This is a genomic window from Pseudomonas sp. MT3 (assembly GCF_054720805.1).
Genome location: NZ_JBTVPY010000013.1, coordinates 1 through 53273 on the forward strand (window position 1 = coordinate 1; position 53273 = coordinate 53273).

Annotated in this window: 63 protein-coding genes, 1 pseudogene and 3 riboswitches (1 of these 67 running past the window's edge); of the genes and pseudogenes, 48 read left to right on the plus strand and 16 right to left on the minus strand. The window is 64.9% G+C overall.

The genetic code is table 11. From position 1 onward, the window contains the following. The 31 genes from ACYCAX_RS14700 to bfr form a co-directional block, all read left to right on the plus strand. Window positions 1–121 (plus strand): EF-Tu C-terminal domain-related protein (locus tag ACYCAX_RS14700; RefSeq protein ID WP_456085452.1); only part of this gene is annotated, 121 nt, incomplete at its 5' end. Window positions 122–276: 155 nt separating this feature from the next. Beyond that, window positions 277–588, plus strand: coding sequence for a 30S ribosomal protein S10 (rpsJ, locus tag ACYCAX_RS14705; protein ID WP_003243886.1), 312 nt, complete (start codon window positions 277–279; stop codon window positions 586–588). A gap of 82 nt (window positions 589–670) precedes the next feature. Beyond that, window positions 671–1306: a 50S ribosomal protein L3 gene (gene rplC, locus ACYCAX_RS14710; protein ID WP_015475320.1), complete on the plus strand. Its 636-nt coding sequence runs from the start codon at window positions 671–673 to the stop codon at window positions 1304–1306. Between the two features lie 14 nt (window positions 1307–1320). Further along, window positions 1321–1923, plus strand: a complete 603-nt coding sequence (gene rplD, locus ACYCAX_RS14715) for a 50S ribosomal protein L4 (RefSeq protein ID WP_015475321.1) — start codon at window positions 1321–1323, stop codon at window positions 1921–1923. Beyond that, on the plus strand, window positions 1920–2219 hold the full coding sequence (gene rplW / locus ACYCAX_RS14720; RefSeq protein WP_015475322.1) for a 50S ribosomal protein L23: 300 nt from the start codon (window positions 1920–1922) through the stop codon (window positions 2217–2219). The genes rplD and rplW overlap by 4 nt, the downstream gene beginning before the upstream one ends. Before the next feature lie 11 nt (window positions 2220–2230). Next, window positions 2231–3052: a 50S ribosomal protein L2 gene (rplB, locus tag ACYCAX_RS14725; protein ID WP_015475323.1), complete on the plus strand. Its 822-nt coding sequence runs from the start codon at window positions 2231–2233 to the stop codon at window positions 3050–3052. 16 nt (window positions 3053–3068) lie between these two features. Further along, on the plus strand, window positions 3069–3344 hold the full coding sequence (gene rpsS, locus ACYCAX_RS14730) for a 30S ribosomal protein S19 (protein WP_015475324.1): 276 nt from the start codon (window positions 3069–3071) through the stop codon (window positions 3342–3344). A 12-nt stretch (window positions 3345–3356) separates the two neighbouring features. Then, window positions 3357–3689 (plus strand): 50S ribosomal protein L22, encoded by a 333-nt coding sequence (gene rplV / locus ACYCAX_RS14735; protein ID WP_015475325.1) that lies wholly within the window; start codon window positions 3357–3359, stop codon window positions 3687–3689. A gap of 13 nt (window positions 3690–3702) precedes the next feature. Then, window positions 3703–4389: a 30S ribosomal protein S3 gene (rpsC, locus tag ACYCAX_RS14740; RefSeq protein WP_015475326.1), complete on the plus strand. Its 687-nt coding sequence runs from the start codon at window positions 3703–3705 to the stop codon at window positions 4387–4389. Window positions 4390–4400: 11 nt separating this feature from the next. Next, window positions 4401–4814, plus strand: coding sequence for a 50S ribosomal protein L16 (rplP, locus tag ACYCAX_RS14745; RefSeq protein WP_009617163.1), 414 nt, complete (start codon window positions 4401–4403; stop codon window positions 4812–4814). After that, window positions 4814–5005, plus strand: a complete 192-nt coding sequence (gene rpmC / locus ACYCAX_RS14750) for a 50S ribosomal protein L29 (protein WP_003093720.1) — start codon at window positions 4814–4816, stop codon at window positions 5003–5005. The genes rplP and rpmC overlap by 1 nt, the downstream gene beginning before the upstream one ends. A gap of 2 nt (window positions 5006–5007) precedes the next feature. Continuing rightward, window positions 5008–5274, plus strand: a complete 267-nt coding sequence (gene rpsQ / locus ACYCAX_RS14755; RefSeq protein WP_015475327.1) for a 30S ribosomal protein S17 — start codon at window positions 5008–5010, stop codon at window positions 5272–5274. A 16-nt stretch (window positions 5275–5290) separates the two neighbouring features. Continuing rightward, window positions 5291–5659 carry a 50S ribosomal protein L14 gene (gene rplN, locus ACYCAX_RS14760; RefSeq protein ID WP_003093714.1) on the plus strand — a complete coding sequence of 123 codons (369 nt, stop codon included), beginning with the start codon at window positions 5291–5293 and terminating at the stop codon, window positions 5657–5659. 12 nt (window positions 5660–5671) lie between these two features. Further along, window positions 5672–5986 (plus strand): 50S ribosomal protein L24, encoded by a 315-nt coding sequence (rplX, locus tag ACYCAX_RS14765; protein ID WP_015475328.1) that lies wholly within the window; start codon window positions 5672–5674, stop codon window positions 5984–5986. Window positions 5987–6005: 19 nt separating this feature from the next. Further along, the gene (gene rplE / locus ACYCAX_RS14770) at window positions 6006–6545 is read left to right on the plus strand and encodes a 50S ribosomal protein L5 (RefSeq protein WP_015475329.1); all 540 of its coding nucleotides are present in this window, start codon (window positions 6006–6008) and stop codon (window positions 6543–6545) included. A 13-nt stretch (window positions 6546–6558) separates the two neighbouring features. Beyond that, complete coding sequence (gene rpsN / locus ACYCAX_RS14775) at window positions 6559–6864, plus strand: 30S ribosomal protein S14 (RefSeq protein ID WP_015475330.1); 306 nt, start codon at window positions 6559–6561, stop codon at window positions 6862–6864. A gap of 189 nt (window positions 6865–7053) precedes the next feature. Beyond that, on the plus strand, window positions 7054–7446 hold the full coding sequence (gene rpsH / locus ACYCAX_RS14780; RefSeq protein ID WP_015475331.1) for a 30S ribosomal protein S8: 393 nt from the start codon (window positions 7054–7056) through the stop codon (window positions 7444–7446). A gap of 11 nt (window positions 7447–7457) precedes the next feature. Then, a complete protein-coding gene (gene rplF / locus ACYCAX_RS14785) occupies window positions 7458–7991 on the plus strand; it encodes a 50S ribosomal protein L6 (RefSeq protein WP_015475332.1) in 534 nt (177 codons plus the stop codon). A 10-nt stretch (window positions 7992–8001) separates the two neighbouring features. Further along, window positions 8002–8352: a 50S ribosomal protein L18 gene (gene rplR, locus ACYCAX_RS14790; RefSeq protein WP_015475333.1), complete on the plus strand. Its 351-nt coding sequence runs from the start codon at window positions 8002–8004 to the stop codon at window positions 8350–8352. A 3-nt stretch (window positions 8353–8355) separates the two neighbouring features. Further along, entirely contained in the window at window positions 8356–8856 is a 501-nt protein-coding gene (gene rpsE / locus ACYCAX_RS14795) for a 30S ribosomal protein S5 (protein WP_009617173.1), read from the plus strand. 2 nt (window positions 8857–8858) lie between these two features. Next, the gene (gene rpmD, locus ACYCAX_RS14800) at window positions 8859–9035 is read left to right on the plus strand and encodes a 50S ribosomal protein L30 (RefSeq protein WP_009617174.1); all 177 of its coding nucleotides are present in this window, start codon (window positions 8859–8861) and stop codon (window positions 9033–9035) included. A gap of 3 nt (window positions 9036–9038) precedes the next feature. After that, on the plus strand, window positions 9039–9473 hold the full coding sequence (gene rplO / locus ACYCAX_RS14805) for a 50S ribosomal protein L15 (protein ID WP_015475334.1): 435 nt from the start codon (window positions 9039–9041) through the stop codon (window positions 9471–9473). After that, window positions 9474–10805 (plus strand): preprotein translocase subunit SecY, encoded by a 1332-nt coding sequence (secY, locus tag ACYCAX_RS14810; protein ID WP_015475335.1) that lies wholly within the window; start codon window positions 9474–9476, stop codon window positions 10803–10805. A gap of 24 nt (window positions 10806–10829) precedes the next feature. Beyond that, a complete protein-coding gene (gene rpmJ, locus ACYCAX_RS14815; protein WP_002555468.1) occupies window positions 10830–10946 on the plus strand; it encodes a 50S ribosomal protein L36 in 117 nt (38 codons plus the stop codon). A 130-nt stretch (window positions 10947–11076) separates the two neighbouring features. After that, entirely contained in the window at window positions 11077–11433 is a 357-nt protein-coding gene (rpsM, locus tag ACYCAX_RS14820) for a 30S ribosomal protein S13 (protein WP_015475336.1), read from the plus strand. 18 nt (window positions 11434–11451) lie between these two features. Further along, window positions 11452–11841, plus strand: coding sequence for a 30S ribosomal protein S11 (gene rpsK / locus ACYCAX_RS14825; protein WP_003093689.1), 390 nt, complete (start codon window positions 11452–11454; stop codon window positions 11839–11841). Between the two features lie 16 nt (window positions 11842–11857). Continuing rightward, on the plus strand, window positions 11858–12478 hold the full coding sequence (rpsD, locus tag ACYCAX_RS14830; RefSeq protein ID WP_015475337.1) for a 30S ribosomal protein S4: 621 nt from the start codon (window positions 11858–11860) through the stop codon (window positions 12476–12478). Window positions 12479–12500: 22 nt separating this feature from the next. Further along, window positions 12501–13502: a DNA-directed RNA polymerase subunit alpha gene (locus ACYCAX_RS14835; RefSeq protein WP_009617182.1), complete on the plus strand. Its 1002-nt coding sequence runs from the start codon at window positions 12501–12503 to the stop codon at window positions 13500–13502. 43 nt (window positions 13503–13545) lie between these two features. Continuing rightward, the gene (gene rplQ, locus ACYCAX_RS14840; RefSeq protein ID WP_015475338.1) at window positions 13546–13935 is read left to right on the plus strand and encodes a 50S ribosomal protein L17; all 390 of its coding nucleotides are present in this window, start codon (window positions 13546–13548) and stop codon (window positions 13933–13935) included. A gap of 271 nt (window positions 13936–14206) precedes the next feature. Next, entirely contained in the window at window positions 14207–15655 is a 1449-nt protein-coding gene (katA, locus tag ACYCAX_RS14845) for a catalase KatA (protein ID WP_460248311.1), read from the plus strand. 125 nt (window positions 15656–15780) lie between these two features. Then, on the plus strand, window positions 15781–16245 hold the full coding sequence (gene bfr, locus ACYCAX_RS14850; RefSeq protein ID WP_015475340.1) for a bacterioferritin: 465 nt from the start codon (window positions 15781–15783) through the stop codon (window positions 16243–16245). Window positions 16246–16445: 200 nt separating this feature from the next. Here bfr and uvrA read toward each other — a convergent pair whose 3' ends face one another. Further along, window positions 16446–19280 carry an excinuclease ABC subunit UvrA gene (gene uvrA, locus ACYCAX_RS14855; protein WP_460248312.1) on the minus strand — a complete coding sequence of 945 codons (2835 nt, stop codon included), beginning with the start codon at window positions 19278–19280 and terminating at the stop codon, window positions 16446–16448. Window positions 19281–19494: 214 nt separating this feature from the next. Between uvrA and ACYCAX_RS14860 the strand changes: the two genes are divergently transcribed. The 3 genes from ACYCAX_RS14860 to ACYCAX_RS14870 all read left to right on the plus strand — a co-directional run bounded on the left by ACYCAX_RS14860 (window position 19495) and on the right by ACYCAX_RS14870 (window position 21764). Continuing rightward, window positions 19495–20883 (plus strand): MFS transporter, encoded by a 1389-nt coding sequence (locus tag ACYCAX_RS14860; protein WP_015475344.1) that lies wholly within the window; start codon window positions 19495–19497, stop codon window positions 20881–20883. 18 nt (window positions 20884–20901) lie between these two features. Continuing rightward, the gene (gene ssb / locus ACYCAX_RS14865) at window positions 20902–21399 is read left to right on the plus strand and encodes a single-stranded DNA-binding protein (RefSeq protein ID WP_015475345.1); all 498 of its coding nucleotides are present in this window, start codon (window positions 20902–20904) and stop codon (window positions 21397–21399) included. A 176-nt stretch (window positions 21400–21575) separates the two neighbouring features. Next, window positions 21576–21764 carry a hypothetical protein gene (locus ACYCAX_RS14870; protein ID WP_015475355.1) on the plus strand — a complete coding sequence of 63 codons (189 nt, stop codon included), beginning with the start codon at window positions 21576–21578 and terminating at the stop codon, window positions 21762–21764. Between the two features lie 54 nt (window positions 21765–21818). On the opposite strand, the gene ACYCAX_RS14875 is transcribed toward ACYCAX_RS14870, so the two are convergent. The 5 genes from ACYCAX_RS14875 to cobG form a co-directional block, all read right to left on the minus strand. Continuing rightward, entirely contained in the window at window positions 21819–23147 is a 1329-nt protein-coding gene (locus ACYCAX_RS14875) for an MFS transporter (protein WP_294981190.1), read from the minus strand. A gap of 236 nt (window positions 23148–23383) precedes the next feature. Beyond that, window positions 23384–25033: a precorrin-3B C(17)-methyltransferase gene (gene cobJ / locus ACYCAX_RS14880; RefSeq protein ID WP_460248313.1), complete on the minus strand. Its 1650-nt coding sequence runs from the start codon at window positions 25031–25033 to the stop codon at window positions 23384–23386. After that, complete coding sequence (locus ACYCAX_RS14885; protein ID WP_294980630.1) at window positions 25033–25773, minus strand: precorrin-2 C(20)-methyltransferase; 741 nt, start codon at window positions 25771–25773, stop codon at window positions 25033–25035. The genes cobJ and ACYCAX_RS14885 overlap by 1 nt, the downstream gene beginning before the upstream one ends. Next, window positions 25773–26399, minus strand: coding sequence for a precorrin-8X methylmutase (locus ACYCAX_RS14890; protein ID WP_294980633.1), 627 nt, complete (start codon window positions 26397–26399; stop codon window positions 25773–25775). The genes ACYCAX_RS14885 and ACYCAX_RS14890 overlap by 1 nt, the downstream gene beginning before the upstream one ends. Further along, on the minus strand, window positions 26392–27750 hold the full coding sequence (gene cobG / locus ACYCAX_RS14895) for a precorrin-3B synthase (protein ID WP_460248314.1): 1359 nt from the start codon (window positions 27748–27750) through the stop codon (window positions 26392–26394). Before cobG ends, ACYCAX_RS14890 begins: the two co-directional genes overlap by 8 nt. 86 nt (window positions 27751–27836) lie before the next feature. After that, a riboswitch (cobalamin riboswitch) is annotated at window positions 27837–28070 on the minus strand. A gap of 70 nt (window positions 28071–28140) precedes the next feature. Here cobG and cbiE point away from each other — a divergent pair. The 4 genes from cbiE (at window position 28141) to ACYCAX_RS14915 (ending at window position 31958) form a co-directional block, all read left to right on the plus strand. Next, entirely contained in the window at window positions 28141–29352 is a 1212-nt protein-coding gene (gene cbiE, locus ACYCAX_RS14900) for a precorrin-6y C5,15-methyltransferase (decarboxylating) subunit CbiE (protein ID WP_294980639.1), read from the plus strand. 15 nt (window positions 29353–29367) lie between these two features. Continuing rightward, a complete protein-coding gene (locus ACYCAX_RS14905; RefSeq protein ID WP_460248315.1) occupies window positions 29368–30465 on the plus strand; it encodes a cobalt-precorrin-5B (C(1))-methyltransferase in 1098 nt (365 codons plus the stop codon). Continuing rightward, window positions 30462–31190 carry a cobalt-precorrin-6A reductase gene (locus ACYCAX_RS14910; protein ID WP_460248316.1) on the plus strand — a complete coding sequence of 243 codons (729 nt, stop codon included), beginning with the start codon at window positions 30462–30464 and terminating at the stop codon, window positions 31188–31190. The genes ACYCAX_RS14905 and ACYCAX_RS14910 overlap by 4 nt, the downstream gene beginning before the upstream one ends. A 144-nt stretch (window positions 31191–31334) precedes the next feature. After that, the gene (locus tag ACYCAX_RS14915; protein ID WP_294980647.1) at window positions 31335–31958 is read left to right on the plus strand and encodes a glutathione S-transferase family protein; all 624 of its coding nucleotides are present in this window, start codon (window positions 31335–31337) and stop codon (window positions 31956–31958) included. Here the strand turns inward: ACYCAX_RS14915 and ACYCAX_RS14920 are convergent. The 3 genes from ACYCAX_RS14920 to ACYCAX_RS14930 are packed head-to-tail and all read right to left on the minus strand — an operon-like array spanning window position 31955 to window position 34015. Then, window positions 31955–32293 carry a hypothetical protein gene (locus ACYCAX_RS14920; RefSeq protein ID WP_041711698.1) on the minus strand — a complete coding sequence of 113 codons (339 nt, stop codon included), beginning with the start codon at window positions 32291–32293 and terminating at the stop codon, window positions 31955–31957. The two genes, ACYCAX_RS14915 and ACYCAX_RS14920, sit on opposite strands and share 4 nt — an antisense overlap. A gap of 28 nt (window positions 32294–32321) precedes the next feature. Beyond that, entirely contained in the window at window positions 32322–33020 is a 699-nt protein-coding gene (locus tag ACYCAX_RS14925; protein ID WP_167650139.1) for a vWA domain-containing protein, read from the minus strand. Next, window positions 33002–34015 carry an ATP-binding protein gene (locus ACYCAX_RS14930; RefSeq protein WP_294978917.1) on the minus strand — a complete coding sequence of 338 codons (1014 nt, stop codon included), beginning with the start codon at window positions 34013–34015 and terminating at the stop codon, window positions 33002–33004. Before ACYCAX_RS14930 ends, ACYCAX_RS14925 begins: the two co-directional genes overlap by 19 nt. Window positions 34016–34158: 143 nt before the next feature. On the opposite strand from ACYCAX_RS14930, the gene ACYCAX_RS14935 reads away from it, so the two are divergent. Then, window positions 34159–34293: a hypothetical protein gene (locus tag ACYCAX_RS14935; protein WP_460248317.1), complete on the plus strand. Its 135-nt coding sequence runs from the start codon at window positions 34159–34161 to the stop codon at window positions 34291–34293. Window positions 34294–34594: 301 nt separating this feature from the next. Further along, a complete protein-coding gene (locus tag ACYCAX_RS14940; protein ID WP_460248318.1) occupies window positions 34595–35692 on the plus strand; it encodes a 3-deoxy-7-phosphoheptulonate synthase in 1098 nt (365 codons plus the stop codon). 271 nt (window positions 35693–35963) lie between these two features. Here ACYCAX_RS14940 and cobN read toward each other — a convergent pair whose 3' ends face one another. Continuing rightward, window positions 35964–39695 carry a cobaltochelatase subunit CobN gene (cobN, locus tag ACYCAX_RS14945; protein WP_460248319.1) on the minus strand — a complete coding sequence of 1244 codons (3732 nt, stop codon included), beginning with the start codon at window positions 39693–39695 and terminating at the stop codon, window positions 35964–35966. 117 nt (window positions 39696–39812) lie between these two features. Beyond that, the gene (cobW, locus tag ACYCAX_RS14950) at window positions 39813–40880 is read right to left on the minus strand and encodes a cobalamin biosynthesis protein CobW (protein WP_294978925.1); all 1068 of its coding nucleotides are present in this window, start codon (window positions 40878–40880) and stop codon (window positions 39813–39815) included. A gap of 235 nt (window positions 40881–41115) precedes the next feature. Next, window positions 41116–41310: riboswitch (cobalamin riboswitch) on the minus strand. Window positions 41311–41381: 71 nt separating this feature from the next. Then, a riboswitch (cobalamin riboswitch) is annotated at window positions 41382–41600 on the plus strand. A 101-nt stretch (window positions 41601–41701) separates the two neighbouring features. Between cobW and ACYCAX_RS14955 the strand changes: the two genes are divergently transcribed. From ACYCAX_RS14955 to cobM, 4 genes are all read left to right on the plus strand, one after another. Further along, entirely contained in the window at window positions 41702–41890 is a 189-nt protein-coding gene (locus ACYCAX_RS14955) for a CbtB domain-containing protein (protein ID WP_015475371.1), read from the plus strand. Between the two features lie 93 nt (window positions 41891–41983). Then, window positions 41984–42694: a CbtA family protein gene (locus tag ACYCAX_RS14960; RefSeq protein WP_460248320.1), complete on the plus strand. Its 711-nt coding sequence runs from the start codon at window positions 41984–41986 to the stop codon at window positions 42692–42694. An 82-nt stretch (window positions 42695–42776) separates the two neighbouring features. Further along, on the plus strand, window positions 42777–43193 hold the full coding sequence (locus tag ACYCAX_RS14965; RefSeq protein ID WP_294978932.1) for a cobalamin biosynthesis protein: 417 nt from the start codon (window positions 42777–42779) through the stop codon (window positions 43191–43193). After that, entirely contained in the window at window positions 43190–43945 is a 756-nt protein-coding gene (gene cobM, locus ACYCAX_RS14970; protein WP_460248321.1) for a precorrin-4 C(11)-methyltransferase, read from the plus strand. Before ACYCAX_RS14965 ends, cobM begins: the two co-directional genes overlap by 4 nt. A 297-nt stretch (window positions 43946–44242) precedes the next feature. On the opposite strand, the gene mapR is transcribed toward cobM, so the two are convergent. Both mapR and ccoG read right to left on the minus strand, forming a co-directional pair. Beyond that, window positions 44243–45652 carry a GntR family transcriptional regulator MpaR gene (gene mapR, locus ACYCAX_RS14975; RefSeq protein WP_460248368.1) on the minus strand — a complete coding sequence of 470 codons (1410 nt, stop codon included), beginning with the start codon at window positions 45650–45652 and terminating at the stop codon, window positions 44243–44245. 86 nt (window positions 45653–45738) lie between these two features. Beyond that, window positions 45739–47241, minus strand: a pseudogene (gene ccoG, locus ACYCAX_RS14980) (cytochrome c oxidase accessory protein CcoG). Between the two features lie 252 nt (window positions 47242–47493). Here ccoG and ACYCAX_RS14985 point away from each other — a divergent pair. The 4 genes from ACYCAX_RS14985 (at window position 47494) to ACYCAX_RS15000 (ending at window position 51683) form a co-directional block, all read left to right on the plus strand. Further along, window positions 47494–49158 (plus strand): nitrite/sulfite reductase, encoded by a 1665-nt coding sequence (locus tag ACYCAX_RS14985; RefSeq protein ID WP_460248322.1) that lies wholly within the window; start codon window positions 47494–47496, stop codon window positions 49156–49158. Beyond that, window positions 49155–49718 carry a DUF934 domain-containing protein gene (locus ACYCAX_RS14990; protein WP_294978944.1) on the plus strand — a complete coding sequence of 188 codons (564 nt, stop codon included), beginning with the start codon at window positions 49155–49157 and terminating at the stop codon, window positions 49716–49718. Before ACYCAX_RS14985 ends, ACYCAX_RS14990 begins: the two co-directional genes overlap by 4 nt. Before the next feature lie 140 nt (window positions 49719–49858). Continuing rightward, a complete protein-coding gene (locus ACYCAX_RS14995) occupies window positions 49859–50743 on the plus strand; it encodes a sugar nucleotide-binding protein (RefSeq protein ID WP_015475379.1) in 885 nt (294 codons plus the stop codon). Further along, window positions 50736–51683: an NAD-dependent epimerase/dehydratase family protein gene (locus ACYCAX_RS15000; protein ID WP_460248323.1), complete on the plus strand. Its 948-nt coding sequence runs from the start codon at window positions 50736–50738 to the stop codon at window positions 51681–51683. Before ACYCAX_RS14995 ends, ACYCAX_RS15000 begins: the two co-directional genes overlap by 8 nt. Here ACYCAX_RS15000 and ACYCAX_RS15005 read toward each other — a convergent pair. The 3 genes from ACYCAX_RS15005 to ACYCAX_RS15015 all read right to left on the minus strand — a co-directional run. Then, window positions 51664–52020 (minus strand): SirB2 family protein, encoded by a 357-nt coding sequence (locus tag ACYCAX_RS15005; protein ID WP_294977164.1) that lies wholly within the window; start codon window positions 52018–52020, stop codon window positions 51664–51666. The genes ACYCAX_RS15000 and ACYCAX_RS15005 overlap by 20 nt on opposite strands. Before the next feature lie 57 nt (window positions 52021–52077). After that, entirely contained in the window at window positions 52078–52797 is a 720-nt protein-coding gene (locus ACYCAX_RS15010) for an OmpW family outer membrane protein (protein WP_015475382.1), read from the minus strand. Window positions 52798–52930: 133 nt separating this feature from the next. After that, window positions 52931–53273: the 3' portion of a DUF3299 domain-containing protein gene (locus ACYCAX_RS15015; RefSeq protein WP_294977166.1), read on the minus strand. It continues 179 nt past the right edge of the window; 343 of the gene's 522 nt are visible here — the last part of the coding sequence; the start codon falls outside the window, past its right edge; it ends in the stop codon at window positions 52931–52933.

A 53273-nucleotide genomic window follows, 5' to 3' on the forward strand; every position in this document is an offset into this window, starting at 1 on the left:
CAACGTTAAGATGGTTGTCACCCTGATCGCTCCGATCGCCATGGAAGACGGCCTGCGCTTCGCGATTCGCGAAGGCGGTCGTACCGTTGGTGCCGGCGTGGTTGCCAAGATCATCGAGTAATCGCTGATCCGCTCCAGAAAAAGGGACCCCTTGGGGTCCCTTTTTCGTTGAGTTGGTTAAATATTGACACCCCCAAGGTGCATCCGTACAATTGCGCCTCCTTTTAACGGGCGGAGTCCGTCCGTTGGGAATGGCAACTTGGAGTCTGAGGTCAAATGCAAAATCAACAAATCCGTATTCGGTTGAAGGCTTTTGACCATCGCCTGATCGACCAATCTACCCAGGAAATCGTGGAAACCGCGAAACGTACTGGCGCTCAGGTGCGTGGTCCGATTCCTCTGCCGACCCGCAAGGAACGTTACACCGTGCTGATTTCCCCGCACGTCAACAAGGACGCTCGTGACCAGTACGAAATTCGTACCCACAAGCGTGTTCTCGACATCGTTCAGCCGACCGACAAAACCGTCGACGCGCTGATGAAGCTCGACCTTGCTGCTGGCGTCGAAGTACAGATCAGCCTCGGCTAATGCCTTCGGCATTGGTCGTGTAACGCTCTGAAATGGGCGGCCATAGCGGGTGAAAGCCCCGTACACTAAAGAGGTTCTAAAGATGACAATTGGTGTTGTCGGTCGTAAGTGCGGCATGACCCGCATTTTCACCGAAGATGGTGTCTCCATTCCGGTCACGGTCATTGAGGTCGAGCCGAATCGCGTCACCCAATTCAAGAACGAAGAAAGCGATGGCTACCGTGCGGTCCAGGTGACTGTCGGCGAGCGTCGTGCTTCCCGTGTGAGCAAGGCGCAAGCCGGTCACTTTGCCAAGGCGAATGTCGCCGCCGGTCGCGGCGTGTGGGAATTCCGTCTGGGCGAGGAAGCCTACAACGCCGGTGATGCAATCACCGTCGAGCTGTTCCAGGCTGGCCAGCTGGTCGATGTGACCGGTGAGTCCAAGGGTAAAGGCTTTGCCGGTACCATCAAGCGCTGGAACTTCCGTGGTCAAGACAATACCCACGGTAACTCCGTTTCCCACCGCGTCCCGGGTTCCATCGGCCAGTGCCAGACTCCTGGTCGAGTGTTCAAGGGCAAGAAAATGTCCGGCCACATGGGTGCTGAGCGTGTAACCGTTCAATCCCTGGAAGTCGTACGTGTCGATGCAGAGCGCAATCTGCTGCTGGTCAAAGGTGCCGTTCCCGGCGCTACCGGTGGTGATGTGCTGGTGCGTCCGGCAGCCAAGGCTCGCGGTTAAGAGAGGAAGCTGAGATGCAACTGAATGTAAATGGCGCTCAGGCGATCGAAGTTTCCGAGCGTACCTTTGGCAGCGAATTCAACGAGACCCTGGTTCACCAGGCAGTCGTCGCCTACATGGCTGGCGGTCGTCAGGGCACCAAGGCTCAGAAGACTCGTTCCGAAGTCTCCGGTGGTGGCAAGAAGCCGTGGCGTCAGAAGGGCACCGGTCGTGCTCGTGCTGGCACCATCCGTAGCCCCATCTGGCGTGGCGGCGGCGCGACCTTCGCGGCCAAGCCCCAGGATCACTCCCAGAAGCTCAACAAGAAGATGTACCGCGCAGCTCTGCGCTCCATCCTCTCTGAGCTGGTTCGTCTGGACCGTCTGGTTGTCGTTGCCGACTTCGCTGTCGACGCACCGAAGACCAAGGGTCTGGTCAGCAAGCTGGAAGGCCTGGGCCTGAAAGATGTACTGATCGTCACCGAAGGCGTCGATGAGAACCTGTACCTGGCAGCTCGCAACCTGGCCCACGTCGATGTACGTGACGTCCAGGGTTCCGATCCGGTCAGCCTCATCGCCTACGACAAGGTGCTGGTCACCGTGTCTGCCGTGAAGAAGTTCGAGGAGCTGCTGGCATGAACCAGGAACGCGTATTCAAAGTGCTGCTGGGCCCGCATATCTCCGAGAAGGCCACTGGCCTGGCGGACGGCAACAGCCAATTCGTTTTCAAGGTTGCCACTGATGCAACCAAGCTGGAAATCAAGAAGGCCGTAGAAAGCCTGTTCGGCGTGAAAGTGCGTCGCGTCACCACCCTGAACGTTCAGGGCAAGACCAAGCGTACCGTTCGCGGCCTGGGCAAGCGTAACGACTGGAAAAAAGCGTACATCGCTCTCCAGCCGGGCCAGGATCTCGATTTCGCAGCTGGCGCTGAGTAAAGGGGTGCATCATGGCAATCGTTAAATGCAAACCGACTTCCGCTGGTCGTCGTTTCGTCGTCAAGGTAGTGAACCAGGACCTGCACAAAGGTGCTCCGTTCGCTCCCCTGCTCGAGAAGAAGTCCAAGTCGGGCGGCCGTAACAACAACGGTCGTATCACCACCCGTCATATCGGTGGTGGTCACAAGCAGCACTATCGTCTGGTCGACTTCCGTCGCAACAAGGATGGCATTCCCGCCATCGTTGAACGCGTCGAATACGATCCGAACCGTACTGCTCACATCGCTCTGCTGAAATACGCGGACGGCGAGCGTCGCTACATCATCGCCCCCAAAGGCGTGGTGGCTGGCGATCAACTGATCTCCGGTATCGGCGCTCCGATCAAGGCTGGCAACAACATGCCGCTGCGCAACATCCCGGTGGGTAGCACCATCCACGGTATCGAACTGAAGCCTGGCAAGGGCGCTCAGGTCGCTCGCTCCGCTGGCGCTTCGGCTCAGCTGGTTGCCCGTGAAGGTGCCTACGTAACCGTGCGTCTGCGTTCCGGTGAGATGCGCAAAGTCCTGGCTGACTGCCGTGCGACCCTGGGCGAAGTCTCGAACTCCGAGCACAGCCTGCGTTCGCTGGGTAAAGCCGGTGCCAAGCGCTGGCGTGGCGTTCGCCCGACCGTTCGTGGTGTTGCCATGAACCCGGTCGACCACCCGCATGGTGGTGGTGAAGGTCGTACCTCTGCTGGTCGTCATCCGGTATCGCCGTGGGGTCTTCAGACCAAGGGTAAGAAGACTCGCGCGAACAAGCGTACCGACAACATGATCGTCCGTCGCCGCAAGTAAATAGAGGGATACGACAGTGCCACGTTCTCTGAAAAAAGGTCCTTTTATCGATCTTCACCTGCTGAAGAAGATCGAAGTGGCGGTGGAAAAGAACGACCGCAAGCCGATCAAGACCTGGTCGCGCCGTTCGATGATCCTGCCGCACATGGTTGGTCTGACCATCGCTGTCCACAACGGCCGTCAACACGTGCCCGTTCTGGTCAACGAAGACATGGTCGGTCACAAACTCGGCGAGTTCGCTGCTACCCGCACTTATCGTGGGCACGCTGCGGACAAGAAAGCCAAGCGTTAAGGGGTAAGGAAGATGGAAGTAGCCGCTAAGCTCTCGGGCGCTCGTATCTCCGCCCAGAAAGCCCGCTTGGTCGCCGACCAGATCCGCGGGAAGAAGGTGGGCGATGCGCTCAACCTCCTGGCTTTCAGCAACAAGAAAGCCGCCGAGATCATGAAGAAAGTGCTGGAGTCGGCCGTTGCCAACGCCGAGCACAACGAAGGCGCCGATGTGGACGACCTGAAGGTCTCCACCGTCTTCGTCAACGAAGGTCGTTCGCTCAAGCGCATCATGCCGCGTGCCAAAGGCCGTGCTGATCGCATCGTCAAGCGGTCTTGCCATATCACTGTCAAGGTTGCGGACAAGTAACGGAGTCGATCAGATGGGTCAGAAAGTACATCCCAATGGCATCCGCCTGGGTATCGTCAAGGAGCACACCTCCGTTTGGTACGCAGATAAGCGCACTTACGCCGATTATCTGTTCGCCGACCTGAAGGTACGTGAGTATCTCCAAGACAAACTAAAAAGCGCGTCCGTAAGCCGTATCGATATCCATCGTCCGGCTCAGACTGCACGCATCACCATCCACACCGCTCGTCCCGGCATCGTGATCGGCAAGAAAGGTGAAGATGTTGAGAAGCTGCGTCAGGACCTGACCAAGCAAATGGGTGTGCCGGTGCACATCAACATCGAAGAGATCCGCAAGCCGGAACTCGACGGTATGCTGGTTGCGCAGAGCGTAGCTCAGCAGCTGGAGCGTCGCGTCATGTTCCGTCGCGCCATGAAGCGCGCTGTACAGAACGCCATGCGCATTGGTGCCAAAGGCATCAAGATCCAGGTAAGCGGTCGTCTGGGCGGCGCTGAAATCGCTCGTACCGAGTGGTATCGCGAAGGTCGTGTGCCCCTGCACACCCTGCGCGCCGACATCGACTATGCAACCTACGAAGCGCACACCACCTACGGTGTGATCGGTGTGAAGGTTTGGATCTTCAAGGGCGAGGTCATTGGTGGCCGCCAGGAAGAGCTGAAGCCTGTAGCGCCCGCTCCTCGTAAAAAAGCTGCTAAGTAAGGAGTACGCAAATGCTGCAACCTAAGCGTACGAAGTTCCGCAAGCAAATGACCGGTCACAACCGTGGCCTGGCTCATCGCGGTTCCAAAGTCAGCTTCGGCGAGTTCGCCCTCAAGGCAACCAGCCGTGGCCGTCTCACCGCGCGTCAGATCGAGTCCGCACGTCGTGCGCTGACCCGTCACGTAAAACGTGGCGGCAAGATCTGGATTCGCGTATTCCCCGACAAGCCTGTTACCAAGAAGCCCCTGGAAGTACGTATGGGTAAAGGTAAGGGCGGCGTCGAGTACTGGGTGGCCCAGATTCAACCGGGCAAGGTCCTGTACGAGATCGAGGGTGTATCCGAAGAGCTGGCGCGTGAGGCATTCGCCCTGGCTGCTGCAAAGCTGCCGCTCGCCACCTCCTTTGTTAAGCGGACGGTGATGTGATGAAAGCGAATGAACTTCGTGAAAAATCCGTTGAGCAGCTGAACGAGCAACTGCTCGGCCTGCTGCGCGACCAGTTCAATCTGCGCATGCAGAAGGCAACTGGCCAGTTGGGGCAGTCTCACCTGCTCTCGCAAGTGAAGCGCGATATCGCTCGCGTTAAAACTGTGCTCAACCAGCAAGCAGGTAAGTAATCATGGCTGAAGCTCAGAACACCGTCCGTACGCTGACTGGCCGCGTCGTCAGCGACAAGATGGACAAGACCGTCACCGTACTGATCGAGCGTCGTGTTAAGCACCCGATCTACGGCAAATACGTGAAGCGTTCGACCAAACTGCACGCCCACGACGAAACCAATCAGTGCCGCGTTGGTGACCTGGTCACCATCCGCGAAACCCGTCCGCTGGCCAAGACCAAGGCCTGGACCCTGGTTGATGTCGTCGAGCGCGCGGTTGAAGTCTAAGGGTCGGAGATAGAAGATGATTCAGACTCAATCCATGCTCGATGTCGCTGACAACAGCGGCGCGCGTCGCGTAATGTGCATCAAGGTACTCGGCGGTTCCCACCGCCGTTACGCCGGCATTGGCGACATCATCAAGGTCACCGTCAAGGAAGCGATTCCGCGTGGCAAGGTGAAGAAGGGCCAGGTAATGACTGCCGTGGTCGTTCGCACCAAGCACGGCGTACGTCGTACCGACGGTTCCATCATTCGCTTCGACGGCAACGCCGCCGTCCTGCTGAATAACAAGCAGGAGCCGATCGGCACCCGTATCTTCGGGCCGGTGACTCGTGAACTTCGTACCGAGAAGTTCATGAAGATCGTCTCCCTTGCCCCTGAAGTGCTGTAAGGAGTAGCCGTCATGCAAAAAATTCGTCGTGACGACGAAGTCATCGTCATTGCCGGCAAGGACAAGGGCAAGCGTGGCAAGGTGCTGAAAGTTCTCGCTGACGACCGTCTGGTCGTTGGCGGTGTGAACCTGATCAAGCGCCACACCAAGCCCAACCCCATGCTCAACCAGCAAGGCGGGATCGTCGAGAAGGAGGCGCCTCTGCACGTCTCCAACGTCGCCATCTTCAACGCTGAAACCAACAAGGCTGACCGCGTTGGCTTCAAGGTCGAAGACGGTAAGAAGATTCGTGTCTTCAAGTCGACCCAGAAACCGGTTCAGGCTTGAGGGAGCTAGGTAGATCACCATGGCACGATTGAAAGAAATTTATCGGAAGGAAATCGCTCCCAAGCTGAAGCAAGAGCTTCAGCTGGCGAACGTGATGGAAGTTCCGCGCGTTACCAAAATCACCCTGAACATGGGTCTTGGCGAAGCTGTCGGTGACAAGAAAGTCATCGAGAGCGCCGTTGCCGATCTGGAAAAGATCGCGGGTCAGAAGCCGATCGTGACTTACGCTCGTAAGTCCATCGCCGGCTTCAAGATCCGTGAAGGCTGGCCGATCGGTGTGAAAGTCACCCTGCGTGGCGATCGCATGTACGAGTTCCTGGACCGTCTGCTGTCGATCTCCCTGCCGCGCGTTCGTGACTTCCGTGGTCTGAACGCCAAGTCCTTCGACGGTCGTGGCAACTACAGCATGGGTGTCAAAGAGCAGATCATCTTCCCGGAAATCGATTACGACAAGATCGATGCCCTCCGCGGTATGGATATCACTCTGACCACCACCGCTCGTTCGGATGATGAAGGTCGTGCCCTGCTGCGCGCCTTCAACTTCCCGTTCCGCAACTGATTGGAGTAGGACCATGGCTAAAGAGAGCATGAAGAACCGTGAGCTGAAGCGTCAGCGCACGGTAGCCAAGTACGCTCAAAAGCGTGCCGAGCTGAAAGCGATCATCGCTAATCCGAACTCCTCCGCGGAAGAGCGTTGGAATGCGCAGGTCGCCCTGCAGAAGCAACCGCGTGACGCGAGCGCCAGCCGCCTGCGTAACCGTTGCCGTCTGACCGGTCGTCCGCACGGCTTCTACCGCAAGTTCGGCCTCAGCCGTAACAAGCTGCGTGAAGCTGCAATGCGCGGCGACGTGCCGGGCCTGGTGAAAGCCAGCTGGTAAGTCGTAAGCGGAGTCGGCAACGGCTCCGTTGATCGCCTAACGAACCAAGCCCCTTCATGGGGCTTGATTCGTTTTTGAGCGATCTCTAGAATACCCGGCTCCCCCGAGTCCGGGTTTTAGTTCGTCCGGCGTTTTGAGGGCGAGTTATGAAGTTGAAGGCTTATCTTTTGTATCAGGAGCATTAAGCCCATGAGTATGCAGGACCCGTTAGCAGACATGCTAACTCGCATCCGTAATGCCCAGATGGCTGAGAAGACCGTCGTGAGCATGCCGTCTTCCAAGCTGAAAGCGGCAGTCGCCAAAGTCCTCAAGGACGAAGGCTATATTGCGGATTTCCAAGTGACCGCCGAGGCCAAGCCTCTGCTGTCCATCGAGCTGAAGTACTTCGAAGGCAAGCCTGTCATCGAGGAAGTGAAGCGAATCAGCCGTCCTGGCCTGCGCCAGTACAAATCCGTAGACCAGCTGCCGAAAGTTCGCGGCGGCCTGGGCGTTTCGATCGTCTCCACCAACAAAGGTGTGATGACTGATCGTGCTGCCCGTGCCGCTGGCGTTGGTGGCGAAGTGCTCTGCACTGTGTTCTAAGGGGAATCAGCATGTCTCGCGTTGCTAAGAACCCCGTCATTCTGCCCGCCGGCGTTGAAATCAAGCTGGCTGGTCAGGAACTTTCGATCAAGGGTGCCAAGGGCGCTCTCGAGCTGAAAGTACATCCGTCCGTCGAAGTCATTCAGGACAACGGTGAGCTGCGTTTCGCTGCGCGTAACGGCGACCAGCAGACCCGTGCCATGGCCGGTACCACCCGTGCTCTGGTCAACAACATGGTAATCGGCGTCAGCCAGGGCTTCGAGCGCAAGCTCCAGCTGGTCGGCGTTGGTTACAAGGCGCAGGCCAAAGGCCAAGTGCTGTCCCTGGCTCTCGGCTTCTCCCACCCGGTTGATTACGAACTGCCTGCCGGCATCGTCGCGGAAACCCCCAGCCAGACCGACATCCTGATCAAGGGTATCGACAAGCAGCTGGTTGGCCAGGTTGCCGCGGAAATCCGCGACTTCCGTCCGCCGGAGCCGTACAAAGGCAAGGGCGTGCGTTACGCCGACGAAGTCGTCCTTCGTAAAGAAGCCAAGAAGAAGTAGGGCATAGCAAATGAGCGTCAAGAAAGAAACCCGTCTGCGCCGCGCTCGCAAGGCACGCCTGAAGATGCGCGAACTGGAAGCCGTACGCCTCTGTGTGTACCGCTCCTCCCAGCACATCTACGCCCAGGTCATTGCAGCCGACGGCGGCAAGGTCCTGGCCAGCGCCTCGACCCTGGACAAGGAATTGCGCGAAGCTGCCACCGGCAACATCGACGCAGCCAAGAAAGTTGGTCAACTGGTCGCGGAACGCGCCAAGGCTGCCGGCGTCACTCAGGTGGCGTTCGACCGTTCTGGCTTCAAGTACCACGGTCGCATCAAGGCCCTGGCTGATGCCGCTCGCGAAGGCGGTCTGGAGTTCTAAGTTATGGCAAACAACGATCAAAAGCGCGACGAAGGCTACATCGAGAAGCTGGTTCAAGTTAACCGCGTCGCCAAAACCGTAAAAGGTGGCCGTATCTTCGCCTTCACCGCGCTGACCGTGGTTGGCGATGGCAAGGGCCGTGTTGGCTTCGGTCGTGGCAAGGCGCGTGAAGTGCCGGCTGCTATCCAGAAGGCAATGGAAGCTGCTCGCCGCAACATGATCCAGGTCGATCTGAACGGCACCACTCTGCAGTACCCGACCAAGTCCGCTCATGGCGCCTCCAAGGTGTACATGCAGCCGGCTTCCGAAGGTACCGGCATCATCGCCGGCGGCGCCATGCGTGCTGTCCTGGAAGTGGCTGGTGTGCAGAACGTTCTGGCGAAGTGCTACGGCTCCACCAATCCGGTGAACGTGGTCTACGCAACCTTCAAGGGCCTGAAGAACATGCAGTCCCCTGAGTCGGTAGCGGCCAAGCGTGGCAAGAGCGTCGAGGAGATTCTCTAACCATGGCAACTGTCAAAGTTACCCTGATCAAGAGCCTGAACGGCCGTCTGGCCAATCACAAGGCTTGCGTCAAAGGCCTGGGCCTGCGTCGCATCAATCATACCGTCGAAGTTCAGGACACTCCTGAAAACCGCGGCATGATCAACAAGGCCTACTACCTGCTGCGTGTGGAGGGTTAATCCATGCAACTGAACGATCTGCGTTCCGCGCCGGGTGCCCGTCGCGAAAAGCACCGTCCGGGCCGTGGCATCGGTAGCGGTCTGGGCAAGACCGGTGGCCGTGGTCACAAAGGTCAGACCTCCCGCTCCGGTGGTTCCATCGCTCCGGGCTTCGAGGGTGGTCAGCAGCCGCTGCATCGCCGTCTGCCGAAGTTCGGCTTCAACTCGCTGAAGGCCCTGGATCGCGCAGAAGTGCGTACCTCCGAGCTGGCCAAGGTCGAGGGTGATGTCGTAACCGTGCAGGCCCTGAAGGATGCCAACGTGATTAACCAGAACGTACAGCGTGTGAAAGTCATGCTGTCGGGCGACGTTACTCGCGCAGTCACCCTGAAAGGCATCGGCGCCACCAAGGGCGCTCGTGCGGCTATCGAAGCAGCTGGCGGCAAAATCGAGGACTAAATGGCTAAGCAAGGTGCTCTCTCTGCGCTGAGCAACGGTGGTGGTTTGTCCGAGCTCTGGGCACGTCTGCGTTTCCTGTTCCTGGCGATCATCGTCTATCGGATCGGCGCGCATATCCCAGTTCCGGGCATCAACCCCGATCGCTTGGCGGCACTGTTCCGGCAGAACGAGGGGACCATTCTTAGCCTCTTCAACATGTTTTCCGGCGGCGCGCTGGAGCGCATGAGTATCTTTGCACTGGGGATCATGCCGTACATCTCGGCGTCGATCATCATGCAGCTCATGACCGCGATCAGCCCGCAGCTGGAGCAGTTGAAGAAAGAGGGTGAGTCTGGGCGTCGCAAGATCAGCCAGTACACCCGCTACGCAACTCTCGTCCTGGCGCTCGTCCAGGCCATTGGCATGTCCATTGGTCTGGGTAGCCAGGGCGTGGCCTTCTCCAACGACTTCGGCTTCTACTTCGTGTCGGTCACCACCTTCGTGGCGGGTGCGCTGTTCATGATGTGGCTGGGTGAGCAGATCACCGAGCGAGGTGTCGGCAACGGCATCTCCATGTTGATCTTCTCCGGTATCGTCGCAGGCCTGCCCCGAGCAATCGGCCAGTCCTTCGAGTCCGCGCGTCAAGGTGACATCAACATCTTCGCCCTGATCGCCATCGGCCTGCTGGCCGTTGCGATCATCGCGTTCGTGGTGTTCATCGAGCGTGGTCAGCGTCGTATCGCCGTGCATTACGCCAAGCGCCAGCAAGGTCGCAAGGTGTTTGCCGCCCAGACCAGCCATCTGCCGCTGAAAGTGAACATGGCGGGTGTAATTCCCGCGATCTTCGCCAGCAGCATCCTGCTGTTCCCGGCATCCCTGGGTGCCTGGTTCGGTCAGTCGGAAGGCCTGGGTTGGCTGCAGGACGTCGCGCAAGCGATCGCGCCTGGTCAGCCGCTGAACATTCTGCTGTTTAGTGCAGGGATCATTTTCTTCTGCTTCTTCTACACAGCGCTGATGTTCAACCCGAAGGACGTGGCGGAAAACCTCAAGAAGTCCGGTGCATTTATTCCGGGTATTCGTCCGGGTGAACAGTCTGCTCGCTACATCGATGGCGTGCTGACCCGTTTGACCATGTTCGGTGCCCTGTACATGACGGCCGTGTGCCTGCTGCCCCAGTTCCTGGTCGTAGCTGCCCACGTACCGTTCTACCTTGGCGGGACCTCGTTGCTGATCGTGGTCGTGGTTGTGATGGACTTTATGGCCCAAGTACAATCGCACCTCGTTTCTCACCAGTACGAATCCCTCATGAAGAAAGCCAACCTGAAGGGCTATGGCAGCGGCCTGCTGCGCTGACCCGTAAGGTTCGAGGAGTCACTGATGAAAGTTCGTGCATCGGTAAAGAAGCTGTGCCGTAACTGCAAGATCATCCGTCGCGAAGGCGTCGTTCGTGTGATCTGCAGCGCGGAGCCGCGTCACAAGCAGCGCCAAGGCTGAGTGTGAACCACGCGTTATAACCCGGCAGCTAGTGTGCTGCCGGGTTGATTATTTGTTTTTACAGCGCTAATATCCGCGCCCTTTCTTGGCTTCCTGGGCGCCGGGTAGCTGTCAATTGGAGTTTTTCTGAATGGCCCGTATTGCAGGCGTAAACATTCCGGATAACAAGCACACTGTTATCTCGCTGACCTACATCTATGGTGTCGGTCGCACTACCGCACAGAGTATCTGTGCAGCCACCGGCATCAGCCCGGCTGCAAAGATCAAGGACCTGAGCGAAGAGCAGATTGATTCGCTGCGTACCGAGGTGGGCAAGCTGACCACCGAAGGTGACCTGCGTCGCGAAATCAACATGAACATCAAGCGTCTGATGGACCTCGGTTGCTACCGCGGTCTGCGTCATCGTCGCGGTCTGCCGGTTCGCGGTCAGCGTACCAAGACCAACGCGCGCACCCGTAAGGGCCCGCGTAAGCCGATCCGCAAGTAATCGCTTAGGAATTTAGTCATGGCAAAACCTGCTGCTCGTCCTCGTAAGAAAGTCAAAAAGACGGTGGTCGACGGGATCGCGCATATCCACGCATCCTTCAACAACACCATCGTTACCATCACCGACCGTCAGGGCAACGCTCTGTCCTGGGCCACCTCCGGTGGTTCGGGTTTCCGCGGCTCGCGTAAGAGCACCCCGTTCGCTGCCCAGGTAGCGGCCGAGCGTGCCGGCCAGGCTGCTCTGGAATACGGTCTGAAGAACCTCGACGTCAACGTCAAGGGCCCGGGCCCGGGCCGCGAGTCGGCTGTACGTGCGCTGAATGCCTGCGGTTACAAGATCGCCAGCATCACCGACGTAACCCCGATCCCGCACAACGGCTGCCGTCCGCCGAAAAAGCGTCGCGTGTAATAGGAGACAGTGAGAAATGGCTCGTTACATTGGTCCCAAGTGCAAACTGTCCCGCCGCGAAGGCACTGATCTGTTCCTGAAGAGCGGTGTTCGCGCCCTCGACTCGAAGTGCAAAGCAGAACAAGTTCCTGGCCAGCACGGCCAGCGCCGTGGTCGCCTGTCCGACTACGGTCTGCAGCTGCGCGAGAAGCAGAAAGTGCGCCGCATCTACGGCGTTCTGGAGCGTCAGTTCCGTGGCTACTATCAGGAAGCGTCCCGCCGCAAGGGCTCCACGGGTGAGAACCTGCTGCAGCTGCTCGAGTGCCGTCTGGACAACGTCGTCTACCGTATGGGCTTCGGTTCCACTCGTTCCGAATCCCGTCAGCTGGTGTCCCACAAGACCATCAGCGTCAACGGTCAGACCGTGAATATCCCGTCCTACCAGGTCAAGGCAGGCGACGTCGTTGCTGTTCGCGAGAAGTCGAAGAACCAGCTGCGTATCGCCCAAGCTCTGGACCTGTGCGCCCAGCGCGGTCGCGTTGAGTGGGTCGAAGTGGACACCGACAAGAAAGCTGGCACCTTCAAAAGTGTCCCGGCTCGTGCCGATCTGTCCGCCGACATCAACGAAAACCTGATTGTCGAGCTCTACTCCAAGTAAGGGCTAGAAAATAGGTGCATCCATGCAGAGTTCGGTAAATGAGTTCCTGACCCCCCGCCACATCGATGTGCAGGTGGTCAGCCAAACCCGCGCCAAGATCACCCTCGAGCCTCTCGAGCGTGGTTTCGGCCATACCCTGGGCAACGCGCTGCGTCGCATCCTGTTGTCCTCCATGCCTGGCTGTGCAGTAGTCGAGGCCGAGATCGACGGCGTACTCCACGAGTACTCCGCCATCGAGGGTGTGCAGGAAGATGTCATCGAGATCCTGCTCAACCTGAAAGGCCTGGCCATCAAGCTGCACGGTCGTGACGAAGTGACGCTGACCCTGGCGAAAAAGGGCTCGGGTGTGGTGACCGCTGCCGATATTCAGCTGGATCATGATGTCGAGATCGTCAACGGTGACCATGTTATCGCCCACCTGGCCGATAACGGCGCGCTGAACATGAAGCTGAAAGTCGCTCGTGGCCGTGGCTACGAGCCGGCTGATGCCCGTTCGAGCGATGAAGACGAAAGCCGTAGCATCGGCCGTCTGCAGCTCGACGCCTCGTTCAGCCCCGTGCGTCGTGTTGCCTACGTGGTCGAGAACGCCCGTGTCGAACAGCGTACCAACCTGGACAAGCTGGTCCTCGATCTGGAAACCAACGGCACCCTGGATCCTGAAGAGGCTATCCGTCGCGCCGCTACCATCCTGCAACAGCAGCTGGCAGCGTTCGTGGACCTCAAAGGCGACAGCGAGCCCGTCGTTGAAGAGCAGGAAGACGAGATCGATCCGATCCTGCTGCGTCCGGTCGATGACCTTGAGCTGACCGTCCGTTCGGCCAACTGCCTGAAGGCAGAGAACATCTACTACATCGGTGACCTGATTCAGCGCACCGAAGTAGAGCTGCTCAAAACGCCGAACCTGGGCAAGAAGTCCCTGACCGAAATCAAGGACGTTCTGGCCTCTCGCGGTCTGTCCCTCGGTATGCGCCTCGACAACTGGCCGCCGGCAAGTCTCAAGAAAGACGACAAGGCTACTGCCTGATCGTCGTAGCTACCGAACGTAAAGTTTGGAAAGGAATTGAACCATGCGCCATCGTAAAAGTGGTCGTCACCTGAGCCGCACCAGCGCGCACCGCAAGGCTATGTTCCAGAACATGGCTGTGTCGCTCTTCGAACACGAACTGATCAAAACCACCCTGCCCAAGGCCAAGGAACTGCGTCGCGTTGCCGAGCCGCTGATCACCCTGGCTAAAGTGGATAGCGTTGCCAACCGTCGTCTCGCTTTCGACCGTACCCGTTCGAAAGAAGCCGTAGGCAAGCTGTTCAACGAACTGGGCAAGCGCTACGCCAACCGTCCGGGCGGCTACCTGCGCATCCTGAAGTGCGGCTTCCGCGCTGGCGACAATGCCCCTATGGCATACGTCGAACTGATTGACCGCGCTGTTGGCGGCCAGGCAGTAGAAGCTGCAGAGTAAGGTTCACGCCTTATAAGAAACCGGGCCCTGTGCCCGGTTTTTTATTGCCTATAGAAAAGTTTTTCTCTATCGATCAGCTCGAATCAATAAATTGGCTGATCCATCCCTTGTCACCGATCCTTAACGACGCCGACTTCTACTGCTTGCTGAGCTGGATCAACAGCCGCAATGCCGGTGGAGGCGCTTAATTGTCCGATTGGGATGTCGGGCCGCGCTCACAGCTTTCGTGATTCGCCGGCCTTCGAACACCCCGCCGTTGAGGAGAGTAACGATGAGCGACAACACCCACCTGACGACCGCTGCAGGAGCGCCGGTCGCCGATAACCAGAACGTCCAGACCGCCGGCCCGCGGGGGCCGATGCTGCTGCAGGACGTCTGGTTCCTGGAGAAACTGGCGCACTTCGACCGCGAAGTGATCCCTGAGCGCCGCATGCACGCCAAGGGCTCGGCGGCCTACGGCACCTTCACCGTCACCCATGACATCACCCGCTACAGCCGCGCCAAGCTGTTCTCCCAGGTCGGCAAGCAGACTCCGCTGTTCCTGCGTTTCTCCACCGTGGCCGGCGAGCGTGGCGCGGCGGATGCCGAGCGCGACATCCGTGGCTTCGCCATGAAGTTCTACACCGAGGAAGGCAACTGGGATCTGGTCGGCAACAACACCCCGGTCTTCTATTTCCGCGACCCGCTGAAATTCCCCGACCTGAACCACGTGGTGAAACGCGATCCGCGCACCAACCTGCGCAACGCGACCCTGAAGTGGGACTTCTTCTCGCACCTGCCCGAAGCCCTGCACCAGCTGACCATCGACTTCAGCGATCGCGGCCTGCCGCGCAGTTACCGTCACGTCCACGGCTTCGGCAGCCACACCTTCAGCTTCATCAACGCCAGCAACGAGCGCTTCTGGGTCAAGTTCCACTTCAAGACCCAGCAGGGCATCGAGAACCTGAGCAACGAGGAAGCCGCCAAGCTGGTCGGCGCCGACCGCGAAAGCTCGCAGCGTGACCTGTACGATGCCATCGAGCGCGGCGACTTCCCGCGCTGGAAGATGTACGTGCAGGTGATGCCGGAGAAGGAAGCGGCCACCTACCGCTACAACCCGTTCGACCTGACCAAGGTCTGGCCGCATGGTGATTATCCGCTGATCGAGGTGGGCTACTTCGAGCTCAACCGCAATCCGGCGAACTACTTCGCCGAGGTCGAGCAGTCCGCCTTCAGCCCGGCGAATATCGTCCCCGGGATCGGCTTCTCGCCGGACAAGATGCTCCAGGGGCGCCTGTTCTCCTACGGCGATGCGCACCGCTACCGCCTGGGCGTGAACCACCACCAGATCCCGGTTAACGCCGCGCGCAACAATCCGCGCATCTACCACCGCGACGGCGCCATGCGGGTGGACGGCAACAATGGCGACATGACCGTCACCTACGAGCCGAACAGCTTCAACCAGTGGCAGGAGCAGCCGGACTACTCCGAACCGCCGCTGACCCTGGAAGGCACCGCCGATCACTGGAACCATCGCGTCGACGATGACTACTACAGCCAGCCGGCCGCGCTGTTCCGCCTGTTCGATGAAGCCCAGCGGCAGCGCCTGTACGAGAACATCGCCGGCGATATGGCGGGTGTGCCAGAGGCTATCCAGCGTCGTCAGCTGGCACTGTTCTTCAACATCGACCCGGCCTACGGCGAAGGCGTCGCCAAGGCGCTGGGCCTGAAGCTGGACTAAGCTGAAACCGTTCCACCTGCCGCCCTCTTCGGAGGGCGGTTGCGTTTGTGGTGCTTGACCCCGGTCATGGCCAGTCGCGACCATAGCGCCGTTTAATTCGCTGTCACGTCCCAGGGAGAAGGCTGATGCAAGGCCACGCCGAGGTTATCGATTATCTCAACACGCTGCTGACCGGTGAGCTGGCCGCTCGCGACCAGTACTTCATCCATTCGCGCATGTACGAGGACTGGGGCTTCACCAAGCTCTACGAGCGCCTCAATCACGAAATGGAAGAGGAAACCCAGCACGCCGACGCCCTGCTGCGCCGCATCCTGCTGCTCGAAGGCACCCCGCGCATGCGCCCGGACGACATCCACCCGGGCAAGACCGTGCCGGAGATGCTGGAAGCCGACCTGAAGCTGGAGCGCCACGTGCGCGCCGCCCTGGCCAAGGGCATCGCCCTGTGCGAGAAGCACAAGGACTTCGTCACCCGCGACATCCTGCGCGTGCAGCTGACCGATACCGAGGAAGACCACGCCTACTGGCTGGAGCAGCAGCTCGGCCTGATCCAGAAGATGGGCCTGGAGAACTATCTGCAGTCGCAGATCTGATTCATAGCTCCGCTTCGTCAAAGCCCTCGGCGTCCAGGCTCCGGGGCTTTTGCTTTTCGTAGGAGCGAGCTTGCTCGCGAACAGAGTTACTCGGCGGCTCGGATGTTGGGGCGGTTCGCGAGCAAGCTCGCTCCTACAAGATCCCTACAAAAAGGCCCCTGCGCCGTTCGGCAGCAGGGGCTTTGTCATACCGGTGCGGATCAGGCCCGATCGCGCTCCAGCAGCGGCTTGAGGAAGTGCCCGGTGTGCGACACCGCCAATTCCGCGACCTGCTCCGGCGTGCCGGTGGCGATGATCTGGCCGCCCTTGGAGCCGCCCTCGGGGCCGAGGTCGACCAGCCAGTCGGCGGTCTTGATTACGTCCAGGTTGTGCTCGATGACCACCACGGTGTTGCCGTGGTCGCGCAGGCGGTGCAGCACGTCGAGCAGTTGCTGGATATCCGCGAAGTGCAGGCCGGTGGTCGGCTCGTCGAGGATGTACAGGGTCTTGCCGGTATCGCGCTTGGACAGCTCGCGGGACAGCTTCACCCGTTGCGCCTCACCACCGGACAGCGTGGTCGCGCTCTGGCCGAGCTTGATGTACGACAGGCCGACGTCCATCAGCGTCTGCAGCTTGCGGGCGATGGCCGGCACGGCGTCGAAGAACGCGCGGGCGTCCTCGATGGTCATGTCCAGCACTTCGGTGATGCTCTTGCCCTTGTAGCGGACTTCCAGGGTCTCGCGGTTGTAGCGCTTGCCCTTGCAGACGTCGCAGGGCACGTAGATGTCCGGTAGGAAGTGCATCTCCACCTTGATCACGCCGTCGCCCTGGCAGGCCTCGCAGCGGCCGCCCTTGACGTTGAACGAGAAGCGCCCCGGCCCGTAGCCGCGCGAACGCGCTTCCGGCACGCTGGCGAACAGCTCGCGGATCGGCGTGAACAGCCCGGTGTAGGTCGCCGGGTTGGAGCGCGGCGTGCGGCCGATCGGGCTCTGGTCGATGTCCACCACCTTGTCCAGGTGCTGCAGGCCGTCGAACGAGTCGTAGGGCGCGACTTCCAGGGTGGTGGCGCCGTTGAGCGCGGTGGCGGTGATCGGGAACAGGGTGTTGTTGATCAGCGTCGACTTGCCCGAGCCGGAGACGCCAGTGATGCAGGTGAACAGGCCGACCGGGATTTCCAGGTTGACGTTCTGCAGGTTGTTGCCGCGCGCGCCCTTGAGCTTGAGCAGTTGCTTCTTGTTGCGCGGGGTGCGCTCGGCGGGCACGACGATCTTGGTGCGGCCGGACAGATAGGCGCCGGTGACCGAGTCCGGATGGTCCATGACCTGTTGCGGCGTGCCCTCGGCGACGATCTGCCCGCCGTGCACGCCGGCGCCGGGGCCAATGTCGACGACATAGTCGGCGAGGCGGATGGCGTCCTCGTCGTGCTCGACCACGATCACCGTGTTGCCCAGGTTGCGCAGGTGGGTGAGGGTGCCCAGCAGGCGCTCGTTGTCGCGCTGGTGCAGGCCGATGGAGGGCTCGTCGAGGATGTACATGACGCCCACCAGGCCGGCGCCGATCTGGCTGGCCAGACGGATGCGCTGGGCCTCGCCGCCGGAGAGGGTGTCGGCGCTGCGGTCCAGGGTCAGGTAGTCGAGGCCGACGTTGACCAGGAACTGCAGGCGCTCGCGGATCTCCTTGAGGATCTTCGAGGCGATCTCGCCGCGGCGGCCGGTCAGGGTCAGGCTCTCGGCGTACTCGCAGGCGGTGCCCACCGGCATCGAGGTGATCGCCGGCAGGGTCTTGTCGCCCACCCACACATGGCGGGCCTCGCGGCGCAGGCGGGTGCCGTGGCAGTCCGGACAGGGCTGGGTGCTGAGGAACTTGGCCAGCTCCTCGCGCACGGTGGCCGACTCGGTCTCGCGGTAGCGGCGCTCCAGGTTCGGCAGGATGCCCTCGAACGGGTGCGCGCGCTTGACGATGTCGCCACGGTCGTTGAGGTAGCGGAATTCGACGTTCTCGCGGCCCGAGCCGTTGAGGATGAACTTCTGGTGATCCGGATCGATGTCCTGGAAAGGCTCTTCCAGGCTGAAACCGAAGTGCGCGGCCAGCGAGCCGAGCATCTGGAAGTAGTAGACGTTGCGCCGGTCCCAGCCGCGAATCGCGCCTTCGGCCAGGGTCAGCTCGCCGTTGACCACCCGCCGCGCGTCGAAGAACTGCTTCACGCCCAGGCCGTCGCAGGTCGGGCAGGCGCCGGCCGGGTTGTTGAAGGAGAACAGCTTGGGTTCCAGCTCGCTGATGGAGTGGCCACAGATCGGGCAGGCGAAGCGGGCGGAGAAGATCATCTCTTCGCCTTCCTCGTCATCCATCGGTGCCACCAGCGCGATGCCGTCGGCCAGGTTGATCGCCGTTTCGAAGGATTCCGCCAGGCGCTGCTGCAGGTCGCCGCGGACCTTGAAGCGGTCGACCACGATATCGATGGAGTGCTTGAGCTTCTTGTCCAGCTTGGGCACTTCATCCAGCTCGTAGAGCTTGCCGTCGACGCGGGCGCGGACGAAGCCCTGGGCGCGCATCTCCTCGAACACCGCCAGGTGCTCGCCCTTGCGCTCGCGGATCACCGGGGCCAGCAGCATCAGCTTGCGGCCTTCGGGCAGTGCCAGCACCTGGTCGACCATCTGGCTGACGGTCTGCGCTTCCAGCGGGATATCGTGGTCCGGGCAGCGCGGGATACCCACGCGCGCATAGAGCAGGCGTAGGTAGTCGTAGATCTCGGTGATGGTGCCGACGGTGGAGCGCGGGTTGTGGGAAGTGGATTTCTGTTCGATGGAAATCGCCGGCGACAGACCTTCGATGGTGTCGACGTCGGGCTTTTCCATCATCGAGAGGAACTGCCGGGCGTAGGCCGACAGGGATTCCACGTAGCGGCGCTGGCCCTCGGCGTAGAGGGTGTCGAAGGCCAGGGACGACTTGCCGGAACCGGACAGGCCGGTGATCACGATCAGTTTGTCGCGCGGCAGGGTCAGGTCGATGTTCTTCAGGTTGTGGGTACGTGCCCCACGGATGAGGATCTTGTCCACTGCGGCCTCGCATGGCGGGCGAAAACCGCTGAGTATACGGCCGGCCACGAGTGCGCGGCAAAGTGGCGCGAGTGTGCCGGCGTGCGGCAGGACTGGTAGAATGCCCGGCTATTTTTCGGCGTTGGCGACAGCCGGCCATCCGCGAAGCGGATGGGCACGCCGTCACGGGGGCCATTCAGCGCGTTCCCCAAATCCGTCTTCCCATGAGGGGCCTATGCACGATTCCCACACTGAGCGCATGAGTGGCATCGAAACCCGCGCGGCCGCCGGCCTGTCCCTGGTCTTCGCGTTCCGCATGCTCGGCATGTTCATGGTCCTGCCGGTCCTGGCGACCTATGGCCAGGACCTCGCCGGTTCGACCCCGGCGCTGATCGGCCTGGCCATCGGCGCCTACGGCCTGACCCAGGCCATCCTGCAGATTCCCCTGGGCACCCTGTCCGACCGCATCGGCCGCCGGCCGATCATCGTCGTCGGCCTGCTGGTGTTCGCCGCCGGCGCCGTGTTGGCGGCCAACGCCGACTCCATCTGGGGCATCATCGCCGGCCGCGTGCTGCAGGGCGCCGGAGCGATCTCCGCCGCCGTGATGGCGATGCTCTCCGACCTCACCCGCGAGCAGCACCGCACCAAGGCGATGGCGATGATCGGCATGAGCATCGGGGTGTCGTTCGCCGTAGCGATGGTCGCGGGTCCGGTGCTGACCCACTGGTTCGGCCTGCACGGCCTGTTCTGGTTCACCGCCGGCATGGCGCTGGTGGGCATGCTGATCGTCCTGTTCGTCGTGCCGACGCCGGACCATCGCATGCAGCATCGCGAATCCAGCGTGGCCAAGCAGTCGCTGATCCCGACCCTGAAGAATCCCGAACTGCTGCGCCTGGACATTGGCATCCTGGTCCTGCACGCCATCCTCATGGCCAGCTTCGTGGCCCTGCCGCTGGCTCTGGTGGAGCGCGCCGGACTGCCCAAGGAACAGCACTGGTGGGTGTACCTGACCGCACTGCTGGTCGGCTTCTTCGGCATGGTGCCGTTCATCATCTACGCCGAGAAGAAGCGCCAGATGAAGCGCGTGCTCAGCGGCGCGGTGGCGACCCTGATGCTCTGCGAACTGTACTTCTGGGCGTTCGGCGACAGCCTCCATGAACTGGTGTTCGGCATCATCGTCTACTTCACCGCCTTCAACCTGCTGGAGGCCTCGTTGCCGTCGCTGGTGAGCAAGGTATCGCCCGCCGGTGGCAAGGGCACGGCGATGGGCGTGTACTCCACCAGCCAGTTCCTCGGTGCCGCGGTGGGCGGCATCCTGGGGGGCTGGATGTTCCAGCACGGTGGCCTGAACGGGGTGTTCATCGGCTGCGCGGTGCTGGCTGCCATCTGGTTGGCGATTGCTGTTACCATGCGTGAACCGCCGTATGTAACGAGCATTCGCCTGCCTCTTTCCGCTGAGGCGCTGCGCGATGCCTCGTTGGCCGAGCGTTTCAAGGCATTGCCCGGTGTGAGCGATGTGATGGTGGTCGCTGAAGAAGCGGCCGCTTATGTCAAAGTGGATTCCCAACAAGTTGATCGCACGTCCCTCGAGCGCCTTGCCGGCGCCGAGCAGGCGACGTGCTGAAGCCTTTAGGAGAGCGTCATGGCCCGTGGGGTTAACAAAGTCATTCTGGTCGGTAACGTCGGTGGCGATCCGGAAACCCGCTACATGCCCAACGGCAACGCGGTGACCAACGTCACCCTGGCCACCAGCGAGAGCTGGAAGGACAAGCAGACCGGCCAGCAGCAGGAACGTACCGAGTGGCACCGCGTGGTGTTCTTCGGTCGCCTGGCGGAAATCGTCGCCGAGTACGTGCGCAAGGGTTCGCAGATCTACGTCGAGGGCAGCCTGCGCACCCGCAAGTGGCAGGGCCAGGACGGTCAGGACCGTTACACCACCGAAATCGTGGTCGACATCAACGGCAACATGCAACTGCTGGGCGGCCGTCCGGGCGCCGGTGGTGACGACGCCCCGCGCGCTCCCCGCGAGCCGCAGCAGCGTCCGCAGCAGGCACCGCGTCCGGCCCCGCAGCAGCAGTCCCAGCCCGCTCCGCAGCCGGCCCAGGACTACGATAGCTTCGACGACGACATTCCGTTCTGACCAGTTCGGTTTCGTCCCCAAGAGCGCAGCCTTCGAGCTGCGCTTTTGCGTCTCTGGGACGCTCGTTTGAGCGAATGTTCGTAACGGTCTTTCTCGGAAGCGGCTATTTAATTAGCTGGCTAATTAAATGATTCTGGAACTGCCTTGATGTACGGCAAGACCGGAGAAGAAAAGACATGAGCATTACCGTGACCGAGCGTGACGACGACCATAAATCCCGCGAATTCCGCGCCCACGGCGGGCGTTGCTGGGATGTGCATCAGGAGGGCCTGCTGGTCGGCATCTTCCACAGTGAGCGGGAGGCCCGGGCGTACCGCGCCGCGCTGGAGCTGGAGGAGCGCTACCGGCGCGGCGCCGAGTTCTAGAAGGCTCGTTACGAAAAGGCCCCGTCGATACGGGGCCTTTTGCTGTGGCGTGGGTCAGTGCGGACGTTTGCGCAGTTGCTGCGTCGGAATGCCGATCAGCAGGATCAACGCACCGATTATCAGGACCACGCCGATCACGTCGAAGGCCAGGTACAGGTTGCCGGTAGCGGTCTTGATCGCGCCGACCACGATTTGGCTGATCACGCCGGCCACGCCGCCGATACTGCTGATCACGGCGATGCCGCCCGCCGCCCGTGCCGGGGTGAGCAGGGCGGGGGGAATGGTCCAGAACAGTGAAAGGGCGGACATCGCCGTCGCCGCCCCCAGGGTCATCAGCGCCACCGAGAGCATCAGGTTCCCCTGGGCGAAGCCGAGCAGGAAGAAGCATGCGGCGCTCACCAGCATCGTGGCGCCGACGTGCCAGCGGCGTTCCTGGTGCTTGTCCGAGCTACGGCCGAGCAGGTACATGCCGACGATGCCCAGCGCGTACGGCAGGCTGGCGAGCAGCCCGATGGACTTGAGGTCTTCCACGCCGAAGCCGCGGATCAGCGTCGGCATCCAGTACGACACCGTGTTCGAGCCGCTGTAGACGCAGAAGAACACCAGGCCGGCGATGTACACCCGAGGGTCGCGCAGCACATCGAGGAAGCGGCCGTGGTCGCCGGCCTTCGCGGGTTCGGTGGCCAGTGCGGCCTCCAGGCGGGATTTCTCCTCCTCGTTCAGCCATTTCGCGTCGCGCGGGCGGTCCGCCAGCCAGTACCAGCCGAACACGCCCAGCAGCGCGGCGGGGATGCCTTCGAGGACGAACAGCACCTGCCAGTCGCGCAGGCCCATCCAGCCGTGGAAGTGGGTCATGATCCAGCCGGCCAGGGGACCGCTGACGATCCCGGCGACCATCGCCGACATGACGAACACTGCCGTGATCCGGCCGCGCAGTTCGGTGGGGAACCAATAGGTGAGATAGAGAATGACGCCAGGGAAGAACCCGGCCTCGGCGACCCCCAGGAAGAACCGCGCGACGATCAACTGGTTGGCGGTGGTGACGAAGGCGGTGGCGACGGTGACCATGCCCCACAGCACCATGATCCGCGTCAGCGTGGCGCGGGCGCCGGCACGCTGCATGTACAGGTTGCTGGGAACCTCGAAGAGGATGTAGCCCAGGTAGAAGATGCCCGCGCCGATGCCGTAGGCGGCCTCGCTCAGGGCGATGTCTTCGGCCATGCGCAGCTTGGCGAAGGAGATGTTGAGGCGGTCGATGGCGTTGATTGCGTAGGCGATGACCAGGAACGGCAGCAGGCGCCAGATCACCTTGCGGTAAAGCGCGCGGGTCGACTCCGGGGAGTATGTCGTGGGCGGCGCGATCGTCTCGAACGTTTGACTCATGGTGGCTCCTGCTGGTGTGGCCAGATTGTTCTTGTTGTGTGCGAAAGCGGACAGGAGCGACGAGGATAGGGGGGCGACGCTGCGGCGGGACTCACCCGAAGGGGGGGTAACACGGGGGGGAATTGTAAGATGAAATTACGGGGAGCCTGGTGGTCCCCTGCCCCTGGCAGCAGGGGCGTGGAGCGAGGCGTTCAGCCTTGGGTCTCCGCCCGGGGCGCAGAGGCTATCCAGGGCGCTCAGCGATACCAGCGAGGCGTGTACACCCAGTCGCCGCCACCGGTGCGTGGGAAGCGCCGGGTCAGGGACGAGCCGACGATCACCAGGGTGCGCATGTCCACCATCTCCGGCACCAGCTCGCCGAGGGGGACGACGCGCAGCGCCTCCGCCGGACGGCCGATGTTGCGGCCGAGCACCACCAGGGTTTCCGGTGTGCGGTGGCGGCGGACGATCTCCAGGGTGCGCCCCAGTTGCCAGGGGCGAGCCCTGGAGATCGGGTTGTAGAAGGCCATGACCAGGTCGGCGGCGCCGGCGTGATCGAGGCGCTTCTCGATGGTCTCCCAGGGCTTGAGGTTGTCCGACAGGGAGATCAGGCAGAAATCATGCCCTAGCGGTGCGCCGGCCTTGGCGGCGGCGGCCAGCGCAGCGGACACGCCCGGCAACACCTCCAGTTCCACGCCGTGCCAGTCGGGATCATCGCTCCCGTGCAGCGCCTCCATCACCGCGGCGCCCATAGCGAAGACACCGGGATCGCCGGAGGAAATCACCACCACCCGCCGGCCGCTGGCGGCCAGTTCGAAGGCGTGGCGGGCGCGCTGCATCTCCTCGCGATTGTCGGTGCAGTGGCGCACCTGATCGTCGCGCAGGGGCTCGGCCATCTTCACATAGGTCTCGTAGCCGAGCAGGTCCTGGGCCTCGTCCAGCGCATGGCGCACGGCGGGGATCATGAAGTCGCTGGCGCCGGGGCCGAGACCGATCACGCTGAGTCGCCCGCGCGGCTGGCCGATGCCTTCGGCTTCGCCTGGCGTGGCAGCGCGGTGCAGGTGGAAGGAGTCGCCATGCAGCATGGCCGGCGGCAGTTCGTCGTCGCTGTGGATGAACCGCAGCGGCACGCCCAGCTCGCGGGCGGCCTCGGCCAGCGCCGGGTCGGCCATGCGGCAGCGCGGCGCGACCAATGCAGCCAGCGATACCTCGGCCAGCCCGGCCTGCGCCAGGCCCTGGCGGATGCGTTCGGGCAACTGCGAGTCCACCAGCGTGACATGGGCGAGGACGATGCGCGGATAGATGCGCAGCTCGTTGTGCGCGATGCCTTCGGCGCGGGAGTCGATGCGCAGGGTATGCGCGGCGTCGTCGGCCAGCGGCAGGTCCAGCTCGTCCAGCCACGGCGCGTCGCCTTCGATGCGCAGGGCGTCGCCGCCCAGCAGGTCGGAGACGAAGCGCTTGCCCTGTTCGATGTCCGCCAGCGCGTAGCCCGGTGGCGGGTCGAGCAGGCAGGCACCGAAACGCAGTTCGCCGCTGGTGGTGATGGCCGGCGCTATGTCCAGCGCGGCGGCCATCTTGCGGGCCATGCGGTTGACTCCGCCGAGCCCGCCGAGCAGCGGCACCACGGCGCTGCCGTCTTCGGCGACGGCCAGCACCGGCGGCTCCACGCCCTTTTCAGCCAGCAGCGGGGCGAGGGTGCGGATGACGATGCCGGCGGCGCACAGGGCGATGATCGGGGTGTCGTCACGGTAGAGCTGGCGCAGGGTTTCGCCGAAGTTCGCGTAGGACTCGTCGGCGCCTTCGACGCGGTCCTTCAGGCCCAGTACGCGCGCCTGTGGATAAATGCCCTGCAGGCGTCGGGCCGTGGCCAGCGCACCTTGGCCGAGAATGACAATGGCGATGCGCATCAGCCGTTCCACCGCTGGCCGGGGATGACGATCATCGAGAAGTACGGCGAGGCCATTGGGTCCACCTCGTCCAGCGCGACGATGCGCTGCTCGCGCATGGTTGCGCGCTCGACGTAGTGGGCGCCGCCGTCACGGCCCAGCTCGCGCAGCACGCGACGGACCTTGTCGAAGTTGCGGCCGAGCTTCATCACCACCGCCGCATCGGCGTCGGCCAGGCGACGCTTGAGCTCGTCTTCCGGCAAGACGCCGGACAGCACCGCCAGGCTCTGGTTGCGGTACACCAGTGGCACGCCGAGTACCGCCGCGCTGCCGAGCATCGAGCAGACGCCGGGAACGACTTCGGTGGCATACCGCTGCGAAAGGCGGTCATGCAGGTACATGTAGGAACCGTAGAAGAACGGATCGCCCTCGCAGATCACCGCCACGTCGCGGCCGGCATCCAGGTGTGCGGCCACCTGCGCGGCGGCGGTGTCGTAGAAGTCGCTGATCACGCCTTCGTAGGTCAGCGGCGGCTCCAGCTTCTCGGTGGTCACCGGATAGACCAGCGGCAGTCGCTGCTGCTCATCGAGCAGGTGCTGCTCGATGATAGCGAAGGCGTTGCCGCCCTGGCCGGCGTGGTGCTTGGCCTTGGCTACGAAGTAGCCGATCACCGGGGACGCGCGCAGCAGGCGCAGGGCCTTGAGGGTCAGCAGTTCAGGGTCGCCCGGGCCGACGCCCAGGCCGATGAGGCGGCCGGTCATCACTCCACCTCCGTGGCCAGGGCGTTCACCGCGGCGGCCGCCATCGCGCTGCCGCCACGGCGGCCGCGGACGATCACGTAGGGCACGCCACGGCTGTCGGCGGCGAGGGCGTCCTTGGATTCCATGGCGCCGACGAAGCCCACCGGGAAGCCAAGGATCAGCGCCGGTTTCGGTGCGCCGGCATCGAGCATTTCCAGCAGGTAGAAGAGCGCGGTCGGCGCGTTGCCGATCACCACCACGCTGCCTTCCAGGCGCTCGCGCCAGTGCTCCAGCGCCACCGCCGAACGGGTGTTGCCCAGCTCGCGGGCGAGCGCCGGGACGTCCGGATCGTTGAGGGTGCAGATCACCTCGTTGTGCGCCGGTAGGCGCGCGCGGGTGATGCCCTCGGCGACCATTCGCGCATCGCAGAGGATCGGCGCGCCAGCGGCCAACGCCGCACGGCCGATGGCCCCGGCGCCTGCGGAGAAGCGCAGGTCCTGCACGACGTCGACCATGCCGCAGGCGTGGATCACCCGCACGGCGAGTTTCTCGAGGTCGGCGGGGATGGCGGAGAGCTCGGCTTCGGCGCGGATGGTGGCGAAGGACTGGCAGTAGATCGCCTGGCCGTCGCGAATGTAATCAAGCATCGGTGGGGGCTCCGGGTGCGGCCAGCAGGTCGCCGGCGGCCTCGAGGGAAAGGTTGCGCGCCAATGGCTGGCCGAAGCCGGCCATGCCATCGGCGCGACGGAACAGGTCATAGCGGCCGTCGGCGACGGCCAGCAGGGTGTAGGAGGCGACGTGGGCGGCGGCGCAGGAGCGCGGGCAGCCACACAGGTGCACGCCGGCCGGCGGTGCGTGGCGCAGGCGTTCGGCCAGGCGCAGGGCATCGGCCTTGGTGTCGGCCAGCCCGCGTGCGCAACCGCCGGCGCCGCTGCAGGCGATGAGGCGCGACAGCGGCTGGGCGGCGTCGATCAGCAGGCCGAGATTGGCCAGTGCGCCGAGTGCGACGGGAGCATCGGCCGGGGCCACGTCGGGGAGTATCAGGCTTTGCCAGGGCGTCAGACGCAGTTGTCCGCCGCTGAAACGCTCTGTCAGATCGGCGAGGCCGAACAGCATCGAGCTGTCGAGACGACCGAGGACGAATCCCGCACCGACCATGACTCGTTCCGGCTGGCGCTGGGGCTGAATCCCGAGGTGGCCGAAGGCCTGCGGTGCAGGACGCCGCCAGTTATCCATAAGTGGACCGAGTCGCAGGGGGAACGGCAGGCGTTGCTGCAGGCGCTCCAGCAGCGCTTCGTCGCGGAGCTTCTCGCGCAGGTGGCGCATGCGCGTCTGGCCGTCGTCGGCGAGATCGAGGAACAGGTGCAGCAGGGTTTCCACCAGCAGCGGCGCCTGCTCGGCGGATACGGCGGCGAGGGCGGGACGATCAGTCTTGCGCTGCGGCGGACAGCCGGCCAGGCCGAAGGCGAACAGCGGCGCGGCATCCTCAGACATCGCCGACAGCCAGATATCGTTGGGGTGCTCCAGCATCGCCAGCGACTCGCCGGCATCCAGTTGCACGCCGAACTTGGGCGAGAGGCCGTGGAAGCGTGGGGTGCGCTCCAGCAGATCGAGCAACTGACGCGCCAGCGGCTGGGCGTCGAATGCCGTGCCCGCATCCAGGCCGAGCGCCGGACTGACCAGCAGGTTGCGCACATCGTCCGCCGCCAGCTCGCGCGGGCCGAGGCCCGCGGCCAGCAGATCACGGCTCAGCGCATTCTCGGCACCGGCATGTACGCCACGAATCTGCAGGTTGGCGCGGTTGGTCGCTTCCAGCACGCCGTCGGCATGGCGTTCGGCAGCCAGGGCGATGGCGCGCGCGGCTTGGGCGTCGAGTTGTCCACAGGGCAGCTTGATGCGGCAGATGCCGCCATCGCGGGAGGCCACGATGCGCAGCAGGCCAGGGCAGGCCGACGGGCGGACGGCAGCAAGGGCAGATGGCGCGGAAGGGTCGTGCACTGAGGTCACCAGGGCTGGGTCGCGGTGACCTGCGAATCCCCACAGGGGACTTCACGACACCGATACACCCCGCTCGATGTCTGCACGCGCGACTGGTTTCGTCGGCAGGTCTCCTGGCTGGCAGGTCCTCATCCGGCGCGGCCTTCCCGGTTGCCCAGTGGCCAGATCGACGACAACAGACGCTGTGGTCGAAGTGCGCGAACTCGCTGCTTACAGTTGCGGGGGCAGCCACGGTTTTTCCGTGTTCCCTCTTCGGCTCTCGGATGCATCGCCTTCAAACAGCGAAGCGTCCTACGAGCACCGACGATGCGGGTATTATGCCTGCTTTGCCCGAGGGCGGAACAAGCCTGCCCGTCGGATCGATCATCGCATCCCTTCAGAGGAATCCCCATGACGCCCTGGCTGACCATCGTCGGCATCGGCGAGGACGGTTACGCCGGCCTCGGCAAGGCGGCACGCCGTGCGCTGCTCGCAGCCAGCGAGGTGATCGGCGCGCCGCGCCAGTTGGCGCTGTTGCCGCACTGCCTGCGCGCCAACCGTCAGGCCTGGCCGAGCCCGTTCAGCCTGGAGCCGGTACTGCGTCGGCGCGGTGAGCCGACCTGTGTGCTGGCCAGTGGCGACCCGATGCTGTTCGGCGTCGGCGCGAGCCTTTCCCGTCAGATTCCGCCCGAGGAAATGCAGGTCATTTCCGCACCATCGTCCGCCGCTCTGGCCGCCGCGCGGTTGGGGTGGGCGTTGCAGGACTGCACGCTGTTGTCGCTGCTGGCACGTCCGCTGGCGGCGCTCAACGCGCAGCTGCATCATGGCGCGAAACTGCTGGTCCTCAGCAACGACGGCGAGAGTCCGGCCGCCATCGCCGCGCTGCTGCGCGAGCGCGGCTTCGGCCCTAGCCGCATCTGCGTGCTGGAGCACCTGGGGGGCGAGTCGGAGCGGCGCATGGATGGGCTGGCCAGCGACTGGTCACCGAGCGAGACCGCTGCGCTGAATATCGTCGCGGTGCAATGCGTAGCCGGCTCAGACGCGGTTCGTCTGCCCCTGACCATCGGCTTGCCGGACGAGGCCTACCGCCATGATGGCCAACTGACCAAGCGCGATGTGCGCGCGGTGACCCTGGCGCGGCTGGCGCCAACGCCGGGCGAGTTGCTCTGGGACGTCGGCGCCGGCTGTGGCTCCATCGGCATCGAGTGGATGCGCGCGCACCCGAGTTGCCGCACGCTGGCCATCGAAGCCAACGACGGGCGCCAGGAACATATCCGCTTCAACCGCGATGCCCTTGGCGTGCCGGCGCTGCAACTGGTCTGCGGTGCCGCGCCGGACGCGTTGCAGGGGCTGGAGCGTCCCGAGGCGATCTTCATCGGCGGCGGCGTGACCGTGCCTGGTGTCTTCGAGCGCTGCTGGGATCAGCTCAAGCCCGGTGGCCGCCTGGTGGCCAATGCCGTCACGCTGCAGAGCGAGGCGCTGCTGGTGAGCTGGCGCGAGCGCATTGGCGGCGAGTTGACCCGTCTTTCCGTGGCCCAGGCCCAGCCGCTGGGTGGCTTCGATACCTGGCGCGCGGCGTTGCCGATCACCCTGCTGGAAGTGCACAAGCCCCTGGCCGACTGACGATGCGTGACGCCCATGCGTGAAGAGACGCCCGAAGAACCTCGCCCGCTGCGCAGTGGCTACACCACCGGCAGTTGCGCCACCGCCACCAGCCTGGCGGCGGCGCGCCTGCTGCTGACCGGCGTGGCCAGCGATGCGGCGCAGATCGTGCTGCCGAAGGAGCGCAGCGCGACCCTGCGCCTGGAGTTCTGCCGGCTTACCGTCGACGGCGCCGAAGCCGGCACGCTGAAGGATGCCGGCGACGATCCGGACGTGACCCACGGTGCGCTGGTCTTCGTCCGCGTCGCCCTGAGTGCTGAGCCCGGTGTGCGTTTCCACGCGGGAGAGGGCGTTGGCACCGTCACCAAGCCGGGGCTGGTGCTGGCGGTGGGTGAGCCGGCGATCAACCCGGTACCGCGGCAGATGATGCGTGACAACCTTGCCGTGCTGGCGGCCGAGTGCGGCTATGCCGGCGGCTTCGACGTCACGATCAATATCGAGGGCGGCGCCGAGCTGGCGCTCAAGACCATGAACCCGCGCCTGGGCATTCTTGGCGGCCTGTCGATCCTCGGCACCACCGGCATCGTCCGGCCGTTCTCCTGCTCGGCGTACATCGCCTCGATCCAGCAGGGTATCGACGTCGCCCGCGCCAACGGCTTCCGCCACCTCGCCGCCTGCACCGGCAACGCCAGCGAGGATGCCATGCGCCGCCGCTACGGCTTCGACGACACCGCGCTGATCGAGATGGGCGACTTCGCCGGCGCCGCGTTCAAGCACCTGCGCAAGGTGCCGGTGGAGCGCTTCAGTGTCTGCGGCGGCTTCGGCAAGATCAGCAAGCTCGCCGCCGGCCACATGGACCTGCACAGCCGCCACTCCAGCATCGACCTGCCGCAACTGGCCGAGTGGGCTGCGGAGATCGGTGCGTCGGCGGAGCTGCAACAACGCATGCGCGCGGCCAACACCAGCCAGCAGGCGCTGGCGCTGTGCCGCGCGGAGGGGATCGCCCTTGGCGATGCGGTTTGCGCCCGCGCGCTGGCATTCGCCCGGCGCATCGTGCCCGTCGAGGTGGTGCTGGAAGTCTTCGCCATCGACCGCCAGGGCAATCTGGTGGGTGAAGCGCTGGAGGTGCGATGAAGCGCGTACTGCTGCTGGGCGGCATCGGCGAGGCGCTGGCCATCGCCCGGCGTCTCGGCCCACGGCACCTGTACAGCCTGGCCGGCCTCGGCAAGGTGCCGGACGACCTCGCCTGCGAAGTGCGCGTCGGCGGCTACGGCGGCGCGGAGGGACTGGCTGCGTTCATCCGTGAGCAGGGTTTCGAGCTACTGCTCGATGCCACCCATCCCTATGCCGCGCAGATCAGCGCCAACGCCGCCCGCGCCGCGCAACTGGCAGGCGTGCCATGCTGGGCGCTGCGTCGTCCCGGCTGGCAGGCGGGAGCGGAGGACGACTGGCGCGAAGTGGCCGATTGGCCGGCGTTGATCGCCGCGCTGGAGCCTTTCCATCGCCCGCTGTTCACGATGGGGCGCGAGCCGCTGGAACATCTCGACGAGATTCCCGCGCACCAGCGCTGGACCGTGCGCTGCCTGCAAAGCCTGTCCGGCAATGGGCGCGCCGAAGTGCTGGGTGCGCGCGGCCCCTTCAGCCTCGATGGCGAGCGCGAGTTGTTCACCCGCCTGGGCACCGACGTGCTGGTCAGCAAGAACAGTGGCAGCCAGGCCACCGAACCGAAACTGCAGGTCGCCCGCGAGCGCGGTGTGCCAGTGCTGATCCTGGCGCGGCCGACACTGCCGGCGGTGGAGCGGGAGTTCGACAGTCTCGACTCGCTCTGGCAGGCGCTGGAGCTCCTCGCAGCCGATTGACGGTGTGGTGGTTCACAGCTTCGTGGTGATTCGCGAGCAAACTCGCTCCTGCAGGGATCACCTCCGATGTCGTGGCGATACGGCGCTTCTCCACCACCCCGTTGGCCTCTATGCTGGGTTCCGGTTTTCACAGGGAGTGACAGCATGTTGCGAATCCTCGGTCGCGCGTCATCGATCAACGTGCGCAAGGTGCTCTGGACCTGCGCCGAGCTGGGCCTGGCCTACGAGCGGGAAGACTGGGGCAGCGGCTTTCGCTCCACCGCCGAGGCGGAGTTCCTGGCGCTCAATCCCAATGCAATGGTGCCGGTGATCGTCGATGGCGACTTCGTACTCTGGGAGTCCAACGCCATCTGCAGCTACCTGGCCAACCAGTATCCGCGCCACGACCTGCTGCCCACCGCGCCCCGCCAGCGCGCATGGGTGGAGCAGTGGATGGGCTGGCAGGCCACCGAGCTGAACAGCGCCTGGCGCTATGCATTCATGGCGCGGGTGCGCAACAGTCCCAGCCATACCGACGAATCCGCCATCGCCCTGAGCGAGGCGCAGTGGAACCACTGCATGTCCCTGCTGGACCGGCAACTGCAGCGCACCGGTGCCTTCGTCACCGGCACCGGCTTCAGCCTTGCCGACATCGTGCTCGGCCTGTCGGTGAACCGCTGGTACCTGACGCCCATGCGGCGACCCGATCTGCCTGCCGTGGCGGCCTACTACGAACGGCTGAGCGAGCGGCCGGGGTTCCGGCTGCATGGGCGCAATGGGGAGCCTTAGGCGTCGATGAAGAACTCATCCGGTCGCCCTGCATGCTCCCAGGCGTCCAGTGCTTTTTGCATGACGGCTTGCAGCCGCCCCGGGCTTCGGTACTCGTATCGGTGAGTGTGGAAGAGTACGGCCACGAAATCTTCACCGTACTCGCGTGTCCGCAGCGGAATTTCCAGCAGCAGGATGCCGCATTCCTGTGCGTCGCGTTCGCCGCGCAGTGTCGTGGCCAGGCGTCGGCCTTCGGTACGCATTACGGCCGGTAGCGCGACCAGCTGGCATTCCTGCAGCAGCGCGGATATTTCGTCGGTGGCGGCTTCACGGTAGAGGATCGCAACTGTTGTCATGTCGGTCTCTGTGTGGAAATAGGCCAGCTTACGAGGGTAGCGGAGGACTCTCGGGAAGATCATCGATGTGCCGATAATCCGCTCCCAGCTCGGCGGACAGGCGCTGCGCCCGCCCCATCCGCACCGCGCCAGCCTCGATATCCACCAGCACCGTCGGGCAGTTCAGCGGCTGTAGCGGCGGCCAGTCGCGCAGACGGCCATCGGTCAGCACCAGTAGCCGCTGGTACTCAGCGGGCTTCTGCCGCCGGCGCTGTTCCAGCCAGTCGCGGGCCTGATGCAGGGCTTCGATCAGCGGAGTGCCGCCGCCGGCGCCGAGTTGCGCCAGCCAGTCCTGCAATTGGTTCGAAGCCTTCTGGCCTTGCCACAACCAGCGCGGTTGTGCGCCCGTGGCGTGCAGCACGGCGAGGCGGGCGCGTTGCCGGTAGGCCTGCTCGAAGGTGTCGGCGAGCAAGCCCTTGGCCTGGGCGAGGGCGCCGTGGCGGCGGGTGCTGGCGGAGGCGTCGACGATCACCAGCCAGAGTTCGGCGGGCGTGCGGCCGCGGGCACACAGCAGCAGGTCCGCGCGGCGTCGTGGGCGGCCGTTGCGCAGGGTGGCGGGCCAGTCGATGCGGTCGTGCGCGCCCTGTTGGCGGGCGCCGCTGCGGCCGCCGGCGAGCTGGCCGGGTCGGGGGTTGGCATCCGCGCCTGGGGCCGGGCGCGGGCGGATGCTCAGGGCTTTTTTGGCCAGCCCGTCAGTTGCCGGGGTGCGCCCATCGCGATGCTCCGGGCAGGCAACTCGCCCCACTGGCCCTCGCCGTTGGTGGTGCCGGAGTGTTGCGGTGACTGGCTGGGTGGCTGCACCGCTTGCGGCTGGGCACTCTGTTGCTGCGGTGCATGGCGACGGCGATGGGCGAGGGCGAAGTGTTCCACGGCATCGATGTCCTGCGCCTCGATGACGCTGGCGCCGCGCCAGGCGGCATGGGCACGGGCCGCGCGCAGCCAGACGAGGTCGGCACGCAGGCCGTCGACACCGGCGGCGTGGCAGCGCTCGGCGATGGTCTCCAGCGCGGCATCGTCCAGGGGGATCGCGGCCAGTTGCTGGCGCGCGTCGCCGCAGCGTTGTTGCAGGGCCTGCCGTGCGGCCTGCCATTGCGCGAGGAACGCCTGCGGGTCGGCATCGAAGGCCAGCCGGCGGCGGACGATCTCGGCACGCTCGGTTGGTGCCGGCGCACCTTGCAGTTGCACCTTGAGACCGAAGCGGTCCAGCAGTTGCGGACGCAGTTCGCCTTCCTCGGGGTTCATCGTGCCGATCAGCACGAAGCGCGCCGGGTGGCTGTGGGACAGGCCGTCGCGTTCGATCAGGTTGACCCCGCTGGCGGCCACGTCGAGCAGCAGGTCGACGAGGTGGTCGGGCAGCAGGTTCACTTCATCCACATAAAGCACGCCGCCGTGGGCATGGGCCAGCACGCCGGGGGAGAACTGCGCGCGGCCTTCGCCCAGCGCCGCGTCCAGGTCGAGGGTGCCGACGATGCGTTCCTCGCTGGCGCCCAGTGGCAGGGTGACGAAGCGCCCGCCGTCCAGCAGATCGGCGACGCCGCGCGCCAGGGTGGACTTGGCCATGCCGCGCGGCCCTTCGATCAGCACGCCGCCGATCGCCGGATCGATGGCCGCCAGGCACAGGGCCAGCTTCAGCTCATCGGCGCCGACGATGGCTGCCAGTGGGAAATGGGGAAGGGCGCTCATGGGGATTTCCTGCGGATTTCGTCCGTGCATGGTAGCGAACCGGGTGCAGGAGGTGCGACCAATGTCCATCGGATCGATAGATTCAAGTCATTGATCGGCGCTGCGCGATGCAGTACCTTGGCTGCACTTCCACGGAGAACATCATGCCGTTCAGCCTGTCCATCCTGCCCCTCGCCTGCCTCGGTGCCATTGGCTCCGCAGTCGCTCGTGCGCAGGTCCTGGTCGCTGCTGCCGGCTATTTCTTCTATGGGTATTGGTTTAGCCAAAGGCGCGCCTGATACCTCACAGGCGCCCTAGCAAGCAGGGTCGCCAACCAGACAGATTCATGAAACCCCGGTCGGCAACCCGACCGGGGTTTTTGTTTTTCCGGCCCACAAGGCCCAACGCATTGAAACGAGCGAAAACGCTCAGACAGAGGATCGAGACATGACCGCCTACACCACTGATTACCGCTATTACCGCAACTCCGACTGGCGATTTAGCAGCGCGCTGCGTGCCACCCAACGAGCCTTGCCACGAACACTTAGATAGAGCGCCGAGCGCGGAAAGACCACCGCGCCGGCCAAGGATGCCAGTCAGATGAACGCTTCCAACTCCGCCCTGATCCGCCCCGAACACGCAGCCACCGCCGAAGTCCTCGACCTGCCGCTGCCCTCCGCTCGCCGCCGCGAACAACCGCTGCCGAGCCCCGCCGAACTGCGCCAGCGCCTGCCGCTGTCCGCCGTCATGGCCCACCGCGTCCGCGAAGGCCGCGAGGCGATCCGCGCCGTTCTCGATGGCCGCGATCCGCGCCTGCTGGTGGTGATCGGCCCCTGCTCGCTGCACGACCCCGTCTCCGCCCTCGAATACGCCGACCGCCTCGCCGAACTGGTGCCGCAGGTGAGCGACCAGTTGCTGCTGGTGATGCGCGCCTACGTCGAGAAACCGCGCACCACCATCGGCTGGAAAGGCCTGGTCTACGACCCGCAACTGGATGGCACTGGCGACATGGCCGGCGGCCTGGAACTGTCGCGCCGGCTGATGCTGGGCATGCTCGAACGCGGCCTGCCGATTGCCACCGAGCTGCTGCAACCGCTGGTGGCCGGTTACTTCGACGACCTGCTGGGCTGGGCCGCCATCGGCGCGCGCACCAGCGAATCCCAGGTGCATCGTGAGATGGTCAGCGGCCTCGACCTGCCGGTAGGCTTCAAGAACGGCACCGACGGCAGCATCGGCATCGCCACCGACGCCATGCGTTCGGCCGCGCACCCGCACCAGCACTTTGGCATCGATGCGCAGGGTCGACCGTCGCTGGTACAGACCCAGGGCAACCCGGACACCCATCTGGTGTTGCGCGGCGGTCACGCCGGCCCGAACTTCGATGCGGCCAGCGTGCAGCAGATTCGCCAGGGGCTGGAGAAGCTCGGTCTGGAACCGAGCATCATGGTGGACTGCAGCCACGCCAACAGCGGCAAGGACCCGCTGCGCCAGCCGGCAGTGCTGGACAGTGTCATCGACCAGCGTGTGGCCGGCGACGCTTCGCTGCGTGGCGTGATGCTGGAGAGTCATCTGTTCGACGGCTGCCAGCCGCTGTCCGGCGAGCTGCGCTACGGTGTCTCGATCACCGACGGCTGCCTGGGCTGGAGCGGCACCGAGGCACTGCTGCTGAATGCGGCGGAACGGCTGCGTCGAGACTGAGCCGCTTTTCGTAGGAGCGAGCTTGCTCGCGAACCCGCCTCCACTGCGGGGGCAATGTTCGCGAGCAAGCTCGCTCCTACACGCAATCATGCGGCGCTGTGCGCGGTAATGACCTGTAAATCGTAGGGCGCATAACGCGCCAGGGTTAGCCGCCACGAGGCAAACGGCGGATAACCCGTTCCAGGTTATGCGCCCTACGGTCGTGCATCGCGCTGGATGCCATCGCGGACGGAGTCCGCTCCTACGCAAGCGCGAGATCCCTCACTGCTCCTCACTGCTCCTCGCTGTCCACCAACAGATTCTCCAGCGTCTCGCGGTATTCACCCGGCTCTTCCCACAACCCGCGCTGCTGCGCCTCCACCAGGCGTTCGGCGATGTCGCGCAGGGCTTCGGGGTTGTGCTGGCGGATGAACTTGCGGGTGTCGTCGTCCAGCAGGTAGGCGTCGGCCAGCAGGCGGTACTGGTGGTCGTCGACCAGTTCGCTGGTGGCGTCGAAGGCGAACAGATAGTCCACCGTCGCGGCCAGTTCGAAGGCGCCCTTGTAGCCGTGGCGCTTCATGCCGGCGATCCATTTCGGGTTCACCGCGCGGGCGCGTACCACGCGGCCGAGTTCTTCCTTCAGGGTGCGGATGCGCGGGTTGTCCGGCTGGCTGTGGTCGCCGTGGTAGCTGGACAGCGATTGCCCCTGGATGACCTCGGCGGCGGCGAGCATGCCGCCCTGGAACTGGTAGTAGTCGTTGGAATCGAGAATATCGTGCTCGCGGTTGTCCTGGTTGTGCAGCACCGCTTGCAGGCCGGACAGGCGCTGGGCGAAGCGTTCGCGCGCCGGAGTGCCGTCGTCGCTGGCGCCGTAGGCGTAGCCGCCCCAGTTCAGGTAGGCCTCGGCGAGGTCGGCGCGGCTGTCCCATTGGCGCGATTCGATCACGCCTTGCACGCCGGCGCCGTAGGCGCCGGGCTGGGCGCCGAAGATGCGCCAGCCGGCCTGGCGGCGGGCGTCATCACGCTCCAATCCCTCGGATTGCAAGCGTGCCTGATCGGCCCGCACACGAGCGGCCAGCGGGTTCAGATCGTCCGGCTCATCCAGCGCGGCGACCGCCTGCACGGCGGCGTCGAACAGGCGGATCAGGTTGGCGAAGGCATCGCGGAAGAAGCCGGAAACCCGTAGCGTCACGTCCACCCTTGGGCGGTCGAGCAGGGTGATCGGCAGGATCTCGAAATCTTCCACGCGCTGGCTGCCGGCCTGCCACACCGGCCGTACGCCGAGCAGCGCCAGCGCCTGGGCGATGTCGTCGCCGCCGGTGCGCATGGTCGCCGTGCCCCACACCGACAGGCCGAGCTGGCGCAGATGATCGCCGTGGTCCTGCAGGTGGCGTTCGAGCAGGCGGCTGGCGGACTGGAAGCCGAGGCGGAAGGCGGTGGGTGTGGGCAGGTTGCGCACGTCCACGGTGAAGAAGTTGCGCCCGGTGGGCAGCACGTCGACCCGCCCGCGGCTGGGCGCGCCGCTGGGGCCGGGCGGGACGAAGCGGCCGTCGAGGCCGGCGAGCAGGTGGCCGATCTCGCTGGCGCCGCAGGCGTCCAGGGTCGGTGCGATCTGCTGGTGGATCTGTGCGAGAACTGCCGCGCTGGTGCTGCCCGGCGCGCCGGCCGAGCCGTCGATCAGGCGCAGGGCGAACAGTTCCAGGCGCTCGCGGGTGTCGCCGTTGCTGCGCCAGGGTTCGTCGCTCACCGCGAGCAGCACGTCCGGGCGCGGACCGTCCCAGGGTTCGGCGAAGGCTTCGTCCAGCGGGTCGCGACCCAGTTGCAGGTCCTCGCTCAGTGCGCGCAGCAAGCTGGCGTTTCCGCCCCGTCCATCGCCGCGTGGAATGCGCACCAGTGACAGCAACGTATCGCGGCGCAACTCGCCCACGGGCGATTCGCCGAACACATGCAGGCCATCGCGAATCTGCGATTCCTTGAGGTCGCAGAGGTAAGCATCCAGCTGCGGCAGCCAGCCTTCCGCATCGTCGCTCAGCTGCAGGCCCAGCTCGCGGTCCAGCGCGGTTTCGCGCACCAGCGTGAGGATGTCGCCGCGCAGTTCGGTGGCGCGGCGCGGGTCGAGCAGGGAGGCGTCGTAGTACTCGTCGGCCAGGCGTTCGAGGTCGCGCAGGGGGCCGTAGTTTTCCGCGCGGGTCAGCGGCGGCATCAGGTGGTCGATGATCACCGCCTGGGCCCTACGCTTGGCCTGCGCGCCTTCGCCGGGGTCGTTGACGATGAACGGGTAGAGGTTCGGCAGCGCGCCGAGGATCGCGTCCGGCCAGCATTCCTCGGAGAGACCGACGCCCTTGCCCGGCAGCCACTCCAGGTTGCCGTGCTTGCCGACGTGGACCACCGCGTCGGCGCCGAAGACTTCGCGTAGCCAGAAATAGAACGCGAGGTAGCCGTGGGGCGGCACCAGCGACGGGTCGTGATAGATCGCCGCCGCGTCGAGCTGGTAGCCGCGCGCCGGCTGGATACCGACGAAGGCCAGGCCGAAGCGCAGGCCTGCGACCATCAGGCGGCCACTGCGGAACATCGGGTCCTGCTGCGGCTCGCCCCAGCGTTCGCGCACCGCTTGCTGGTTGGCCTCGGGCAGTCGCGCGAAGCAGGCGAGATAGTCGTCCAGCGCCAGGCTCTGCGCGCAGGGGCGCAGGTCGAGGCTGTCCAGATCGTTGCTGATGCCGCCGAGCAGCTGCTGGATCAGTGCTGTGCCGGAATCGGGCAGGCCGGCGACCGGATAACCCTGAGCCTCCAGCGCGCGCAGGATGTTCAGCGCGGCGGCCGGCGTGTCGAGGCCGACACCGTTGCCGATGCGCCCGTCGCGGGTCGGGTAATTCGCCAGGATCAGCGCCACGCGCTTGTCGGCGTTGGTCTTGCGCGCCAGCAGCATCCAGCGCCGCGCGAGCTCGGCGACGAAGTCCATGCCGGGCAGGTGCGGCAGGTAGCAGACCACGTCGCTCTGGCTGCGCTCGCTGCGCCAGGCCAGGCCCTTGAAGCTGATCGGCCGGGTGATGATGCGACCGTCCAGTTCCGGCAGCGCGATGTGCATGGCCAGGTCGCGCGGGCCGAGGCCCTGCGGGTTGGCGCGCCAGAGGTCGTGGTTGTCCAGCGAGCAGATGGCTTGCAGCACCGGCACGTCGCGGCGGAACGGTCGCTCCTGTGGGGCTTCCGGGTTGGACTGGGCGAAGCCGGTGGTGTTGATGATCAGCTCGGCGTCGGCGCTATCGAGCAGATTTTCCACGGCATCGAGGCAAGCGGCTTCCTTGAGGCTGGCGACGGCGATGGGCAACGGGTTGATGCTCTGGGCCTGCAGGCGTTCGCAGAAGGTGTCGATGAAACCGGTGTTCGCCGCTTGCAGGTGGGTGCGATAGAACAGCAGCGTGGCGACCGGGTACTCAGGGTTCCAGTCGACCTGCCAGCGGGTGAGGTCGCAGCTGCCGACTTGCGGGTGATAGACCACCACTCGGGGCAGCGTCCGTGGTTCGCTCCAGGTGTAGTCGCGTTGCAGGTGGCGGCTGGCCAGGCAGGCGAAGAACTGCCGGGCGTTGTCCATGCCGCCCTGGCGCAGGTACTGCCAGAGGCGTTCGGCATCCTCAGGTGGGACGTTGCACAGGGCGCCGAGTTCGGGGTCGGGCTTGTCGTCGCCGGGCACGGCGATCAGCGTGGCGCCGCGCTCGGCCAGCGCCGCCAGTTGCTCCATGCCGTAGCGCCAGTAGCCGACGCCGCCGTGCACCGAGATCAGGATGACCCTGGCGTACTGCAGTACCTCGTCGACGTAGAAGTCCACCGAGGCGTGGTTCTGCAGCTGCATGGGGTTGGCCAGGCGCAGGCTCGGGTAGTCCTCCGGCAGCTCACGGGCGGCCTCGGCGAGCAGCGCCAGGTGCGAATCGCCGCTGCAGAGGATCACCAGCTCGGCGGGCGTCTGGGCCAGGTGGGCGATGCCGTCGTCGGGGACGAAGCCGCCGGGTTGGGTGCGCAGCAGATGCATGAGGCTTGCTCGGTGTAGGGCTTCATGTAGGAGCGAGGGGGCGCCTAGCTCTTGCTCGCGAACCAGACCCCGCTGTGAGGCCGTTCGCGAGCAAGCTCGCTCCTACGATAAGCAGTGTTATGCCAGGGCGGTACGCAGCTCGTTGCTGATGGCGGCCTGGTCCAGTTCCTGGCCGATCACGACCAGGCGGGTGCTGCGGGTTTCGTCACTGCGCCAGGCGCGGTCGAAGTGCTTGTCGAAGCGCTTGCCGACGCCCTGCACCAACAGGCGCATGGGCTTGCCGGGGATGGCGACGAAGCCCTTGATGCGCAGCACGGCGTGGCGCTCGACCAGCGCGTTCAGCACATCGAGCAGGGCGCGCTCTTCCACTTCCGGCAGGTCGACGTGGAAGGAGTCGAACTCGTCGTGGTGGTGATCTTCATGGCCTTCGTGCTCTTCATTGGAGTGGACGTGGTGAGTCGGGCGGCTGTCGATGTGCAGCTCGGCCTCGGCGTTCAGCCCCAGCAGCACCGAGAGCGGCAGCTGGCCGGAGTTGGCTTCGACGATCTTCACTGCCGGCGGCAGCTCCTCGGCAACTTCGGCGCGCACGCGGGCCAGCGCCTCGGCGTCCAGCAGGTCGGCCTTGTTCAAGACCACCAGGTCGGCGCTGGCTAGCTGGTCCTCGAAGAGTTCGTGCAGCGGCGATTCGTGGTCCAGGTTCGGGTCCTGCTTGCGCTGCTCGTCCACCTGCTCGGGATGGGCGGCGAAGGTGCCGGCAGCCACGGCCGGGCTGTCGACCACGGTGATCACCGCGTCCACGGTGCAGGCGTTGCGGATTTCCGGCCACTGGAAGGCCTGCACCAGCGGCTTGGGCAGGGCCAGGCCCGAGGTCTCGATGAGGATCTGGTCGAGGTCGCCACGGCGCGCCACCAGCTCGCGCATCACCGGGAAGAACTCTTCCTGCACGGTGCAGCACAGGCAGCCGTTGGCCAGCTCGAAGACGCGGCCGACCGCCTCTTCTTCGCTGCAACCGATGGAGCACTGCTTGAGGATTTCGCCGTCGATGCCCAGCTCGCCGAACTCGTTGACGATCACCGCGATGCGGCGGCCGGAGGCAGTATCGAGCATGTGGCGGAGCAGGGTGGTCTTGCCGGCACCGAGGAAGCCGGTGACGATGGTGACGGGGAGTTTGGCCAGGGTTTTCATGCGCGCCTCGCAAGTGGACATTGGAGGGCGGATGAAGGGCGCGCGCGCGGGTTCGCCGCGCAACGAAGGTCGCCACCGGATCACCCCGCCCGGTTGTCTGTTGATAACGAACCGGTTCCGGATCTCGCGAGCTAGAGCCAGGCAAGGCGGAGGATCGTCGGGGACGCGGAGTTGACTGTAGTCAATGAGCAGTCCACGACGATCCGCCAACGCAGCATGGCCGACGCGCAGCAGATCGAAAACCAGTCACGAGGCAGGTCTCCTGGCTCACAGCCCTTGATCGTCTCTTCGCCTTCCCGCCCGAATCGGCAGTGGCGCGTGAAGAGACAGGCTGTTCACAGTTGCGGGGGCAGCCGTGGCGCATCCGAAGATTTCCACGTTCCCTCTTAGCTCCGGCCAGTGCCGGAGAACCTCGAAGGGAGGAAGGCTACGCAGCGTGGCCGGGGCGGTCAATCGCCGGGGATCGGGCGACGCGCAGTTGACGCTGCGGGACTGCCGTGGTCAGCTAGCGCGGTTTCAGGTGTCTCGCGCCGACGCGCGCGAGGTGAAACGGGAAGCCGGTGCGTCCGCAAGGACCAGTCCGGCGCTGCCCCCGCAACGGTAAGCGCATCGAGGGTCGTCAGTAGCCACTGTGCCAAGGCATGGGAAGGCTGGCCCATCCGGCGAGAGTCTCTCGCTGGCGTCGCAAGCCCGGAGACCGGCCTGGAATCCTCACATTTTGGCAAACCCGCGGTGGGCGGGCGCAGGCCGTGGCGCGACCGATCCGGCGCGTTCGAATGCGTTCAACCTCTGCGTTCTCACTCTTTTCAGAGGGAACGTTCATGTCCAGCAGCATCCTGACGCAACAGGCGTCGAGTACTTCCATCCCCCTTTCCAAGCGCATCAGCCTGGCCGTTGGCGCCAGCCTGCTCGGTGCGCTGCTGGTGTATTTCGCCGGTTTCTCTCATCTGGAAGCAGTGCACAACGCTGCCCACGATACCCGCCATAGTGCGGGCTTCCCCTGCCACTGACGCACGCTGCCTGCGCGTAAGCGCAGCGTATTCGAGGCACTCGCGATCGCTGGTTCGCCGCGCTCGAGGTCTCGTTTCGTCCGGAGAACTGCAATGATCAAACGTATCGCCCAGACCGCCGGATTCGCCGGTCTGATCGCCGCGCTGGTGCTGACCGTGGTCCAGCTGCTGTGGGTATCCCCGCTGATCCTCAAGGCGGAAACCTATGAGAAATCCGAGCCGACCGCCGCACTGGTCGAAGAACATGCCCATGAGCACGCCGACGGCGCAGTTGCGGGTCATCACCATGACGAGGAAGCCTGGGAGCCGGAAGACGGCTGGCAGCGCATCCTCTCCACCACCGGCGGCAATCTGGTGGTCGCGGTGGGTTTCGCGCTGATGCTCGCGGGCCTGTTCACCCTGCGTGAGCCGGGCAAGACCTCCGAAGGCCTGCTCTGGGGCCTGGCCGGTTTTGCCGTGTTCACCCTGGCGCCGTCCCTCGGCCTGCCGCCGGAAGTCCCCGGCACCGCCGCCGCGGATCTGAGCCTGCGGCAGACCTGGTGGATCGGCACTGCCGCCGCCACCGCCGCCGGTCTCGCGCTGCTGGTGTTCGGCCGCCACTGGGCGCTGCGCATCGTCGGCCTTGCGTTGCTGGTGGTGCCGCACGTGATCGGCGCGCCGCAGCCGGAAGTGCATTCCAGCCTCGCGCCGGAAAGCCTGGCTCACGAGTTCATCGTCGCCTCGCTGGTCACCAACGCGGTGTTCTGGGCGGCCCTGGGTCTGGTGGCCGCCTGGCTGTTCCGCCGTTTCGCCCCCTCGGCCTGATTCGCCGCTATGCTCGACCCCGCAGCCGGCCCAGCCGCCTGCGGGGTTTTTATTTACAGGTGTCACTTCCAGGAGAATGCCGATGACGCTGGTTGCCGGCCTCGGTTGCCGCCGGGGCTGCCCGCTCGATGAACTGCGTGCCTTGCTGCGGGATACGCTGGCCGAGGCCGGGCTCGACGAGTCCCATCTCACCGCCCTGGCCAGCGCCACGCTGAAAGCCGACGAAGAGGGGCTGACCGCCCTGGCTGCTGCCCTCGACTTGCCGCTGGCGCTGTTCACACCGCAACAATTGGCGGCCTGCGAGAGGAACCTGGGCGAGCCTTCTGAAACTGTGCGTGCGGCCACCGGCAGCGCGAGCGTGGCCGAAGCGGCGGCATTGCTGCAGGCCGAGGCGCAAGGTGGTGCGCCGGCACGCCTGCTGGTGGGCAAGCGCCGCAGCGAGCAAGCCACCTGCGCGCTGGCTTTCATCCCCGTCGAATCCGAACGGGAGCAGCCATGACGGTCTATTTCATCGGTGCCGGTCCTGGCGATCCCGAGCTCATCACGGTCAAGGGCCAGCGGCTGATCCGCACCTGCCCGGTGATCCTTTACGCAGGTTCCCTGGTGCCGCCGGTCGTGCTGGAAGGGCACAGCGCCGAGCGCGTGGTGAATACCGCCGAACTGAACCTGGAGGAGATCGTCGAGCTGCTGACGCAGGCCCACGCGGAGGGCAAGGACGTCGCGCGGGTGCACTCCGGCGATCCCTCGCTGTACGGCGCCATCGGCGAGCAGATCCGTCACCTGCGCGAGCGCGGCATTCCCTACGAGATCATTCCCGGCGTCACTGCCACCTCGGCCTGCGCGGCGATCCTCGGTTGCGAGCTGACCCTGCCGGAGATATCCCAGACGTTGATCCTCACCCGCTACGCCAGCAGGACGCGTATGCCCGAGGGCGAGTCGCTGGCCGAGCTGGCGCAACACCAAGCGACCCTGGCCATTCACCTGGGCATCGGTCAACTGGCGAACATCGTCGCCGAACTGCTGCCGCACTACGGTGCGGATTGTCCCGTCGCGGTGATCCATCGCGCCAGTTGGCCGGATCAGGACCAGGTCACCGGCACCCTCGGCGATATCCTGCCCAAGGCGCAGGCCAAGGGTTTCCGCCGTACGGCTTTGATTCTGGTCGGGAAGGTGCTGGGGGCGGAGGGGTTTGCCGATTCGTCGCTGTACAGCACGGGGCATACGCATCTGTATCGCGGGGGCACCTTGTAGGAGCGAGCTTGCTCGCGAACGGAACTCACCCGATACACCGTACCGAAGCGGTTCGCGAGCAAGCTTGCTTCTACGAAAAGCTGTTCAGGCTCGCCACTTATCGGCGCGCGGCAGCATCCCGCGCCGCAGGTACCAGCGCACGCCCCAATGCACGCCGAGCGCTGCGCACACTGTGAGCAGGATCACCAGGCTTTCCGCATCCACGGCTACTTCCCTCGTCCGAACGCTTCCTGACAGGGTATGTCCGCGACAAACCGTCGCACAGATACAGATCGTTTCCGAATGTACGGATCAGTCCTACAGCGAGTGAATGATCCGCCCGAGGGTTTCCATCGCCTGCTCGCTGGTGGCCGTCCACGGGTGGCCGTAGTTGAGTCGCAGGCAGTGGCCGAAGCGCCTGGTCGCCGAGAAGATCGGCCCTGGCGCCAGGCTGATGCCCTGAGCCAGGGCGAGCTGGAACAGCTTGAGCGCGTCGATGTGCTCGGGTAGCTCCAGCCACAGGAAGTAGCCGCCGCTGGGCCGGGTGACGCGGGTGGCGGCGGGGAAGTGGCGGGCCACGGCGGCGAGCATCGCGTGCTGCTGGCTTTCCAGCGCGTGGCGCAGCTTGCGCAGGTGGCGGTCGTAGCCGCCATGCTGCAGGTAGTCGGCGATGGCCGCCTGGGCCGGCACCGAGGCCGACAGACTGGTCATCAGCTTGAGCCGCTCGATCTGCTCGGCGTAGCGCCCGCCGGAGACCCAGCCGACCCGGTAGCCCGGCGCCAGGCTCTTGGAGAAGGAGCTGCAGTGCATCACCAGCCCGTCGCTGTCGAAGGCCTTCACCGGCTTGGGCGCCTGGGCGGCGAAGTACAGTTCGGCGTAGACGTCGTCCTCGATCAGCGGCACCTGGTGCTTCGTCAGCAGCGCGGCGAGGGCGCGTTTCTTGTCCTCGGCCATGCTTGCGCCCAGCGGGTTCTGGAAGTTGCTCATGAACCAGCAGGCCTTGATCGGCAGACGCGCCAGGCTATCGGCGAGCACATCCAGGTCGATGCCCTCGCGCGGGTGCACGGGGATTTCCACCGCCTTGAGTTTCAGGCGTTCGAGCACCTGCAGGCTGGCGTAGAAGGCCGGCGCCTCGATGGCCACCAGGTCGCCCGGCTGGGTGACCACCTGCAGGCACAGGTTCAGCGCTTCCAGCGCGCCGTTGGTGACCACCAGTTCCTCCACCGGCAGCGGCATGCCGCCGACCATGTAGCGCAGGGCGATCTGCCGGCGCAGCGAGTGGCTGCCGGGGGCCAGGTCGGACACTGTGGCGCGTGGGTCCATGTCGCGTACGGCGTGGGCCATGGAGCGCGCCAGGCGCGGCAGGGGGAACAGCTCCGGCGCCGGGAAGGCCGAGCCGAAGGGCACGGTGTCCGGGTCCTTGATCGAGCTGAGCACCGAGAACACCAGTTCGCTGACGTCCACCTCGGTGGTCTGCGCGTCGTGGCGGGCGATTTCCGGTTCGGCCAGGGCGCGTTGCACGTGCTCGCGGACGAAGTAGCCCGAGCGCGCGCGGGCGACGATCAGCCCGCGATCCTCCAGCAGGTAATAGGCCTGGAACACGGTGGACGCGCTGACCCCATAGGTGCGGCTGGCGTGCCGCACCGAGGGGACCTTCTGCCCGGGAGCGAGCACGCCGCTGCGGATCAGGCCGGCGATCTCGTCGGCGAATTTCTCGTAGCGCTTCATCTTGTCCTGCACGGCGGCCGGAGGGGTGGAAGAATCCGCCCACTCTAGGCGCTGCGCCGAGGTCACGCCAAGCTCCCGAGCCATGCTCAGCGCCTCGGCGAGACGAAGGTGCTGGCGGCGTCGATGGCCTCGTTGCCGTCACTGACCTTGAAGTGCAGCGGCACCGAGCCGCCGGCGCTGCTCTGGGCCAGGCTTGCCACCGAGACGGCGAAGTCGCGGATCTCGCCTGGCTGCAGCATCAGCTCCGGCACGCCCTGCAGGCGGTAGCCGGCACCGTCGGCGAGGCTCAGCTGGTAATGCTGCGCCTGCTGGGTCTTGTTGATCAGCTTGAGGTTGTAGATGTTCTCGATCTCGCCGGCGGCGTTCTCGCGGAACAGTCCACGGTCGCGGGCGACGTCGAGGTTGATCAGCGGCCGCGCTTCCAGCGCCCAGACGAAGGCGCCGATCATCACCAGCAGCACCGCCGCATAGCCGATCAGGCGCGGGCGCAACAGGTGGGTCTTGCCGCCTTCGAGCGCGCGCTCGGAGGTGTAGCGCACAAGGCCGCGGTCGTAACCCATCTTGTCCATCACCGAGTCGCAGGCGTCGATGCAGGCGGCGCAGCCGATGCAGGCGATCTGCAGGCCGTCGCGGATGTCGATGCCGGTGGGGCAGACCTGCACGCACTGGTGGCAGTCGATGCAGTCGCCCAGGCCGAGGGCCTTGGGATCGGCGTCCTTCTTGCGCGCACCACGGGACTCACCGCGCGCCGCGTCGTAGGAAATGATCAGGGTGTCCTTGTCGAACATCACGCTCTGGAAGCGCGAGTACGGGCACATGTGGATGCACACCTGCTCGCGCAGCCAGCCGGCGTTGGCGTAGGTGGCGGCGGCGAAGAAGGCGACCCAGAAGGTGCTTTCCAGATCGAGCCTGAACGTGAACAGGTCCGCCACCAGCGGCCGCACCGGCGTGAAATAGCCGATGAAGGTGATCGCCGTGACCAGGCTGATCAGCAGCCAGAGGCCGTGCTTGGCGCCCTTGCGCAGGACTTTCTCCGCGCTCGCCGGGCCCTGGTCGCGCTTGATGCGCTGGTTGCGGTCGCCCTCGGTGACCTGCTCGACCCACATGAAGACCCAGGTCCACACGCTCTGCGGGCAGGTGTAGCCGCACCAGACGCGGCCGGCGAACACCGTGATGAAGAACAGGCCGAAGGCGGCGATGATCAGGATCGCCGAGAGCAGGATGAAGTCCTGCGGCCAGAAGGTCGCGCCGAAGATGTAGAACTTGCGCTCGGGCAGGTCCCAGAGCACCGCCTGGCGGCCGTTCCATTGCAGCCACAGGGTGCCGAAGAACAGCAGGAACAGCAGGCCGCCGCCGAGGCGCCGCAGGTCGCGGAAACGCCCGGCGAAGCGCTTGGTATAGACCGTCGGGGTCACCGCCGACAGCGGTTTTGGCGGCGGGGTGAAACGTTGCGGTGCGTCGATCTCGATGACCTTCGCGGGGATTCTTTCGCTCATTGTCGTGGCCCATCAGGCAGAAGAGGCGCCGCGACTGTACGAACCGCTCTGCACCCGAAACAGATTCAGGTTCGCCGGAAAAAACCATATCAGATGGCGAAATCCGCTCTGTGCCGCGTCGCTGCGGGGCTGGCGCCGCGCGTGATAAAACGCCTGATCGGGCCTATTGCGGCAACCGGTCGCAGGCCCGTAGGGGCAGGCGCCGAGCGCATCTGATCCGGTTTTTCCGGCGTGATCTGCCGCTGTTTTGCACAGCAGGCGCCGGCCACTATTCGGTCAACCGCAAAGTAGCGCGCTCGACGACAGAAGCAGGCCGCTACGCAACGTCCTGAAGGTGGCCTGGCGATGTACCGATACGATGATTACGACCGCGCCCTGGTGCGCGAACGGGTGGCGCAGTTCCGTGACCAGGTGCAGCGGCGCCTGGCCGACGAGCTGAGTGAGGAAGAGTTCCTTCCCCTGCGCCTGCAGAACGGCCTGTACCTGCAGAAGCACGCCTACATGCTGCGGGTGGCGATTCCCTACGGCACCCTGTCCAGCGAGCAGATGCGCACCCTGGCCTGGATCGCCCGCGAGCACGACCGCGGCTACGGCCACTTCACCACGCGGCAGAACATCCAGTTCAACTGGGTCGAGCTGGCGCGCGTGCCGGACATCCTCGATCGCCTGGCGGACGTCGAGATGCACGCCATCCAGACCTCCGGCAACTGCGTGCGCAACATCACCACCGAGGCCTTCGCCGGTGTCGCCGCCGACGAATTCCTCGACCCGCGCCCGCTGGCGGAAATCCTCCGCCAGTGGTCGACGGTGAACCCCGAATTCCTCTTCCTGCCGCGCAAGTTCAAGATCGCCCTCTGCGCCGCCGAGGAAGACCGCGCGGCGGTGATGATGCACGACATCGGCCTCTACCTGCGCCGCGCCGAAGACGGCGAGCTGCGTCTGAAGGTGATGGTCGGTGGCGGGCTGGGGCGCACGCCGATGCTTGGCCAGGTGATTCGCGACGACCTGCCCTGGCAGCACCTGCTGTCCTACGTCGAGGCCATCCTGCGCGTGTACAACCGTCACGGCCGGCGCGACAACAAGTACAAGGCACGGATCAAGATCCTGGTGAAGGCGCTGGGCATCGAGGCGTTCTCCCGCGAAGTGGAGGAGGAGTGGCAGCACCTGCGCGACGGCGAGGCGCAACTGACGCTCGACGAGTACCAGCGTGTAGCCGCCGCTTTCGAGCCGCCGGTCTACGCCACCGCCGACGAGCTGGCGTACGGCCGCGCAGTGGCCGGCGACGCCGAGTTTGCTCGCTGGGTTTCCCGCAACGTACGTCCCCATCGGGTGCCGGGCTATGCCAGTGTGGTGCTGTCCACCAAGCCGGGCGCCGAGGCGCCGCCGGGGGACGCGACCGCCGAGCAGATGGAACAGGTGGCCGACTGGGCCGAGCGCTTCGGCTTCGGCGAGATCCGCGTCGCCCACGAGCAGAACCTGGTGTTGCCGGACGTGCGCAAGTCCGATCTCCATGCGCTCTGGCGGGAAGCCTGCGCGGCCGGCCTGGGCACGCCGAACCAGGGCCTGCTCACCGACATCATCGCCTGCCCCGGCGGCGACTTCTGCGCGCTGGCCAACGCCAAGTCGATCCCCATCGCCCAGGGCATCCAGCAGCGCTTCGAGGACCTCGACTACCTGCACGACCTGGGCGACCTCAGCCTGAACATCTCCGGCTGCATGAACGCCTGCGGCCATCACCACATCGGCAACATCGGCATCCTCGGCGTCGACAAGAACGGCAGCGAGTGGTACCAGATCACCCTCGGCGGCGCGCAGGGTGTGAAGAGCGCGCTGGGCAAGGTGATCGGCCCGTCGTTCAGCGCCGCCGAGGTGCCGGACGTGATCGAGGCGCTGGTGCGGACCTATGTGGAGCAGCGTGGCGCCGGCGAGCGCTTCGTCGAAACGGTCGAGCGCATCGGCCTGGAGCCTTTCAAGGCGCGGGTCTACCGCCAGACGGAGGTGCCGGCATGAGGAACCTGATCCGCCTGCAGGATGGCGAGGCGCGGCTGGCGCCGGACGATGCATGGGAGCTGTTGCGCGAAGTGCCGGAAGAGTTGCCACCCGGAAACCTGATCCTGCCGCTGGAATCGTGGCTGGAGCGCAATCTCTGTAGGAGCGAGCTTGCTCGCGAACAGGATTCACCGCAGACACCGGAGCCGGGCGGTTCGCGAGCAAGCTCGCTCCTACAGAAAAGCGGCGTCTGGCTGGGGCCGGACGATGATCCGCAACGACTGGTCGGTCGGTTGGACGAACTGTCGCTGATCGCCATCGACTTCCCCAGTTTCCGCGACGGTCGCGGTTACAGCCTGGCCTACCTGTTGCGCAGCCGTCTCGGCTGGCGCGGGGAGTTGCGCGCGGTGGGCGACGTGCTGCGTGACCAGTTGGCGCATATGCGCCAGTGCGGTTTCGATGCCTTTGCCGTGCGCGAGGACAAGTCCGTGGAAGACGCGCTGAAGGGCCTGGCGGGCCTGAGCGTGCTCTATGGCCGCTCGGTGATCGAGCCGCGTCCGCTGTTCCGTCGCCGCTCCTAGACAGGAGTCGCCGCGCGCGGCAAAGGCTGCAGCGGGTCGGCCAAGCTTGACGCTGTGCCGGGGCACAGGAAAAATGCGGGCATCATCCCCGGCGCCTTGCGCGCCGGCGGTAACCCACGGATTCGAGTGACCCCCAGAATATGCGCATGCGCCTGATGCTGTTGGGTGGCGGTAATGCCCTTGGACAGGCGCTGATCCGCCTTGGCGCCGAGGAGGACATCGGCTTCCTCGCCCCCCGGCCTCCCGAAGGGGGCTGGGATGCCTCCAGTCTCACCGTCCTGCTGGATGACACCCGCCCCGATGCGGTGATCAACCTTGCCTACTACTTCGACTGGTTCCAGGCTGAGAGCGTCAGCGATGCCCGCCTGGCCAGCCAGGAACGTGCCGTGGAGCGCCTGGCCGAACTCTGCCAGCACCATGAGATCCTGCTGATCCAGCCGTCCAGCTATCGCGTGTTCGACGGCGCCCGCGCCACCGCCTACAGCGAGAAGGACGAGCCATTGCCCCTGGGCCCGCGTGGCCAGGCGCTGTGGCGCATGGAGCAGTGGGTCCGGGCGACCTGTCCGCGCCACGTACTGCTGCGCTTCGGCTGGCTGATCGACGATAGCCGCGAAGGTTCGCTCGGCCGCTTCCTTGAGCGCGCCGAAAAGGAACAGGTGCTGTTCCTCGCCGACGATCGCCGGGGCAACCCGACCCCGGTGGACGACGCCGCGCGGGTGATCCTCTCGGTGCTCAAGCAGCTCGATTGCCAGGCGCCGCTGTGGGGCACCTACCACTACGGCGGCCTGGAGGCCACGACCACCCTGTCCCTGGGCCAGGTGGTGCTCGGCGAGGCCCGCGCCTTCCGTGGCCTGGCCGTGCAGGAACCCAGCCCGCAGGCCCATGCCGTGCGCCCGGACGCCAACGATGAGCCGCAGCACGCGGTGCTCGCCTGCAAGAAAATCCTCCATACCTTCGGCATCAAGCCGCGCGCCTGGCGCGCCGGCCTGCCCGCCTTGCTGGATCGTTATTACCGCCATGTCTGATCGTCTTTCCCCCTCCGCGCAGCCCATCCTCATCACCGGCGGCGCGGGGTTCATCGGCTCCCACCTGGCGGACGCGTTGCTGGCGCGGGGTTTTGCCGTGCGCGTGCTGGACGACCTGTCCACCGGCAAGCGCGAGAACCTCGATCCCCGCGTCGAACTGATCGTCGGTGACGTCGCTGATGAGGCTGCGCTGCGAGGCGCGGTGAGCGGTTGCCAGGGCGTCGCGCACCTGGCGGCCGTCGCTTCGGTGCAGGCGTCGGTGGAGGACCCGGTGGGCACCCACCGCGCCAACTTCATCGGCACCCTGAACCTCTGCGAGGCCATGCGTCAGGAGGGCATCCACCGGGTACTGTTCGCCTCCAGCGCGGCCGTCTACGGGCAGAACGGCGAAGGCACCGCCATCGACGAGACCACCGCCAAGGCGCCGCTGACGCCCTACGCGTCGGACAAGCTGGCCAGCGAGTACTACCTGGATTTCTATCGCCGCGAGCATGCTCTGCAACCGGCGATCTTCCGCTTCTTCAACGTCTATGGGCCGCGCCAGGACCCATCGTCGCCCTACTCGGGCGTAATCAGCATCTTCGCCCAGCGCGCCGAACAGGGCCTGCCGATCACCGTGTTCGGCGATGGCGAGCAGACCCGCGATTTCATCTATGTCGGCGACCTCGTCAAGCTGCTGGTGCAGGCTTTGCTGGCCGAGGGCGTGGCGGAGTCGGCGATCAATGTCGGACTGGATCAATCCACCAGCCTGAAGCAACTGCTGGCCGAAATCGGCAAGCTCACCGGCGGGCTGCCGCAGATCACCTACCAGCCGGCGCGCCCCGGCGATATCCGCCACTCGCGCGCGGACAACCGCCGGCTGCTGGCGCGCTACAGTCTGGACGCGCCCACGCCGCTGGCGGAAGGCCTCGCCCAACTGATCACCACCAGGGTTTGTTGATCGCCAGCAGGAAGATGCCGGACAGCGAACCCAGTGCCAGGACGCTGAACACCGCCTTGCGCGGCTTCGAGGCGCTGCGCAGGGCGAAGGCCGCCAGCACGATGTAGAGCACCAGCAGGCCGATCTTGGCCTGTAGCCAGACCGGCAGCGGCCAGGGCATCGCCAGGTGTACCAGGCCCAGGGCGCTGAGCAGCAGCAGGGTATCGATCAGGTGCGGCAGGCCACGCTGCCAGCCCGAGGGACGCTTGTCCCACCAGCTCAGGCCCAGGCGCAGGAGGAAAAGCAGAGTGCTGATGATCGCGAGGCTGACGTGCAGTGCTTTGAGTTCGAGGTACATACCGGTTCCCTAAAAACGAAAAAGGCGCCCTTGGGCGCCTTCTTCACGATTGCTCCGTTAGAAACGGTAGCCGAAACCGACCATGTAAACCCAGGGGTCGACGTCAACATCGACCTTGGTCTTCTGCACGCCCAGTGCAGTGGGGCCGTCGACGCTGGCCTTGGTGTCGATATCCATGTACCAGACTGCGGCGTTGACGAAGGCGTGCTCGTTGAGCATGTAGTCCATGCCCAGCTCGGCGGCCAGGCCCCAGGAGTCCTGCAGCTTCAGGTTGCTGAAGCCCTGGTCCTTGCGGTTGCCGGCCAGGTCTTCGTCGAAGAAGGTGGTGTAGTTCACACCCAGGCCACCGTAGGGCTGGAAGGCGGAGCTGGTACCACCCAGGGGGTAGTACTGCAGCAGTACGGTCGGCGGCAGTTGCTTGATGTCAGCCAGCTTGCCGTCCAGGCCGGACAGGCCGGTGGCCTTGTTCAGGCCCTTGACGTCCACCTGGTGGCTGAACGGAGTGGCGGCGACCAGTTCGACGCCGATCTTGTCGGTGAGCAGGTAGGCGAAGGTCAGGCCCAGCTGGGTATCGCTGTTGACGGTAGCCTTGGTGCCGCTGACCTTGGCGCCGTCGAGCTTGATATCGGAACTGCTGTCGTCCGGTGCAACGGTGGCGATACCGCCGCGGACGAGGAAGTCCCCCGCCTTGTGTCCGCGGATGTCCGCAGCCTGGGCCACGACGGGCGTTGCGACGGCGAGTGCAAGAAGCGAGGTGGTGAGCCAGGGCTTGCGCATGATGAGCTCCATATCTCTTTGGTATAAGTGTTGGTGCCTCGAATAGTAGATAGTGCTAAAAGCTCACCTTTGACCTGGCTCAATAAAGCCCGCAGGATTTGTAGGATATCGGGGTGTGGCGAAGCGTCGCGCCTTATTCGCCGGTGTACTCGTAGGGTTCGATGCGACTCGCCTGCATCTGGTAGCCCGCCTCCGCCAGGTCGCTTTCCACGGCCTTCACGCTGAGCGTGCCGATGATCCAGAACGGCTGGTACAACTCATCCACCTTCACCCCCTTGCCGCCTCGAACATAGACGATCTGGTTCGACGGCGGAGCTGGCACGTGGATGCAGGCGCCGTAATATGGCACCAACAGGAAGTCGCGCACGGTCTGGCCATCTTCCTCCATTTCCAGAGGCACGATGTAGCCCGGTATTTTCACTTCCTGGCCGTCCAACTGCTGTACCACGGGTGCGTTGGGTATCTGCTGCTTCACC

Bases quoted from the DNA above. Each gene is read 5' to 3' on its own strand.
- rpsJ (WP_003243886.1), top strand. From the start codon at position 277: ATGCAAAATCAACAAATCCGTATTCGGTTGAAGGCTTTTGACCATCGC.
- rplC (WP_015475320.1), top strand. From the start codon at position 671: ATGACAATTGGTGTTGTCGGTCGTAAGTGCGGCATGACCCGCATTTTC.
- rplD (WP_015475321.1), top strand. From the start codon at position 1,321: ATGCAACTGAATGTAAATGGCGCTCAGGCGATCGAAGTTTCCGAGCGT.
- rplW (WP_015475322.1), top strand. From the start codon at position 1,920: ATGAACCAGGAACGCGTATTCAAAGTGCTGCTGGGCCCGCATATCTCC.
- rplB (WP_015475323.1), top strand. From the start codon at position 2,231: ATGGCAATCGTTAAATGCAAACCGACTTCCGCTGGTCGTCGTTTCGTC.
- rplV (WP_015475325.1), top strand. From the start codon at position 3,357: ATGGAAGTAGCCGCTAAGCTCTCGGGCGCTCGTATCTCCGCCCAGAAA.
- rpsC (WP_015475326.1), top strand. From the start codon at position 3,703: ATGGGTCAGAAAGTACATCCCAATGGCATCCGCCTGGGTATCGTCAAG.
- rplP (WP_009617163.1), top strand. From the start codon at position 4,401: ATGCTGCAACCTAAGCGTACGAAGTTCCGCAAGCAAATGACCGGTCAC.
- rpmC (WP_003093720.1), top strand. From the start codon at position 4,814: ATGAAAGCGAATGAACTTCGTGAAAAATCCGTTGAGCAGCTGAACGAG.
- rpsQ (WP_015475327.1), top strand. From the start codon at position 5,008: ATGGCTGAAGCTCAGAACACCGTCCGTACGCTGACTGGCCGCGTCGTC.
- rplN (WP_003093714.1), top strand. From the start codon at position 5,291: ATGATTCAGACTCAATCCATGCTCGATGTCGCTGACAACAGCGGCGCG.
- rplX (WP_015475328.1), top strand. From the start codon at position 5,672: ATGCAAAAAATTCGTCGTGACGACGAAGTCATCGTCATTGCCGGCAAG.
- rplE (WP_015475329.1), top strand. From the start codon at position 6,006: ATGGCACGATTGAAAGAAATTTATCGGAAGGAAATCGCTCCCAAGCTG.
- rpsN (WP_015475330.1), top strand. From the start codon at position 6,559: ATGGCTAAAGAGAGCATGAAGAACCGTGAGCTGAAGCGTCAGCGCACG.
- rpsH (WP_015475331.1), top strand. From the start codon at position 7,054: ATGAGTATGCAGGACCCGTTAGCAGACATGCTAACTCGCATCCGTAAT.
- rplF (WP_015475332.1), top strand. From the start codon at position 7,458: ATGTCTCGCGTTGCTAAGAACCCCGTCATTCTGCCCGCCGGCGTTGAA.
- rplR (WP_015475333.1), top strand. From the start codon at position 8,002: ATGAGCGTCAAGAAAGAAACCCGTCTGCGCCGCGCTCGCAAGGCACGC.
- rpsE (WP_009617173.1), top strand. From the start codon at position 8,356: ATGGCAAACAACGATCAAAAGCGCGACGAAGGCTACATCGAGAAGCTG.
- rpmD (WP_009617174.1), top strand. From the start codon at position 8,859: ATGGCAACTGTCAAAGTTACCCTGATCAAGAGCCTGAACGGCCGTCTG.
- rplO (WP_015475334.1), top strand. From the start codon at position 9,039: ATGCAACTGAACGATCTGCGTTCCGCGCCGGGTGCCCGTCGCGAAAAG.
- secY (WP_015475335.1), top strand. From the start codon at position 9,474: ATGGCTAAGCAAGGTGCTCTCTCTGCGCTGAGCAACGGTGGTGGTTTG.
- rpmJ (WP_002555468.1), top strand. From the start codon at position 10,830: ATGAAAGTTCGTGCATCGGTAAAGAAGCTGTGCCGTAACTGCAAGATC.
- rpsM (WP_015475336.1), top strand. From the start codon at position 11,077: ATGGCCCGTATTGCAGGCGTAAACATTCCGGATAACAAGCACACTGTT.
- rpsK (WP_003093689.1), top strand. From the start codon at position 11,452: ATGGCAAAACCTGCTGCTCGTCCTCGTAAGAAAGTCAAAAAGACGGTG.
- rpsD (WP_015475337.1), top strand. From the start codon at position 11,858: ATGGCTCGTTACATTGGTCCCAAGTGCAAACTGTCCCGCCGCGAAGGC.
- ACYCAX_RS14835 (WP_009617182.1), top strand. From the start codon at position 12,501: ATGCAGAGTTCGGTAAATGAGTTCCTGACCCCCCGCCACATCGATGTG.
- rplQ (WP_015475338.1), top strand. From the start codon at position 13,546: ATGCGCCATCGTAAAAGTGGTCGTCACCTGAGCCGCACCAGCGCGCAC.
- katA (WP_460248311.1), top strand. From the start codon at position 14,207: ATGAGCGACAACACCCACCTGACGACCGCTGCAGGAGCGCCGGTCGCC.
- bfr (WP_015475340.1), top strand. From the start codon at position 15,781: ATGCAAGGCCACGCCGAGGTTATCGATTATCTCAACACGCTGCTGACC.
- ACYCAX_RS14860 (WP_015475344.1), top strand. From the start codon at position 19,495: ATGCACGATTCCCACACTGAGCGCATGAGTGGCATCGAAACCCGCGCG.
- ssb (WP_015475345.1), top strand. From the start codon at position 20,902: ATGGCCCGTGGGGTTAACAAAGTCATTCTGGTCGGTAACGTCGGTGGC.
- ACYCAX_RS14870 (WP_015475355.1), top strand. From the start codon at position 21,576: ATGAGCATTACCGTGACCGAGCGTGACGACGACCATAAATCCCGCGAA.
- ACYCAX_RS14875 (WP_294981190.1), bottom strand. From the start codon at position 23,147: ATGAGTCAAACGTTCGAGACGATCGCGCCGCCCACGACATACTCCCCG.
- cobJ (WP_460248313.1), bottom strand. From the start codon at position 25,033: ATGCGCATCGCCATTGTCATTCTCGGCCAAGGTGCGCTGGCCACGGCC.
- ACYCAX_RS14885 (WP_294980630.1), bottom strand. From the start codon at position 25,773: ATGACCGGCCGCCTCATCGGCCTGGGCGTCGGCCCGGGCGACCCTGAA.
- ACYCAX_RS14890 (WP_294980633.1), bottom strand. From the start codon at position 26,399: ATGCTTGATTACATTCGCGACGGCCAGGCGATCTACTGCCAGTCCTTC.
- cbiE (WP_294980639.1), top strand. From the start codon at position 28,141: ATGACGCCCTGGCTGACCATCGTCGGCATCGGCGAGGACGGTTACGCC.
- ACYCAX_RS14905 (WP_460248315.1), top strand. From the start codon at position 29,368: ATGCGTGAAGAGACGCCCGAAGAACCTCGCCCGCTGCGCAGTGGCTAC.
- ACYCAX_RS14910 (WP_460248316.1), top strand. From the start codon at position 30,462: ATGAAGCGCGTACTGCTGCTGGGCGGCATCGGCGAGGCGCTGGCCATC.
- ACYCAX_RS14915 (WP_294980647.1), top strand. From the start codon at position 31,335: ATGTTGCGAATCCTCGGTCGCGCGTCATCGATCAACGTGCGCAAGGTG.
- ACYCAX_RS14920 (WP_041711698.1), bottom strand. From the start codon at position 32,293: ATGACAACAGTTGCGATCCTCTACCGTGAAGCCGCCACCGACGAAATA.
- ACYCAX_RS14930 (WP_294978917.1), bottom strand. From the start codon at position 34,015: ATGAGCGCCCTTCCCCATTTCCCACTGGCAGCCATCGTCGGCGCCGAT.
- ACYCAX_RS14935 (WP_460248317.1), top strand. From the start codon at position 34,159: ATGCCGTTCAGCCTGTCCATCCTGCCCCTCGCCTGCCTCGGTGCCATT.
- ACYCAX_RS14940 (WP_460248318.1), top strand. From the start codon at position 34,595: ATGAACGCTTCCAACTCCGCCCTGATCCGCCCCGAACACGCAGCCACC.
- cobN (WP_460248319.1), bottom strand. From the start codon at position 39,695: ATGCATCTGCTGCGCACCCAACCCGGCGGCTTCGTCCCCGACGACGGC.
- cobW (WP_294978925.1), bottom strand. From the start codon at position 40,880: ATGAAAACCCTGGCCAAACTCCCCGTCACCATCGTCACCGGCTTCCTC.
- ACYCAX_RS14955 (WP_015475371.1), top strand. From the start codon at position 41,702: ATGTCCAGCAGCATCCTGACGCAACAGGCGTCGAGTACTTCCATCCCC.
- ACYCAX_RS14960 (WP_460248320.1), top strand. From the start codon at position 41,984: ATGATCAAACGTATCGCCCAGACCGCCGGATTCGCCGGTCTGATCGCC.
- ACYCAX_RS14965 (WP_294978932.1), top strand. From the start codon at position 42,777: ATGACGCTGGTTGCCGGCCTCGGTTGCCGCCGGGGCTGCCCGCTCGAT.
- cobM (WP_460248321.1), top strand. From the start codon at position 43,190: ATGACGGTCTATTTCATCGGTGCCGGTCCTGGCGATCCCGAGCTCATC.
- mapR (WP_460248368.1), bottom strand. From the start codon at position 45,652: ATGAAGCGCTACGAGAAATTCGCCGACGAGATCGCCGGCCTGATCCGC.
- ACYCAX_RS14985 (WP_460248322.1), top strand. From the start codon at position 47,494: ATGTACCGATACGATGATTACGACCGCGCCCTGGTGCGCGAACGGGTG.
- ACYCAX_RS14990 (WP_294978944.1), top strand. From the start codon at position 49,155: ATGAGGAACCTGATCCGCCTGCAGGATGGCGAGGCGCGGCTGGCGCCG.
- ACYCAX_RS14995 (WP_015475379.1), top strand. From the start codon at position 49,859: ATGCGCATGCGCCTGATGCTGTTGGGTGGCGGTAATGCCCTTGGACAG.
- ACYCAX_RS15000 (WP_460248323.1), top strand. From the start codon at position 50,736: ATGTCTGATCGTCTTTCCCCCTCCGCGCAGCCCATCCTCATCACCGGC.
- ACYCAX_RS15005 (WP_294977164.1), bottom strand. From the start codon at position 52,020: ATGTACCTCGAACTCAAAGCACTGCACGTCAGCCTCGCGATCATCAGC.
- ACYCAX_RS15010 (WP_015475382.1), bottom strand. From the start codon at position 52,797: ATGCGCAAGCCCTGGCTCACCACCTCGCTTCTTGCACTCGCCGTCGCA.